Raw genomic sequence first — 56,529 nt, 5'->3', positions numbered from 1 at the left:
GGTCGCGCGTCCCGGTCCACTCCCCCGCCGTCACGGCCGTCTCCTCGCCGCCGACGCGGATCACGCCCTCGCACCGGCCCGCCTGCACGAACCGCCGCCCCTCCAGCGTGAGCCGGTCGCCCCGGCGCTGCACGTGATGGGGTTCCCACAGCGCGGGGAAGTCCGCGTTCCAGACGATGTCGTACGAGAGTGAATTCGGGTCGCCCGGATCGGGAGCGCAGTGCAGGCCGAGGCGGCGCAGCGGGACGTCAACGGTGATCCGCAGGGGGCCGACGGCGAGGTTCATACGGTCGTCCGTGAGGGCGTCGGACGCACGGACGGCGTGCAGGCGGTCGCCCACGCGGAGGGTGGCGTAGGCGTCGATCACCCCGGTGTTGGGGTAGACCCCGAGGCCCGCGATGAGCAGGGCGCGGCCCTGGTGGTCGAAGACGTGGAAGATGCAGCGGTCGTAGGCGTTGCGGTCACCGGTCACGACGTGCTTCATCGAGAGCGGGGCCTGGTGGATGGGGTACTCGTCGAGCGGGACGGGTCGGTCCTGGGGCGGCATGAGCAACCTCCGGCGCAAGTAGAAAACCTGACGGTACGTCAGCTCCCCGCCACCCCGCCATACCCCGAGCGCGCCCCCTGCACCCCAGGGAGTCCCCCGCCCACCCGTGACGGGGGTCGGAGACGTCAACTGCCGGGCCACGCCCGGACCCCAAGCGCGAACTCCACCCGCCCCTCAGGGAGTTCCCCACCCACCCACCCGTGACGGGGGTTGGAGGGTTCCGCCCCTGGGGCTGCGCCCCAGCCCCCCGCGGGGACTTCGTCCCCTGCACCCCTCCCGGGGCTCCGCCCCGGCCCCCCGCCTCGCCCCCGAAAGACGCCCACCCTCAAACACCGACCAAGCCAAAACCACCCCGCCCCCACCCAAGGGCCCCAGGGCCAACACCCCAGCCCCCCACACCCTCAGGGGCGCGAGGAACTGCGCGAACAACCCCACACGACCGGAAGCCGACAATCCACCGGGGCCAGGGAGCCGCACCACCACGCCCCCCCCCCCGCACCCACACCCCCCAGGGGCGCGGGGAACTGCGCGAACAACCCCACACGGCCGGGAAGCCGACCACACACCGGGGCCAGGGGGCCACACCACTACGACCTCCTGCACCTACACCCCCAGGGGCGCGGGGAACTGCGCGAACAACCCCACACGGCCGGGAAGCCGACACCACACAGGGGCCGGGGCCCGCACCACCACCCCCCGCGGGTCAGACGGCGCGGGAACCACGCGGAGCCGCCGCACGGTCGAGGTCCCAACAAGGCTCAAGCTCGCGGGAGTTCAGGTGAGGGACGGGGCCGCCGCAGGGCCCCGCGGAGGGCTGCCGCGGCCGGATCGGCGTGGGCAACGCCGCGGCACCCCGGCCGACGGGGTGGAGGCGCGACGAAGGGGCGCGGGGGCGGCGGGGTTCGGACGTACGGCCGAATCTTCCCGGGGGTGACCCCCGCGCGGCGGGTCGCGTTGGCCAAGCCATGAGTTTGCTTCATTCGACCGCACCCGGCCGAGGACGACGCCGGCTCGCGCCGCCCACCCCCGCCACCCCCACAGAAGAATCGGTTCTGCGGCACGCTGACGCGCCCATCTACCAGGCCCTGCTACACCATTGGGCCAGCAAGGGGCGGACCCTCCCGGGCCACCGGGACCAGGAGTGGGCCCGGCTCGCGGCGGCCCCGGTGTGGCCGGGGCACGGCGCGGCGGGGGTCAGCGGGTCTCCGGACCCGCGAGGTGGCGGGCGATGACCATGCGCTGAATCTGGTTCGTGCCCTCGACGATCTGAAGCACCTTCGCCTCGCGCATGAACCGCTCGACGGGGAAGTCGGCCGTGTAGCCGTAACCCCCCAGGACCTGGACCGCGTCCGTGGTCACCTTCATCGCGGCGTCCGTGCAGAACAGCTTGGCCATCGCGGCCTGGCGGGAGAACGGGCGGCCGGCGTCGCGGAGCCGGGCGGCGGCCAGGTACAGCGCGCGGCCCGCCTCGATCTGGGTCGCCATGTCGGCGAGCATGAAGCGCAGGCCCTGGAAGTCGGCGATGGGACGGCCGAACTGCTCGCGCCCGGTGGCGTACGCGAGGGCCTCGTCGAGGGCGGCCTGGGCGACACCGATCGCGCAGGCCGCGATGCCGAGCCGCCCCGAGTCGAGCGCGGAGAGGGCGATCGCGAAGCCCTGGCCCTCCTCGCCGACCCGGCGGGCGTCGGGGACGCGTACGCCGTCGAAGTGGAGCTGGGCGGTGGGCGAGCCCTTCATGCCCATCTTCTTCTCGGGCGCGGCCGCGCTCAGCCCCTCGGCGTCGCCCGGGACGAGGAAGGCCGTGATGCCGCGGGCGCCCTCACCGCCGGTGCGGGCCAGCACGGTGTAGAAGTCGGCGATCCCGCCGTGGGTGATCCAGGCCTTGGTGCCGGTGATGACCCAGTCGCCGCCGTCCCGCACGGCCTTGGTGCGCAGCGAGGCGGCGTCGGAACCCGAGGAGGGCTCGGAGAGGCAGTACGCGCCGAGCAGGCCGCCGCCGAGCATGGCGGGCAGGTGCTCGGTCTGCTGCTCCTTGGTGCCGTAGCCCGCCAGCGCGTGGCAGGCGAGCGAGTGGACGCTCACGCCGAGGCCGACCGTGAGGCGGGCCGAGGCGAGCTCTTCGAGCACCTGGAGGTAGACCTCGTAGGGCTGGTCGCCGCCGCCGAACTCGGAGTCGTACGGGAGGCCGAGGAGGCCGGATTCGGAGAGCAGGGTGAAGATCTCGCGCGGGAAGTACCCGGCGTCCTCCTGCTCGGCGGCCCGAGGCGCGATCTCCCGCTGGACGATGTCGCGCACCAGCGCGACGAGGTCCCGGGCCTCTTCGGTGGGCAGCTGTCGTTCCACCGGCTGTGGGGCACGGTCGGGCATGGCGGCGCTCTCCTCCCTGTCGGGCGCTTCGACGGCCGCACGCGCAGGGTGTGGCGGCGCCGCCGGTGACTCTGCTCTACGGCCGTTACCTTCCCCTCCGGGTCACGGAAGTAGCAGGCGGGTGGCCGTGGCGCTGTGAGTATGCCCGATCGGACGCGTCCCGTCACTGGCCCCAAGATCACGATTTCCACCGGGTCCCCAGCGGCGACCAGCGCTGGAATCCGGCACTCCGGAATTGGTCCGCACCATTGACCGCACTGGTCTAGTCCTTCTAGCGTTCCCTCCAGCGACTTAGTGCGTTCATGTCAAAGCAGTCGTGCCCGGCCCCCGCTCTCCCCTTCCCCACGAGGAGATCACGATGCTCGGACCCCGTCCCGCCCGCCTCAGAGCGCTGATCGCCGCCGCGTGCACCGGCGCGCTCGGCGTCACCCTGCTCGCCGGCGCGGGCAGCGCCACCGCCTCCCCCGACCGGACCCCGCAGACCCCGCGCGCCGCGGCGGCGGGCTCCAAGGTCGTCGGATACTTCACCGACTGGGGCGTCTACCAGCGCAACTACCACGTGAAGAACATCGAGACCTCGGGCTCGGCCGCCCGGCTGACCCACATCAACTACGCCTTCGGCAACGTCACCGGCGGCAAGTGCGCCGTCGGCGACGCCTACGCCGACTACCAGAAGACGTACGACGCCGCCTCCAGCGTCGACGGCACCGCCGACAAGTGGGACCAGCCGGTGGCCGGCAGCATCAACCAGCTCCGCGAGCTCAAGAAGAAGCACCCCGGGCTCAAGGTCCTCTGGTCGTTCGGCGGTTGGACCTGGTCGGGCGGGTTCGGCGAGGCCGCGAAGAATCCCGCCGCGTTCGCCGACTCCTGCTACGGCCTGGTCAAGGACCCGCGCTGGGCGGACGTCTTCGACGGCATCGACGTCGACTGGGAGTACCCCAACGCCTGCGGGCTCACCTGTGACACCAGCGGGCGCGAGGCCTTCAAGAACCTTCTGGCGGCGCTGCGTTCGAAGTTCGGCCGCTCCAACCTGGTCACTGCCGCCATCACCGCCGACGCCTCGCCAAAGGGCAAGATCGACGCCACCGACTACGCGGGCGCGGCCCAGTACGTCGACTGGTACAACCCGATGACGTACGACTTCTTCGGCGCCTGGGCGGCCCAGGGCCCGACCGCCCCGCACTCGCCACTGACCTCCTACAGCGGGATCCCCACGCAGGGCTTCGACACCGACGCGGCGATCAGCAGGCTCAAGGGGCTCGGCATCCCGTCGGGCAAGCTCCTGCTCGGCATCGGGTTCTACGGGCGCGGCTGGACGGGCGTGACGCAGAAGGCGCCGGGCGGCACCGCGACCGGGCCCGCGGCGGGCACCTACGAGCAGGGCATCGACGACTACAAGGTGCTCAGGTCCAAGTGCCCCGCCAACGGCACCGTCGCGGGGACGGCGTACGCGTACTGCGGCAACAACTGGTGGAGCTACGACACCCCGGCCACCATCGCCGGAAAGATGACCTACAAGAACCACCAGGGCCTCGGCGGCACCTTCTTCTGGGAGCTGAGCGGGGACACGAGCAACGGTGAGCTGATCAAGTCGATCCACTAGAACGGGAGTTGAGCGCTGGGGCGGTCGGCCGTCGCCGACCGCCCCGGCGGCATGCCCGGATTCAGGCCGACGGCTCCGGGGCGGGGCAGGACGGCTCGAATTCCTCGATGGTGTCCAGGGTGTGGCGCAGCATCCGCACCAGCAGCTCGCGCACGGTGTCGCGCGGCGGCTCCAGGACCCCCAGCCAGTCGAGCGTGACGCTCTCCACGGTGCCCAGCCAACCGACCAGGGCGAGCCGGGCGAGGGCGGGTATCTCGCGGCTGCCGTAGGCACCCTCGGCGATGGTCGCTATCAGCTCCTCGCGCACCGCGTCCCGGATGGCCTGCACCTGGGTGTCGAAGCCGACGCCGCCGCTGACGATCGTCCGGTAGGCCGCCTGATGGTGCTCGGCGTACCGGAGGTAGCCGTCGATGGTGCGGTGGACCCGTTCGGCGCGGGGCAGGTCGGTGTCGCTCGCCGCACGCGACACCAGGTCCGCCACGGAGTCCTCGACTATGGCCAGGTAGTAGCCCCGTTTGGACTTGAAGTAGTAGTAGATCAGCCCCTTCGCGACCCCGGCGTGCTGAGCGATGTCGTCCATCGACAAGGCGTCGTAGGAGGTGTCGGCGAACAACTTCCGGCCAGTCGCGATGAGTTCGGAGCGGCGGACCTGGGATTTTACGGTCGTTCCGCGCTGTTGACTATTATTCAAATCCGGCCCTACTCTCCAACTGCCACAGGATGCCCGCAGTATGGCAGACCTGCATTCGCACTCCCCCTGCACCGGCTTTCGCGGGTTCGACGGATCGTACGGGAGGACCAAGTGAGCGCAGCCAAGCGGCCGTTGGCCGAAGGCGGAACCGCCTGGAAGAAGACCGCGGTCGTCGCCCTGCCGGCGGTGGTCGCCGTAGGGATCATGGCCAACGTGATGGCCGAGGGCGCGCTGGCCGCGTCCTTCGCGGTCTCCGGCACCAGCTTCCAGGTCGCGTCGGGGAAGCTGACCAGCTCGGGGCTCTCCTCGTACGTGCAGACCGACAAGTCGGTCGACGGGAAGGGGCACCCGGTGGCGCTGCTCGGCATCGGCGACGCCCGGCTCAGCGACATCTGCCAGTCCGCCGAGGTCAGCACCCCGGTCGGCACCGTGGTGTTCAAGCTGACGGCGGGCGGCGACGCGGGTGAGGTCACGGCCAGCAACCTGGTCATCGACGGCGAGGACCTGGTCGGCGACGCGCAGTTCGGCACCGCCCAGATCGGCCGGGACGCCTCGACGCTCGACGCGGTCAAGGGAGTTCAGGGCGAACCGGGCAAGTTCGGGCTACAGGCCGGGAACATCGAGGTCAACGGCGTGAAGTCGCACGCCTGGTCGGCGACCGGCGGGAACTTCCGGCTGAAGGGGATGAAGGTCGATGTGAGCATCGGCGGCAAGAAGTGCTTCTGAGACGACTGGCGCTGCTCAGACCCCCGCGCACCGGCCGGAGTGCGCCGGCCCAGCGGCCGCCCGTGCGGGTGCAGGGCGACCCGCGGGCGGGCGAGGGCCTGTGGCCGGGGGCCGCGGCCCCCAGCCAGGCTGTCGGTCCACTCGCCGGGCCCGTTACCGGCGCGCGGACCGGCCAGGGCGCGGGGCCCCGCGCCAGTGAGGGGACGGGGCCCCGCGCCGGCGAACCGCGAGCCGCCTCCTGGGGCGGTCCCGCCCCAGGCGAGACTCCGCGAGGCCTCCGGTTCCCGGCCCTCGACGAGCGGCTCCCGCTGCCCGAGGCCCGGCGCGCGTTCCGGGGCTGGCGGCGCACGCGGCCCTTCTGGGCCGGGCTCTACCTCGTCCTCGGCGGTCTCGAACTGCTCGTGGTGCCGCTGTCCCCGCTGACCATTCTGGTCAGCCTCGGGCTCGGCGGGATCGCCGCGATCGGCATCGGACTCGCCCTCGTCGCGGCCGGGCTCTTCCTCTGGTTCCTGCCGCACACCCGGCAGTACGTGTCCGTCAACGCCCTGATCCTGTCGGTGCTCTCCTTCGCCGCCACCAACCTCGGCGGCTTCCTGGTGGGGATGGCCCTGGGCATCACGGGCAGCGCGATGGGCTTCGGCTGGACACCGAAGGAGGAGGAGCGGGTGCCCCGGGTGCGCACCCAGCGCACCCTGGCCGCGGCCCTTCCGGTCGCCCTGCTGGTCACGCTCGGCGGGCACCGGATCGAGCAGGCGCCGCCGCCGGGGACGGTGACCGCCCCGGCGGTGCCGCCGACGGTCACCACCACCCGGTTCTCCCCCAACGGCTTCCTGCTCGCGGGGGTGACCACCGTGCCCACCGCGCACGGCCCGCTCAAGGTCATGATCCTGAGGATGACGTCGGCCTCGCTCACCGACTACCGCCTCCACACGCGCGACGGCCACGACGAACTCACCCTGGGCGCCAGCTCGTTGGACCTCAAAGGCCATGTGACGCTCTACCTCACCAAGTTCAGCGGCTGCCTCGAAGGGCTGCTCTGCATCACCTTCGACCCCACCACCCTGCCGGTGCCGCCGGTCGTCCCGCCGTTCGTCTTCATGACCGACGTGACGGCCGAGCAGGCGCTGGTCACCTCGGACTCGATCGTCGCGAACGGACTGACGCTGGGGGCATCGTGATCCCGATCCAGGCCGCCCTCTTCTGGGCGTACGCGACCGGAGCGGTCTTCGCCGTCTCGGCGGCCCGCCAGCTCCAGTGGTGGCAGCGCTCGGTGCACGAGGAAGGGGTGCGCACCCGCAGCCGCGCCGCCAACCCGTACCTGACGCTGACCGTGCTGTTCGCGGCCGTGCTCCTGGTGCCGACCGGGCTGTTCATGATGTGGCAGAACCCGTCATGGGCGACCATGCAGGTGGCCCGGGACCACCACGGGATCTGGGCCGGGTTCGTGCTCTGCTACGCGGGCGGCACCGTCGTGGCCGCGCTGCTCGGCTTCCTCGTGGCGCAGTGGCTCGTGCTCGTGGGCGCGGGCTACTGGGCCTATCTGCAGAGCGTGGGCGGGCACTTCCTGCTGTTCGGGATGCTCGTGCACGGCTGGGACGGCACGGGCTACCGGCGGCTGCTCACCACGAGCCAGGGGGCGCTGCGGGAGTGGCCGAAGGACAGCGTCGTCAACGACCTGCTGCGCTTCCTCACGTCCGGCACCTTCCTCGCGCTGCTGATCCTCGGCGCCGCGGTGCTCGGCACCCTCCTGATCACCGAGATCGGCTGGCTGATGGAGGGCTGGGAGCTGCCGGGCGCGGACGAGGACCGCAAGGTGGGCCGGGTGCTCGCGGTGGCGATCGCGGCGGCCGGGGTCTACGGGCTGCCGTTCATCGGCGCCGTCGCCGCGAGCCTGCTGGTGCGCCTGGCGGGGTGGCCGGTGGGACTGGTGGTGTTCGCCGCGGTGGCGGGCGCCGTTCTGCTGGCCCGGCGCTCACCGGTGCGGCTGCTCTACGGCCTGGTCGGCATCCCGGACCGGCACTGGAAGGCCGAGCTCGACCTCGCCCCCGCGTCGTAGCTACAGCAGGCCGGACTGCGTGACCAGCATCGCCAGGACCACCACGAGGGTCCAGCCGAGGACGTGCTCCAGGATCTTGGGGCCGGTGTCCTTGGGGCCGCCGGTCCGGGCGCGGAGCTCGGCCAGCGCGCGGGGATCGTCGACGGTGGTGGCAGGCAGGGTCATGGGAACTCACTCGGTCGTGTGGCGGTGCACGGTCCCCCCGGTGACCTGTCCACAGTGCCAGCGGACCGCGCCCCGGGGGTAGAGACGTTCGTCACTGCCCCGGGACGCCGGGGACCGCTCAGTGGATGCCGACCGCCGCGAGGGCCTTGCGCTGCCTGGCCGTCGGGTACGCGGGCCAGTACAGGTAGCAGACGCCCCCTGTGCCCGACACCACTTTCCCGGAGGCGTTGTGGCGCTTGGTCCGCAGCCAGATGTTCTCGAACTCGCGCCGGCGGTAGACGCGGCGCACGGCCGCGTCGTCCGGGGCCGCCGGGTCGTGGGCGATCACGTCGCCGTCGTCGGTGAAGCCGATCACCGTCATCAGGTGTCCCGAGGTGCCGTAGCCCGCACCGGTCAGCTCGGTCGCCAGGAAGGACTGGGACGTTATGGCCGGGATGCCCGCGCGGACCAGCGTCTCCACGTCGTTCAGCGAGCGCAGCCGGGTCACGACGGAGCTCATGTCCCGGTAGGTGGCGGCGTACGCGGCGTTGAAGGGCCAGTTGCCGCAGCCCGCGTACTGGTAGTCGTAGGTCCCCCGGGCGGCCTGGCACACCTGCGGGTCCGCGTAGGAGGGGTCGACCCAGGCGAGGTCGGCCGGGCTCGGCCGCCGCCCCCAGTGCTCGATGATCATCTGCGAGGAGGTGGGGCTGCACCAGGCCTCGCCGCCGTTGTCGTACTGCGGGTACTGGCCCTTGTGGATCTCCTGCGAGTAGCTCGGCACGTCCAGCTCGCCCGCGAACCCCGGGGTCGAGGCGTCCACCGTGAAACGGTCCGGGATGTCGGATGCCATGGCGCCGACCCGCCACACCGTCGGCGTGAGCCCGCTGCCCGGGAGCCGGTAGAGCGTGACCCGCAGCCGGTAGGAGGCCAGGCGCAGGCCGCCGGCCGGGGTGTCGATGGCGAAGGTGTCCGTCGAGATCGAGCTCTTGCCGTCGCCCTGGCCGTCCACGGAGGTCCGCCGGATGTCGGTGTCGCCGTCGCCCGCCGTCCAGCGGCCCATGACGTACGCCGGGGTGGCGGTGCCGTCCGTGTAGGTGCCGAGCAGTTCGACCTGGAGCCAGGTGCCGGCCGGGGTGCGGGCGTTCCAGTGGGCGACGGCCTCGGTCGCGGGCACCTCGCTCCGGTGGACCGGCGAGGTCCAGCTCGCGTACTCCCAGGTGGCGGTCCTGTTGGTGTGCGGGTCGGTGTACGAGGTGGTTCCGGCCGGGCGGTCGATGACGATGCCGGGTCGGCGGCCCCCCTCGGTACGCACGCCGTCCGCGGTGCCGGAGCGCCATTGGGCGTGCGTGGTCCAGGCCTGGTTGTCCACGAGCTGCGGTCCCTGCTGGGGTCGGGCCGCGCCGCCGGAGGCGGTCGCGGGCCCCTGGGACGCGGACGCGGGTCCTGCGGATCCGGCCACGGCGGCGCCCGCGGCGAGGGCGACGGCCGCGGCGAGGACGGTTCTGCGCGGGGTTGGGCTGGTCACGGTGGAGACCCCCAGTCGGGTGCGGATGCGGCGGCGAGTGCACGACAGCGGGCCAACTATCGCGGGTCGAAGGCACCTTCGGCCAGTGATTCGGCACGCGCCCCACCGCCAATATTGGTCTCGACCACTGGCGTGACCTGGGCATGAGCCGGAAGCCGCGAGTCCCGGGGCCCGGCGGTGGGCCCGGGCGCAGCCTCGCGCCACACCCCCGGACGCCGGGGTACCGTCGACATCCCCCGCTCCCTCCCGGGCGCGCGGGCCGCTCACCGCACCCACCGAACCACCAGGCAGGACGCCATGGACAGCACACCCCCCCCTGACACCGCCGTGGCCGAACTGGCCGCTCTGGTGCGGGAGTTGCCCCCGTCCTGCGGGCCGGTGCGGCTGGTCGCGGTGGACGGCCACGCGGGGTCCGGCAAGTCCACGTTCGCGGACCGCCTCGCGCGGGCGCTGGGCGGGGCGCCGGTGCTGCACCTGGACGATCTGGCCACGCACGAGGAGTTCTTCGGCTGGACGGACCGCCTGCGCCGGCAGCTGCTCGACCCCCTCGCGCGCGGCGAGAGAGGCCGGTACGAGCCGTACGACTGGAATCTGCGGCGCTTCGGGGCCGCGCGCGCCGTGGCGCCCGCGCCCGTGGTCCTGATCGAGGGCGTCGGCGCCGGACGCCGGAAGCTGCGGCCTTCCCTGGCGCTGCTGGTCTGGATGGAACTGGACGCACAGGCGTCCTGGGCGCGGGGCCGGAGCCGCGACGGAATCGGACTCTCCGCTTTCTGGGACGACTGGACGGCGGCGGAGATGTGCCATTTCGCGGAAGACCCGTCGAGACCCTTCGCCGACGTCCTGGTACGTCAGGTGCGGGAGGGGTACGAGTGGCTCCCGGGACCCGATTCGACACCCTGCGAGGCCCGTCCGCTCACGCACCGTGACGACCTCACCCCACCGCACTGAAGAGTCGCAAAACAGCCCCCGCAGTCCCTCAACTCCGCTTGACCCAGGGGCCATACAGGTCTTACGTTCTCAATGTGCGGCTTTCCGAAGCCGCCGCGGACGCGAAGCCCCCGGTTGTTCCCCCGTGATCGGGGGCTTCGTTCTGCCCTTTCCCCCTCAACGAGCCCGTCACGCAGGGCATTTCGCTCACCCTGGGTCACCACCGGAGCTCCCTCCGCGCCCCCTTCGGCAGCGGGCCTTTCCGCAGGTACGATGCACAACGGTGCGGTCAACTCCCGTCAATTCCCTTCTGTGAATTGGCGGTTCAGCACGGGGCACGGTGGTGGGGGACGTGATGGACTTCGGCACTACGGGCGCGCACGCCCCGGCCGAGCTCGCCTGGCTGCGCGGTGTGGACGCCTACACCATGGGCGCGTATCCGCAGGCCGAGGAGGAGTTCCGCACGGCGGTGCGGCTCGACCCCTCGATGGCGGACGGCTGGCTCGGACTGCACGCCCTGCGCGTGGACACGACGACCGCGCTGCTGCGCATGTACCGGCACCGCGAACGCTTCGGCGAACAGCGAGCGGGCCACCGCAGGACCCTCAACTCCTGGTACTGGCTCGGCTGGTGGGTCCAGCCCGTCCTGGAGAGCCCGCGCGATCTGCTGCTCGCCCACGCCTCGCACTGGCTGGACGGCCGCCATGTGCCGGAACTGGACCGGGCGTTGGCCGGGCTGCCTCCCGTCGACACCGACCCGCAGGTGCGCTTCCTGCACGCCTGCCGGGCCTATCTCGTCAAGGACTGGGAGCAACTGGTCCGCCACACCGAGCCGTTGGTCGACGATCCGCTGCTCGGCATCGAGGCCGGTCTCTTCGGCGGGATGGCCCGGGTGCGCCTGGAGATGTTCGGCCAGGCCGAGCCGCTGCTCTCGGCCGCGCTGATGCGCTGCCGCAGCGAACAGCCCCAGCGCAAGGAGCTGCGCTACTGGCTGGCCCGCGCCCACGAGGGCACCGGCCGCTCGGCCGCGGCCCTCCCCCTGTACCGGGCGGTGCACCGCGTCGACCCTGCGTTCATGGACACCTCGGCGCGGCTGACCGCGATCACCGAGAACGACGGGTACGACGGCTCCGCCGACTCCCCCGACCTCGCCGCTGTCGCCCTGTCCGGCTTCGGCGACACGGTGGAGGCGGAGGCCGAGTCCGTGCTCGGCCTGGATCCGCCCGAGGGCCGCGAGCTCCGGCTGGGCGGCGAACCCCAGGCGCCGCCCGCCGGCCCGCCGCGCGGGGCGCGCGACGGCGTACGGGACAAGCCCGGCATCCCCTCGCAGCCGACGCCCCCGCAGTTCCCCGCCGGGCCCACCGATCCCGTCCTGCTCGCCGAGGCACTCGCCGAACTGGAGCGGATGGTGGGCCTCGAACCGGTCAAGCGTCAGGTCAAGGCGCTGTCCGCGCAGCTCAACATGGCCCGGCTCAGGGCCAGTCAGGGCCTGCCCGTCCAGCCGCCGAAACGTCACTTTGTCTTCTCCGGCCCCTCCGGCACCGGCAAGACCACCGTGGCACGCATCCTGGGCCGCGTCTTCTACGCACTCGGACTCCTCGGCGGCGATCACCTGGTGGAGGCCCAACGGGCTGACCTGGTGGGCGAGTTCCTCGGCCAGACCGCCGTCAAGGCCAACGAGCTGATCGACTCGGCGCTGGGCGGCGTCCTCTTCGTCGACGAGGCCTACTCGCTCTCCAACTCCGGCTACAGCAAGGGCGACGCGTACGGCGACGAAGCGCTCCAAGTGCTCCTCAAGCGCGCCGAGGACAACCGGGACCACCTGGTGGTCATCCTGGCCGGCTACCCCGAGGGCATGGACCGGCTGCTCGCCACCAACCCGGGCCTGTCCTCCCGCTTCACCACCCGCGTCGACTTCCCCTCCTACCGGCCCCTCGAACTCACCTCGATCGGCGAGGTGCTGGCCGGGGAGAACGGGGACGCGTGGGACGAGGAGGCGCTGGAGGAGCTGCGCTCGATCAGCGGGCACGTCGTCGACCAAGGCTGGATCGACGAGCTCGGCAACGGCCGCTTCCTGCGCACCCTGTACGAGAAGAGCTGCGCCTACCGGGACCTGAGGCTGTCGATGTATCCCGCCACGCCCACCCGCGACGACCTCTCCACCCTGCGCCTGCCCGATCTGATGCAGGCGTACGGAGAGGTCCTGTCGGGTCGCGGCCCCGCCCGCCGCGACCCGCAGGAACCGCTCTAGCGGCTAGCCGGCCAGCGCCTGCTGGGCCTGTTCGCCGCGCGGCTCGGCGAGCCGGGCGAGCGCGGTGGGCTCCTCGCGGTGCGCGGGGTCGCGGACCTCGCCCACCAGCTTCTCCAGGACGTCCTCCAGGGCGACCAGGCCGAGCACCCGGCCGGAACCGTCCGCGACCTGGGCCAGGTGCGTCGCCGCGCGGCGCATCACGGTCAGGGCGTCGTCCAGGGGCAGTTCGGCCCGCAGCGTGGCGAGCGGGCGCCACAGCTGCTGCGGCACCGCACGCTCCCGGTCCTCCACGTCGAGTACGTCCTTGACGTGCAGGAAGCCCATGAAGGCGCCACCCTCCGCGCACACCGGGAAGCGGGAGTAGCCGGTGCGTACCGTCAGCTCCTCCAGCTCCCTGGGCGTCACCGAGCAGTCCACCGTCACCAGTGAGGCCCGGTCGAGCAGGACGTCGGTGACGGGGCGGCTGCCCAGTTCCAGGGCGTCCTCCAGGCGTTCCTGGGCCTCCGGCTCCAGGAGCCCGGCCTGCCCGGAGTCCTCCACGAGGCGGCCGAGCTGGACGCTGGTGAAGACGGCCTCCACCTCGTCCTTCGGCTCGACCCGGAAGAGTCTCAGAATCAGCCGCGCGCAGGCGCCGAGCGCGATGGTCACCGGCTTGCAGACCCGGGCGAAGGCGACCAGGCCCGGGCTGAACCAGAGCGCGGTCTTCTCGGGCGCCGCCATCGCCAGGTTCTTCGGGACCATCTCGCCGATCACCAGGTGGAGCGAGACCACCAGGGCGAGCGCGATGACATAGCCCAGCGGGTGGACGAGCCCCTCGGGGATCCGGGCCGCCTGGAACACGGGCTCCAGGAGCCGGGCCACGGTCGGCTCGGCGACCGCGCCGAGCGTCAACGAGCAGACGGTGATGCCGAATTGGGCGGCGGCCATCATCTGCGGCAGGTTCTCCAGGCCGTGCAGCACCTGGCGGGCCCGCGAGGACCCGGCGGCCAGCGGTTCGATCTGGCTGCGGCGCACCGAGACCAGCGCGAACTCGGCGCCGACGAAGAAGCCGTTGGCGAGCACGAGCAGCAGCGCGAACAGGAGTTGGAGCAGGCTCATCGGACCGCCTCCGCCACCGGCGCGTCGGCCGCCCGCACGAAGCGGACCCGCTCCGCGCGGTACCGCTCCACCCGGCGGACCTGGATGCGCCAGCCGGGCAGCTCGACCCGGTCACCGGGAACCGGGATGCGGCCGAGCAGGTCGGCGACCAGGCCGGCCACGGTCTCGTACGGTCCCTCGGGGGCCTCCAGGCCTATCCGGCCGAGCGAGAGGACCCGGCAGCTGCCGTCGGCCTCCCAGGCGGGACGGCCGTCCTCGCCCGCCACGACGGCGAGTTCGGGCCGGGCGGCGTCCGCGCCGTCGTGCTCGTCGCGGACCTCGCCGACCAGTTCCTCGATGATGTCCTCGAGGGTGACGACGCCGGCCGTGCCGCCGTACTCGTCGACGACGACGGCTATCGGCTGCTCGCTGCGCAGCCGCTCCAGGAGCTGCTGCACCGGCAGCGTCTCCGGGACCAGCAGCGGCGGCACCGCGATCAGGCCGACCGCGGTGCGCAGCCGCTCCGGCGGCCGGACCGCGAGCGCGTCCTTGAGGTGGACCATGCCCACGACCTCGTCGATCCGCTCCCGGTAGACCGGAAAGCGGGAGAGGCCGGTGGCGCGGGTGAGGTTGAGGACGTCGGCCGCGGTCGCGGTGGTCTGGAGCGCGCTGACCTTGACGCGCGGGGTCATCACGTTCTCGGCCGTGAGGTGGCCGAGCGAGAGGGTCCGTACGAACAGGTCGGCGGTGTCCTGCTCCAGGGCTCCGGCCCGCGCCGAGTGCCTGACCAGGGAGACCAGTTCACCAGGGGTGCGGGCGGAGGCCAGCTCGTCGGCGGGCTCCACGCCGAGCGCCCGCACCAGGCGGTTGGCGACCGTGTTGAGCAGGGCGATGACCGGGCGGAAGAGCCGCGAGAAGCGGTCCTGCGGCCCGGCCACGAAGCGGGCCACGTGGAGCGGCCTGGACACCGCCCAGTTCTTCGGCACGAGCTCGCCGACCACCATCTGCACGGCGGCCGCGAGCAGCATGCCGAGCACGACGCTGATGCCGGAGACCGCGCCGGCCGGCAGACCGGTGGCGCCGATGGGTCCGTCGAGCAGGTCGGCGAGCGCGGGCTCGGCGAGCATGCCGACGACGAGCGAGGTGATGGTGATGCCGAGCTGGGTGCCGGACAGCTGGAAGGACAGCTCGCCGAGCGCGCGCACCACGGTGCCGGCTCTGCGGTCGCCGTCGGCCGCGGCCCGCTCGGCGTCCGGCCGGTCGACGGTGACCAGGCCGAACTCGGCCGCCACGAAGAAGCCGTTGGCGAGGATCAGGAGGAAGGCCGCGAAGAGCAGCCCAAGCGTGATGGTCATGCCGCCGCCTCCTGGGAGGGGGCGGCGCAGGTACTACCGGACGGTCCGTCCATTGCTGGAGGGAGTCACTCCTCGGGTCGCAGGTGCCCCGCGGCCGATGGTGCAGGCCCGTGTGCGGGGCGGGGCGCGCTCGGCGCCGCCGACATCAGGGTAATCAAGATGGTGCCAGGTGGGGCAGGGGGCTCAGCCGTTGTCGCCGGGCGCGCCGGGGGAATCGGCCCCGGTGCCGTGGGTCTCGGCGAGCGCGCGCAGCGCCTTGGCGTCGCGGATGGCGCGGGCCTTGCCGATGCCGGGCTGGATTCCGAGCACGGGCAGGCTGGTGCCGTCGCTGAGGTCGAGGAAGACCCAGGGGTCGCCCGGACGGAGGTTCACCCGGAGGATCTCCGCCCAGGCGAGGCGGCGCCGTGCGGTGAGGTTGACGACCGTGACGCCCGCGTCGTCGGCGACCACCTTGGGCCGGCTGAGCAGCACGAGCACCCCGGCGAACAGGGCGGCCATGAGGATGAAGCTGCCCCGCTCGCCCCCGCTCAGCGTCTCCAGGAGCAGCGACATCACCGTCATCGCGACGAACATGGCGGCGGCGCTGATCAGCAGGACGGCCCGGGTGCGGGTCGGCCTGAACGTGATCGGCAGGGCGGGGGGCAGGGGGGCGGGGGCGGACACGGTGTCGTTCGCTTTCGGTCGCTGTCGTCGCGGTCGTGCGGCCGGCCGTCAGAGGCGGCAGGCGTGGATGGCCGTGGTGAGGATCGCCCGGGCACCCAGCTCGTACAGGTCGTCCATGACCCGCTGGGAGTCCTTGGCGGGGACCATCGAGCGGACCGCGACCCAGCCCTCGTTGTGCAGCGGGGAGATGGTCGGCGACTCCAGGCCGGGGGTGAGCGCGACGGCCCGCTCCAGGTGTTCGGCGCGGCAGTCGTAGTCCATCATCACGTAGCTGCGGGCCACGAGGACGCCCTGGAGGCGGCGCAGGAACTGCTCGACCTTCAGCTGGGTGGCACCGTCCGCACCGGCGCCGGTGCGGCGGATGACGGCCGCCTCGGACTTCATGATCGGCTCGCCGAAGACCTCCAGGCCCGCGTTGCGCAGCGAGGTGCCGGTCTCCACGACGTCGGCGATGGCCTGGGCGACGCCCAGCTCGATCGCGGTCTCCACCGCGCCGTCGAGGTGCACCACGGAGGCGTCGACGCCGGCCTCGGCCAGGTGCTTGGCGACGATGCCCTCGTAGGAGGTGGCGATCGTTTTGCCCGCCAGGTCCTGGACGGACGTGACGGTGCCGGGCTTGGCGGCGAAGCGGAAGGTGGAGCGGGCGAAGCCGAGCGGCAGGATGACCTCGGCCTCGGCGCCGGAGTCGATCAGCAGGTCCTCGCCGGTGATGCCGATGTCGAGCTTGCCTGCGGACACGTAGATCGCGATGTCCTTGGGGCGCAGGTAGAAGAACTCGACCTCGTTGACGGGGTCGACGGTGACGAGTTCCTTGGACTCCTTGCGCATCCGGTAGCCGGCCTCATGGAGCATCGCCGACGCAGGTCCGGACAGTGAACCCTTGTTGGGGACGGCGATGCGCAGCATGAGGTCAGCTTCCTTGTGTGGACGGAGTCGTACGGCGTTGCCCGGACCGGTGGGCCGGGCCCGGGGTGCTTACAGGTGGGCGTAGACGTCGTCGAGGGAGATCCCGCGCGCGACCATCATCACCTGGACGTGGTACAGCAGCTGGGAGATCTCCTCGGCGGTGGCTTCCTTGCCCTCGTACTCGGCGGCCATCCAGACTTCGGCGGCCTCCTCGACGACCTTCTTGCCGATGGCATGGACGCCCTTGTCCACCAGCTCGGCGGTGCGGGAGGTGCTGGGGTCGCCGCTGGCGGCCTTGAGCTGGAGCTCGGTGAAGAGCTCTTCGAAGCTCTTGGTGGGTTTGTTCGCCATGATGCTTCTTAGGGTAAGGGGTGGGTTCCGGTCGCTCAGCGCCAGGGTTCGCTGACCGTGCGCAGCGTGGCCGCGGTGGCCACGGCGGCGGTGACCGCTTCGTGCCCCTTGTCCTCGTTCGACCCTTCGAGGCCGGCCCGGTCCAGGGCCTGCTCCTCGGTGTCGCAGGTCAGCACGCCGAATCCGACGGGTACGCCGGTGTCGACGCTGACCTGGGTGAGACCGTTGGTGACACCTTGACACACGTACTCGAAGTGCGGGGTACCGCCCCTGATCACGACGCCGAGCGCGACGACGGCATCGTAGCCGCGGCCCGCGAGGACCTTGGCCACGACCGGCAGTTCGAAGCTGCCCGGGACGCGCAGCAGCGTCGGCTCGTCGATGCCGAGTTCGTGCAGGGCGCGCAGGGCGCCGTCGACGAGTCCGTCCATCACCTTCTCGTGCCACTGTGCCGCGACCACGGCGACACGGAGGTCTCCGCAGTTGCGTACGGACAGTTCGGGTGCGCCCTTGCCACTCACGTGCTCTCCTCAGGTGTTCCGGTGTGCTTACTGGCTTACTGGTTGCCGCAGGCCGACGCCGAGGCGGCGTCGAGCCACGGAAGGTCGTGCCCCATGCGGTCCCGCTTGGTGCGCAGGTAGCCGAGGTTGTGCTCGCCCGCCTGGACCGGCATGGGCTCGCGCCCCGAGACCGTCAGGCCGTGCCGTACCAGCGCGGTGATCTTGTCGGGGTTGTTGGTCATGAGCCGCAGGCTGCGCACGCCGAGGTCGGCGAGGATCTGGGCGCCGGCCGCGTAGTCGCGGGCGTCGGCGGGCAGGCCGAGCTCCAGGTTGGCGTCGAGGGTGTCGCGGCCGCGCTCCTGGAGTTCGTACGCGCGCAGCTTGGACAGCAGGCCGATGCCGCGGCCCTCGTGGCCGCGCAGGTAGACCACGACGCCGCGGCCGGCCTCGGTGATGCGTTCCATGGAGGCCTGGAGCTGGGGGCCGCAGTCGCAGCGCAGCGAGGAGAAGATGTCTCCGGTCAGGCACTCGGAATGGACCCGGACCAGGACGTCCTCGCCGTCGCCGACGTCGCCGTGCACCAGCGCGACGTGCTCGACGCCGTCCACGGTGGAACGGTAGCCGAAGGCGGTGAACTCCCCGGCCGCGGTGGGCAGTTGGACCTCGGCCTCGCGGCGCACCGTCGGCTCGGCGGAGCGCCGGTAGGCGATCAGGTCCTCGATGGAGATGATCGTCAGGCCGTGCTTGCGGGCGAACGGGACGAGTTCGGGCAGGCGCAGCATGACGCCGTCCTCGCCCGCGATCTCGACGATGGCGCCGGCCGGGGCGAGCCCGGCGAGCCGGGCGAGGTCGACCGCGGCCTCGGTGTGGCCGTTGCGCACAAGGACGCCGCCGGGCTTGGCGCGCAGCGGGAAGACGTGGCCGGGGCGGACGAAGTCACCGGAGCCGGAGTGGCCGTCGGCGAGCAGGCGCAGCGTGGTGGCGCGGTCGGCGGCCGAGATGCCGGTGCTCACGCCGTGCGCGGCGCTCGCGTCCACCGAGACGGTGAACGCGGTCTTCATCGACTCGGTGTTGTGGTCGACCATCTGCGGCAGTTCGAGCCGGTCGAGGTCCTCGCCCTCCATGGGCGCGCAGATCAGGCCGCGGCACTCGCTCATCATGAACGCGACGATCTCGGGGGTGGCCTTCTCGGCGGCGATGACGAGGTCGCCCTCGTTCTCGCGGTCCTCGTCGTCGACGACGACCACCGGCCGGCCGGCCGCGATGTCGCGGATGGCCTGCTCGACGGGGTCGAGGGCGAGGTCCTCGCGGTTGTCGGTGGAGTACCAGGTGGGCGCGTGCGTGGTCATGCCGTCGCTCCTTCCAGGACGGGCTTGACGCTCGTGCGCGAGCGCAGCCACCAGTCGCGCAGTCCCCACAGGACGAGCGCGCCGTAAATGACGTAGACGAAGCCGGAGAAGGCGTAGCCGTTGGCGAAGTTCAGGGGCACGCCGACGACGTCGACGAGCAGCCAGGCGAACCAGAACTCGACCATGCCGCGGGCCTGGGCGTACATGGCGACGACGGTGCCCACGAAGACGTAGGCGTCGGGCCACGGGTCCCAGGACAGGGCCGGGTAGGCGGTGAACAGGCTCGCGACGGCGACCGTGCCGACGGCCGCGCCGGCGAGCAGGAGGGCCCGCTCGCGCCAGGTGGCGAACCGCACGGCGATGGTGCCGTCCTGCGCCTGCCGCCTGCCCCGGCTCCAGGCGATCCAGCCGCCCGCGGCCACGGTCATCACGACGACCTGTTTGCCCGCGCTGCCGGAGAGGTGACCGGCGGCGAAGGCCACGAAGAGGACGAGGCCCGAGACGAACTGGGCGGGCCAGGTCCATATGGACCGGCGCCAGCCGAGCGCGAGGGCGATCAGGCCGATCGTGTTGCCGGTCATGTCCGACCACTTGATGTGCTGTCCGAGGACCGTGAAGGCCTCGCCGTTCAGCCAGTTCACTGCGCTCACTTGTCGTTCCCCCCGTAGCCGGCGCCGAGCAGTCGCTCGACGTACTTCGCGATGACGTCGACCTCGAGGTTGACCGGGTCGCCGGGCTGCTTGATGCCGAGCGTGGTCAGCGCGAGGGTGGTCGGGATGAGGCTGATGGTGAAGTGGTCGGCCGCGGCGTCCACGACCGTGAGGCTGACGCCGTCGACGGTGATGGAGCCCTTCTCGACGACGTAGCGGGAGAGGTGTGCGGGAAGGGCGATCTTGACGATCTCCCAGTTCTCCGAGGGCGTGCGCGCGAGCACCGTGCCGGTGCCGTCGACGTGGCCCTGCACGATGTGCCCGCCGAGGCGGCCGCCGACGGCCATCGGCCGCTCCAGGTTGACGCGGGAGCCGACCTCCAGGGCGCCGAGGCTGGAGCGCAGGAGCGTCTCCTCCATCACGTCGGCGGTGAACTCGCCGTCGCCGAACTCCACGACGGTCAGACACACGCCGTTGACGGCGATCGAGTCGCCGTGCCCGGCGTCCTCGGTCACGACGGGGCCGCGCAGACGGAAGCGGGAGGCGTCACCGAGGTTCTCGATGGCGGTGACCTCGCCCAGCTCTTCGACGATTCCGGTGAACACGTTCAGCGCTCCTTGGCGAGAGGGGTGGCGGTGATGCGCAGATCGGGGCCGATGCGCACGGTCTCGGTGATGTCGAGCCGCAACGCCTCGGCGATGGTGGAGATTCCTGCTCCGGCGAGCGCGGTGGGACCGGCGCCGAGCAGGGCGGGTGCGAGGTAGCCGACGACCCGGTCGACGGCGCCCGCGGCGACGAAGGCCCCGGCGAGGGTGGGGCCGCCCTCCAGGAGTACGGAGCGCACCCCGCGGGTGTGCAGGGCGGCGAGCAGCGCCCGGATGTCCAGACCGGTGGCGGTGCGCGCGATGCGCAGGACCGCGTCCGGGGGCAGGTGGGACGCGTCGGCGTCGTCGGCGACCGCGATCAGGGTGGGTGCCGCGTCGTCGAGGATGCGGGCGCCGGGCTTCACCGCGGTGGCGCCGGTGTCCACGGCCACGCGCAGGGGCTGGGTCGCCCCGTCGATGCCGCGGACCGCGAGGTGCGGGTCGTCGGTGCGGGCGGTGCCGGAGCCCACGACCACGGCGTCGCACTCGGCACGCAGCCGGTGGACGTCCGCGCGGGACTCGGCGGAGGTGATCCAGCGGCTGGTGCCGTCCCCGGCGGCGGTGCGCCCGTCGAGCGTCGCCGCGTACTTCCAGGTGACGTGGGGGCGGCCGAGGCGTACGGAGGTGAGCCAGGCGGTGTTGACCGCCTCGGCCTCGTCGCCGAGGAGCCCCTGCTCGACCTGGACGCCGGCCGCGCGCAGGGTGTCGGCGCCGCCGGTCGCCTGCGGGTTCGGGTCGCCCACCGCGTACACGACGCGGCTGACGCCGGCGGCGATGAGCGCCTGGGCGCAGGGGCCGGTGCGGCCGGTGTGGTTGCAGGGCTCCAGGGTGACGTACGCCGTGCCGCCGCGAGCGGAGGCGCCCGCGGCTTCCAGGGCGTGGACCTCGGCGTGCGGGCCGCCGGCCCGCTGGTGGAAGCCCTCGCCGACGACCGTGCCCGAGGCGTCGGTGATGACGCACCCGACGACCGGGTTGGGGCTGGTGGAGCCGAGCCCACGCGCGGCGAGCTCAATGGCTCGGCGCATGGTGGCTGCGTCGGCTGGGGTGGCCACCGGGTCCTCCTGCCTCTTCGGGCACGGACTCCGGGGCCTGTCGATGACGACAGAGAGCGGGAAACAGACCATCGCGCACAGCTCACGCCACGGCCGAAAGAGACCGGTGCCTTGACGGGCGACCGGTAACAGACGGCCGGCGCGACCGTGGAACGGTCCGCCCGCCGCGCACTGCCTCCCATCCGGACTTTCACCGTCGGTCCAGGAATTTCACCTGGTCAACCGGCCGCTGGATGCGGACGGGTCGCGGACTATTACCGCCGGTTCGGAATTACACCGACCCCGGAGTGCGCTGCTGCTGGTACAGGGCCAGTGTGCCACGCCTGATCGAAGGCCATGCGAGTGAGTTGCTGTGGCCTGGCTCACAGAATGGCCTGATTCGAGCGGCACTCCAGCGCGGCCCGGCGGGGGCACAAGGCCGAGGCGTTCCCTTTGGTCCATACCTATTGACGCACTGGTCTAGTCCTTTTAATCTCTGCGTCACCTCCGAGGAGAGGCCCGCCGGTGTGCGCACGCCGGGGCCGCGCACGACCACCGCCCTGTTCGTTGTGTTCCGCCCCGACCTCCCAGGAGGAACCGCTCGTGCTGTCCCCCACCCGCAGACGGGCCGCGCTGCTCACGACCGCCACCGCGGTCGCCGGGCTGCTGTTCGGCTCGCTGTCCACCGGCGTCTCGCACGCCGCCGTCGACAACGAGGCCTGTCGTCCCGACGGCCTCTACAAGACTCCGGGCGTCGACGTCCCGTACTGCTCGGTGTACGACACCGACGGCCGCGAGAAGATGGGCGCCGACCACCAGCGCCGCGTCATCGGCTATTTCACCGGCTGGCGCACCGGCCAGGACGGGACACCCGCCTACCTGGCCCCGGACATCCCGTGGGACAAGGTCACCCACGTCAACTACGCCTTCGCGCACGTCGGTCCGGACAACAAGATCTCCGTCGGCTCGGACAGCGAGAAGAACGCAGCCACCGGCATGACCTGGCCCGGTGTCGCGGGGGCCGAGATGGACCCCTCACTCCCCTACAAGGGCCATTTCAATCTGCTCAACAAGTTCAAGAAGCAGCACCCCAACGTGAAGACCCTGATCTCCGTGGGCGGTTGGGCCGAGACCGGCGGCTACTTCGGTGACGACGGCAAGCGGGTCGGCTCCGGCGGCTTCTACTCCATGGCCACCAACGCGGACGGCTCGGTCAACCAGGCGGGCGTCGACACGTTCGCCGACTCGGCGGTCGCCTTCATCAAGAAGTACGGCTTCAACGGCGTCGACATCGACTACGAGTACCCGACGACGATGAAGGACGCGGGCAACCCGCTCGACCTGACGATCTCCAACGGCCGCCGGGCCGGTCTCGTCAAGGGCTACGCGGCGCTCATGAAGTCGCTGCGCGAGAGGCTCGACCGCGCGGGGGCGGCCGACGGAAAACACTATCTGCTGTCCGTTGCCGCACCGTCGTCCGGCTATCTGCTGCGCGGCATGGAGACCTTCCAGGTCCAGCAGTACCTGGACTACGTCAACATCATGTCCTACGACCTGCACGGCGCCTGGAACAGTTACGTCGGCCCCAACGCCTCGCTCTTCGACGACGGCAAGGACGCGGAACTCGCGGCCGCCGGCGTCTACTCCACCTCCCAGTACGGCGGGATCGGCTATCTCAACGCCGACTGGGCCTACCACTACTTCCGCGGCTCGATGCCGGCCGGGCGCATCAACATGGGCCTGCCGTACTACACGCGCGGATTCGAGAACGTGCAGGGCGGCACCAACGGACTGTGGGGCAAGGCGCCCTCGACCACCTGCCCGGCCGGGTCCGGGCTCACCACCTGCGGTGACGGCGCCGTCGGCATCGACAACCTCTGGCACGACCTTGACGCCAACGGCAAGGAGGCCCCGGCGGGCTCCAACCCGATGTGGCACGCCAAGAACCTGGAGAAGGGGATCGTCGGCGACTACGTCACCCGGTACGGCCTTCCCGCCTCCACCCAGCTGACCGGCAGCTACGTACGCAACTACGACTCCACGCTCGTGGCGCCCTGGCTGTGGAACGACCAGAAGAAGGTCTTCCTGTCCACCGAGGACGAGCAGTCCGTCGGCGCCAAGGCCGACTACGTCGTGGACAAGGGCATCGGCGGCACCATGGTCTGGGAGCTGGCCGGCGACTTCGGCTGGAACGCGGCCAAGGGCCAGTACGAGCAGGGCTCGACCCTCACCAGCACGATGTACGACAAGTTCAAGTCGGCCGCCCCGTACGGCAACAAGCGCTCCACGATCGCTCTGCCCGCCCAGGCGCTGAACATCGGCGTGGACTTCGGGCAGTTCCCGCTCGGCGACTCCAACTACCCCATCAGCCCCAAGGTGACGCTCACCAACAACACCACGGCGACGCTGCCCGGCGGCACGGAGTTCCAGTTCGACTACGGCACCTCGGCCCCGGCCAACGCCAAGGACCAGTCCGGCTTCGGCACCACGATCGTGCGCAGCGACCACACCGCGGCGAACAACATCGGCGGCCTCAAGGGCGACTACAACCGCGTCTCGCTGAAGCTGCCGAGCTGGCAGTCGCTGGCTCCGGGCGCCTCGGTCACCCTCGACTTCGTCTACTACCTGCCGGTTTCCACTCCCTCGAACTGGACGGTGACCTTCGGTGGCAAGACCTACGCCCTGGCCGGGGACCACACCCGGGGCGCGACCGTGAGCGACCCCGGCACGTCCTCGCCCTCCCCGGCACCGACCCCGACGGCCTCGGGAACCGGCGGCCCCTCGCCGTCGCCCACGCCCTCCGGTGGCACCTGCGCGGCGCCGCTCTGGTCGGCCGGATCCGAGTACGGCGGCGGCGCGACCGTCTCGTACAAGGCACACACTTGGAAGTCCAAGTGGTGGACGAAGGGCGAGGAACCGGGTACTACCGGTGACTGGGGAGTCTGGCAGGACCTCGGCGCCTGCTGATCCGGCTCCCCGCCCCTTGCGCCCGGCGGCGGTCTCCCGGCCCTTGGCCGCCGTCGGGCTCCGCCGACCTGATGCACCGTCACATCCGGCGGCGTCTCAGGCCTTCGGTGCGAAGAGGTCGTCCTGAGCCGCGTCCCGCGCGCTCAGCAGGGCGCCGCTCAGGACCGCGCCGTCGCCCAGCGCGCTCGGCCTGACCTCCGTGGCGAGCGGGGTCAGGGCGGCGAGCGCGCTCTGCACGCGGGCGGCCAGCAACTCCCCGCCCGCGTGGCCGAGTTCACCGCCGAGCACGAGCAGCCCCGGGTCGAGGACCGCGACCACGCCCGCCGCCCCGATGGCGATGCGCTGGGCCAGCGCGTCGAGGAAGGGCCCCTCCGCCGCCCGGACGGCCTCCTCCGCGCCACCGGGTCTGCCGTGCCGGGCGGCGAGGCGGGCCACCGCGCCCGCGTGGACCAGTTCGTGGAAGCCGCCGTCGCAGCCCCTCGCGGACGGCAGGCCGCCGGTGCCGGGCACCGGCATGAAGCCGATCTCGCCCGCACCGCCCGAGGCCCCCCTGCGCAGCTTCCCGTCCAGGACCGCGGAGGCGCCGATGCCCTGCCCGAGCCACAGCAGCACGAAGGTGTCCTGCCCGCGGGCCGCGCCGAGCCGCTGTTCGGCCACGGCCGCCAGGTTGGTCTCGTTCTCGACGAGCACGGCGGCGGGCAGCCGCCGGGCGAGCACGCGCACGAGTTCGCGGTGCCAGGCGGGCAGCCCGCTGGTGTCGCGCAGTTCGCCGCTCGCCGGGTCGATGAGCCCGGGTGCGCCGATACCCACGCTGTGCAGCCGCTCCGCGCCCGCCTCCTTCGCGGTGCGCTCCAGGAGCGCCACGGCCTGCTCGACGGCGGGGCCCGTACCGGCCTCCGGCGTGATCGGCAGCGTCGCCTCGGCCAGGGGCCGCCCCAGCAGATCGGCGACGACGAGCGAGACGCTGTGGGTGCGGACGTCCAGGGCCGCGAGGTGGGCCCGGTCGGCGACGATCGCGTAGAGCCGGGCGTTGGGACCGCGCCGCTCGGCGCCCGACTCCCCCACCACATGCACCAGGCCGGAGCCCTGGAGCCGTTCGACGAGGTCGGCGACGGTGGGGCGGGAGAGGCCGGTGAGGTTCTTCAACTGGCCTGCCGTCAACGGACCCTCGTCCTGCAGCAGGCGCAGGGCGAGCCGGTCGTTGATGGCCCGGGCAGTGCTCGGGGATGCGGGCATGCCGGGAATCCTTCCAGACGACCGAAAGCCGTTTGCCGCCCGTTCTATTTATCAGGCAGGGTTCCTGATAGTTTACGCCACGGCGGCGGGAAGGCCGCCGCCCCGAGGGGAGGGATCCGGCCGATGACAGCCGAACGTGCTCTGGATCAAAGGCAGTTGAGGCGGGCGCGGCTCGCGGTCGCCGCGGTCTTCTGCGTGCACGGCGCGGTGACCGGCAACTTCGCCACCCGGGTCCCCTGGATCCAGGAGCACGCGGGGATCTCGGCGGGGCAGCTCGGCCTCGCCCTCGCCTTCCCGGCCATCGGCTCGTCCCTGCTGATGCCGCTGTCCGGCGCCGTCACCCACCGGTTCGGGGCGCGCAACGCGCTGCGCGGGCTGCTCGCCCTGTGGACGCTGGCCCTCGCGCTGCCCGCGCTCGCCCCGAACGTCTACACGCTGTGCGCCGCCCTCTTCGTGTACGGGGCGACCTCCGGCATGGCCGACGTGGCGATGAACGCGCTGGGCGTGGAGACCGAGAACCGGCTCGGCCGTTCGATCATGTCCGGCCTGCACGGCATGTGGAGCGTGGGGGCGCTGATCGGCTCGGCGGCCGGGACGCTCGCCGCCCACCTCGGGGCGGACGCCCGGCTGCACCACATGGCGGCCGCCGCCGTGCTGACCCTGCTCGGCCTCGTCGCCTGCCAGGGTGTGCTCGATCTGCGCAGCGCCCCCGACGCGGCGCCGCCGCCCCGGTTCACGCTGCCGCCCAGGTCGGCGCTGATCATCGGCATGGTGGCGTTCTGCGCGGTGTTCGCCGAGGGCGCGAGCCTGGACTGGTCGGCGGTCTACCTGCGCGACGTCCTTGACGCCTCGGCGGGGGCGGCCGCCGCCTGCACCACCGCGTTCACGCTGACGATGGCGGTGGCCCGGCTCGCGGGCGACAGGGCGGTGGACCGCTTCGGCGCCGTGCGCACGGTGCGCGGCGGAGGCGCCCTCGCGGTCCTGGGCGGCCTCCTGGTGGTGGCAGCGCCGGGCCCCGCGGTGGCGATGGCCGGGTTCGGCCTGCTGGGTCTCGGCGTCGCGGTGGTGGTGCCGCTCGCGTTCGCCGCGGCGGGACGCAGGGGGCCGAACCCGAGCCAGGCCATCGCGGGCGTCGCGACCATCACGTACACCTCGGGCCTGGTCGCGCCGTCCGCCATCGGCGGCATCGCGAACCTGACCTCCCTGGTGGTGTCGTTCGGTCTGGTGACGGTGCTCGCGCTCGGCCTGGTGGCGGGGGCGCGGGTGCTGCGCACGAGCGTCCGTCCGTCCCTCGCGGCCACCGCCGCGGACGCGGCGCCGGCCCACCGGGGCTGAGCCGGCGCGCCGCCCGGGCCAGCCCACGATGGAGTCGAGTTGCTCGGCCGCGGGGCGCAGGGCCCACAGGTCGCCGCCGGGCGGCGCCTGGAGACCGGTGACGGCCGCGCGGGCGTCCGGGTCCCCCGCGTCCGCCGCGGCAGGACGACGTCGCTCGCCGCGTGCCGGAGGAACTCCAGCTCCGGATGCGCCCAGGGAGCGACCCCGGTGGCCGCGGGCAGCAGATGGCAGACCGCCTTGAACAGGCTCTGCCCGGTGGGTCCCTGATAGGCCCACACGGTGGCACCGACGTGTCGCCCGACGGCCGCGAGCCGCGTGTGGGCGACGAGGTCAAAGGTGGAGTAGTGCCGGCTGCGCGTCCTGGCCGGCTCCCGCAGCTGGCTGCCGTCTGGTCGACGCGCAGCTTCTCGGCGCCGAGGACGGTCCCCGGCGGCGCGCGGGGCCGCCGGGGAAGGGGTGATCAGGAGCGCGGAGGCGACCGTCACCGCGAGGGACACCACCGTGACGAACCCGCCGCGGGGGCTTCCGCTCATCGAGCACTCCCATCGAGTCGGACAGCTCTGATCACGTACATGAATCTCATTCACAAACGAGACCGAGCGAGCGCAGAGCCCACTGTTCCGGCTGACAACGCCCCGGGCGCGAATTCACGGATGGGACCTTCGTCCCGACGGCCCGGTGCGTGGCCCCACTGATCCGGCATTAACATTTGGCCTGATCTTTTCGAATCCCTGACCACGACGGACGAACTGGAGCGACCATGCGCCTCGGCGTGCGCTGGACCCTGCACGGCGACGGGCGGACCCCCGCTCCTGGAGCCGTCGTACGCCCCGACGAGCGGCTCTCCTGGCCCCGCACGATCGGCCTCGGCGCCCAGCACGTGGTCGCCATGTTCGGCGCCTCGTTCGTCGCCCCCGTCCTGATGGGCCTCGACCCCAACCTCGCGATCATGATGTCCGGCATCGCGACGGTGATCTTCCTGCTCGCCACCAAGGGGCGCGTGCCCAGCTACCTCGGCTGCTCGCTCTCCTTCGTCGGCGTGGCCGCGGCGATCCGGGCGACGGGAGGCACCAGCGCCACGGTGACCGGCGCGGTCTTCGTGGTCGGCGTGGCGCTGTTCCTCGTGGGCCTCGCCGTGCAGCGGTTCGGCGCGCGGATCATCCACGCCGCGATGCCGCCCATCGTCACGGGCGCCGTCGTCATGCTGATCGGCTTCAACCTGGCGCCGGTCACCGCCTCCACGTACTGGCCCCAGGACCAGTGGACGGCGCTCATGGTCATGCTGTTCACCGGTCTGGCCGTGGTGTGCCTGCGCGGCTTCTGGTCCCGGATCGCGATCTTCCTCGGGCTGATCTTCGGTTACGGCGTCTCCTGGCTCCTCGACCGCATCTTCGGGAAGATCCACTCGGTGCACGGCGGCCCGACGGCCGTGGACCACTGGCGCCTTGATCTCTCGGGCGTCGGCAAGGCCGACTGGATCGGGCTGCCCAGCTTCCACGCGCCGAGCTTCGAGTGGTCCGCGATCCTCGTCGCGCTGCCCGTCGTCATCGCCCTGATCGCCGAGAACGCCGGGCACGTCAAGGCCGTCGGCGAGATGACCGGCGCCGACCTCGACGACAAGCTGGGCACCGCGATCGCCGCCGACGGCGCCGCCTCCATGCTCTCGACCGCCGTGGGCGGCCCGCCGAACACCACGTACTCCGAGAACATCGGCGTCATGGCCGCCACCCGCGTCTACTCCACCGCCGCCTACTGGGCCGCCGCCGGCTTCGCGCTGCTCTTCGGCGTGTGCCCCAAGTTCGGCGCGGTCGTCGCGGCGATCCCGGGTGGCGTCCTCGGCGGCATCACCGTCATCCTGTACGGCATGATCGGCCTGCTCGGCGCCCAGATCTGGATCAACGCCAAGGTCGATCTGCGCAACCCGCTGAACCTGGTGCCGACCGCCGCGGGCATCATCATCGGCATCGGCAACGTGACCCTGAAGTTCACCGAGAACTTCCAGCTCAGCGGAATCGCGCTGGGCACGATCGTGGTCATCACCGGCTACCACGTGCTGCGCGCCCTCGCCCCGGCCCACCTCAAGGAGCAGGAGCCCCTGCTCGACTCGGGCACCTCCTCCTACGAGAAGGAACAGGCCTAGCCCACGGGGGTGTTGGGCCCGGCGCCGTACGCGGGCCGATTCCCGGCCCGTTCATCCGTTCCGGTCAAGCCCCCGTACGGCGGTGCTCGGCGCGGCGGCGGGCTGGGACGCTGCCCCCATGACGCAGACCGGATGGACCGGAACCGGACACCGTGCGCACCTCCACCGCTTCGCCACCCCGCTGGACCCCGTCGTGCGGCGCATGCGCGCCCTGCGGGCGGACCTGCCGGCCCGGGACGGCATCGCGGTGTTCAACCGCGTCTATCTGACGGTCACCGAGGAGATCTCCCGGATCGTCGCGCACGGCGGGTTCGCCGACGCCCGGGCCGCGGCCACCCTCGACCTGCTCTTCGCCGAGCGCTATCTCACGGCGGTGGAGGCCACCGCGACCGGCGGCCGCGCGCCGGACTGCTGGCGGCCGCTGTTCCAGTACCGGCGCCATCCGGGTGTACGCCCGCTGCAGTTCGCGCTGGCCGGGATCAACGCGCACATCGGGCACGACCTGACCCTCGCCGTGGTGGACACCTGCTGCGCGCTGGGGTGTGAACCGGCCGCCCTGGAACGGGACTTCGACCGGGTCGGCGACACGCTCACCCTGCTGGAGGAGCGGATCCGCGAGGAACTCATGCCCGGCCCCGACCTCTTCGAGGTGGCCGACCCCATGACCCACCTGCTGGCGTCCTGGAGCCTGGACCGGGCGCGCGACGCCTCCTGGTCCGCGGCGAAAGTCCTGTGGCAGCTGCGGGAACTTCCGGCCCTGGCCCAGGAGTTCACCGATCGGTTGGACGCGGGCGTGGGTCTGGTGACCCGCTGCCTGCTCACACCGCTTTCGGCTACCGACTGAGGAGCGACCATGGCGATCCGGCTCGGACTCGGCCTTCCGCAGATGAGGCAGTACGACATCGGCCGCGACGTGCCCGCGGTGGCGCGGGCCGCCGAGGAGATCGGCTTCGAGAGCCTGTGGGTCTTCGAGCGGGTGCTGTTCCCCGAGCCCGCGACGCAGGGTCTGTACGGCGTGCCGGGCCTGCCCTGGCCCGACATCTACCGCTCGGTGGCCGACCCGCTGGTCACGCTGACCCTGGCGGCGGCCGCGACCGAACGGGCCCGGCTCGGCACCAGCGTCCTCGTCGCCCCGCTGCACATACCCTTCCAGCTGGCCCGCTCGCTCGCGTCGCTGGACGCGGCGAGCGGCGGCCGGGTGGTGGCCGGGCTCGGCACGGGCTGGTCGCACGACGAGTACGCGGCGGCGGGCGTGGCGCCCTTCGGCAAGCGCGGCAAGGTCCTCGACGAGCTGCTCGACGTGTGCGCCGCGGTGTGGGGCCCCGATCCGGTGGCCTACCAGGGCGAGTTGACCACGATCGCCCCGTCCGTGGTCGGCCCCAAACCGGCCCGTCCGATCCCGGTCTACCTTCCGGCGTCGAGCCCCAGATCGGCACGGCGCCTGGTGGACCGGGCCGACGGCTGGCTGCCCGCCGCCCAGGGCGCGGACCAGCTCACCGAGGAGTGGACCAGGCTCCGAGACCTGGCCGGGGAGCGCGGCAGGACGAGGCCCATCGAGGTCTGCGTCCGCGTGAACGCGCGATACACGCCGAAGCCGTACGAGGGCGCGGACCGCCCCCCGTTCACGGGCAGCGTCCCCCAGCTGGTGGAGGACCTGGCCGCCCACGCCATCGAAGGCGTGGGCGAGTTCCTGCTCGACCTCCAGGGCTCGGCGAGGGACGCGGAGGAGCTGAAGGACGTGGCGGCGGAGGTGTACGAGCTGACGAGGGCGGCGGGGTTGTAGCCGAGAGGCATGGCCCGGCCCCCTCGGCCCCCACCACCCCGAGGAGGCTCAGTCCTCGGGGAGCTCGACCGGGGCGATCGAGTCGTACAGGTCGCCCGGCCCGGGGTTGGACGCGTCGGTCGTCCCGCCGAAGTGGTGCATGACGCCCCAGACCGCGTTGAGCGCGGTCTGCACGGCGCCCTCCGCCCAGCCCGCCGTCCAGGAGATGTCGTCGCCCGCGAGGAAGATGCCCCGCTTGTCCTCGGGCAGCGCCTCCTGCATGAAGTGGGTGAACAGGCGTCGCTGGTAGCGGTAGTGGCCGGGCAGGTTCGCCTTGAACGCGCCCATGAAGTACGGCTCGTTCTCCCAGGAGACGGTCACCGGGTTGCCGATGATGTGCCCCCGGATGTCGACCTTGGGGTAGATCTCGCCGAGCGACTTGAGCATGACCTCCATGCGCTCGCTCGCCGACAGCGGCAGCCACTTGAGGCTGTCGTCGCACCACGTGTAGGAGAGGCAGATGACGGCGGGCTTGTCCGGCCCGTTGTCCAGCAGGTACGTGCCGCGCGTCATGCGGTCGGTGAGCGTCATCGACATGACGTCCCGCCCGGTCTCCTCATCCTTGTCCAGCCAGAACGGCCGGTCCACCGGCACGAACAGCTTGGAGGACTCCATGTAGTGGGTGCGCTCGATCGCCGTCCAGTGGTCGATCGGGAAGAGCGAGTCGTCACAGGCGATCTTGGAGAGCAGCATCCAGGACTGCGCCGTGAAGATCGCCGCGCGGTAGGTGCGGATGTCGCCGTCGGCGTCCGTCACCGTGATGCGGTTGCCCGCGGTGCGGTGCAGCCGGGTCACGGCGGGCTTCGGCGCGCCCTCGTGCAGCGAGGAGAGCGAGGTGCCGGGCGCCCAGTGCACGAGCTTGACCGGCTCGCGCTCCCACAGGCGCAGCGGCAGCTGCTGGGAGCCGCCGACGATGCCGCGGTGGTGGTCGTCCGCCTCGGTGTAGACGACGCGCAGGATCTCCAGGATGGAGTTCGGGAAGTCGGTGTCCCAGCCGCCGGTGCCGAAGCCGACCTGGCCGAAGATCTCGCGGTGCCGGAAGGACTTGAAGGCCTCCGACTCGCAGAGGAAGCCGTAGAAGGTCTGGTTGTCGAGCTTCTCGACGAGCTTCGCCCAGATCTCGCGGATGCGCGGGATGTCGCGCTCGCGGATGGCCTGGTTCATGTCGGAGAAGTCGGCGCCCTCTTCGAGGCAGGCGTTCCAGGCGTCCATGACCTCGCGGTACACCGGCGGCAGCTCGTCGACCGAGGTGGCGTAGTGGGACTCGCCCTTGAGGTCGACGACCGTCGAGGGGGTGTCCGGCGCGAGCGGGTTGGGGAACGGCTTGGTCTCCAGGCCCACCAGGTCGATGTAGTGCTGGAGCGCGGTGGAGCACGGGGGGAACCGCATGGCGCCCATCTCGGCGGTGAGCTCGGGATCGCAGCCCGGGAAGCCGACGGTGCGCAGCCGTCCGCCGATCTGGTCGGCCTCGTACACGACGGGCTTGAGGCCCATCTTCATCAGCTCGTACGCGGCGACGATGCCGGAGAGTCCGCCGCCTATGACCGCGACCTCCGCGCCGTGCTCGGTCGCGGGTATCTGGCCGAGCCCGGCCGGGTGCGCGAGGTAGTCGTCGTACGCGTAGGGGAAGTCCGGCCCGAACATCGTGACGGGCGGCTGCTCGTCGATGTGCTGGACGGCGGTGGGCACCGTGGACGTCATGGGGTACGGACTCCTTGCACAGTACGGAAGTTGAGGGGCTCGGGACCTCGGGACCCGGGGCTCGGGGATCGGAGCTCGGGGCTCAGGACACAGGGCTCGAAGACTCGGGGCCGGGGCTCAGACCAGGGAGGCGTAGAGGCCGGGGCGGCGGTCGCGCAGGTACGGGTTGTTCGCGCGCGAGGCGGCCAGGAACTCGGGGTCGACATCGCCCACGACCAGCTCGGTGCCCCGTCCGGCGCGGGCCCGGGCGGCGCCGTCGGGCCCGGCGAGGCAGCTCAGGCCGACGAACTCGAACTCGCCCTCGGGCCCGGTCCGGTTGACGTACGCGACGTACAGCTGGTTCTCGAAGGCGCGGACCGGCACGACGGACTCGGCGACGAACTGGAAGGGGTGCATCTGGGCGGTGGGCACCAGGAGCAGATCGGTGCCGGCCAGCGCGTGGGCCCGCACGTTCTCCGGGAACTCCACGTCGTAGCAGATCATCATGCCGAGGCGGAGGCCGTTCAGCTCGGCCTGGACGACCGTGCGGTCGCCCGGCGTGAAGGCCTCCTGCTCGAAGCAGCCGAAGAGGTGCGTCTTGCGGTAGTTGGCGAGGCGCTCGCCGTCCGGGCCGATCAGCTGCGCGGCGTTGTAGACGTGCTCGCCGTCCCGCTCGGGGTAGCCGTAGACGACGGCCAGGCCGTGGCGTACGGCGATGTCGGCGACGGCCCGCGCGGAGGGACCGTCGGCGGCCTCGGCGAGCTTGGCCACGTCGTCCCCGATGGCGTACCCGGTGAGGAACAGCTCGGGGCAGACGATCAGCCCGGCGCCGGTCTCGGCCGCCCGCCCGGCCGCCTCGTCCAGCGTCCTCAGGTTCGCGGCGACGTCCGAGAGACGGCCGGAGCTCTGGAGCAGGGCGGTGCGCAACGGCGGCATGGGCAGTCCTCGGCAGGGGCACAAGTGCGGGGTGGGGTCGGATAGACGGTACGTTCCGGCGCTTGGCCGGAACAAGGCGCCACCGTTGCGCACATCCGCATGATTCGTTGCGCGTGATCGGCGATCTCCGGTGATTCGTTGCGCGCCGTTGACGCCGCCCCTACGCCTCAGGTGCAAGACCCGGCTCCCCCGCGCGGGGGAACCGCCCCACCCCGGGGAGCGATGTGCGGGGCAGCCGTGGGCGGAAGGCTGGTCACATGCCCGGAACGGCCGGGCCGACCACCTCACGACCGTACGGAAGGTCTGCCATGTCCCGCATCGCGTTCTCCCCCGTCCGCACCAGACTGGCGGCCCTGGGCGCCGCCCTGCTCATCGCCGCCGGAGCCACCGGAGCGGCGGCCGCCGCCGGAAGCGGCCAGGAGGGCGGGGCGGGTCACCGGCCCCGCGAGGCCGCGGCGCTGACCGGCACCGCGAAGCTGTACCGGCCTGCCGGTGACGACATCACGTTCTCGTTCGACGCCCACCTCGCGGCCAAGGACACCATGGATCCGGAGGCGGCGTACGGCACGTTCTCCTTCCGGCACGTCTTCCCCGACGGGTCGTCCGGCTGGGCGAAGGCCAAGGTGGACTGCCTGCTGACGGGCGGCAAGGTCGCGGTGGTCACGGGCGTGGTGACCGACTCGGACACACCGTTCAAGGGCAAGCGGGTCGGCGTCACCGTGAACGACCAGGGCAAGCACGACCGCCTCGGCTACAGCTGGATCGGCAAGGACGCCGAGCATCAGCAACTGCCGAAGTGCGTGAGCTCGGCGCCCTTCGAGAAGGTGAAGGAGGGCTCCGGTGACTTCACGGTGCTGCCGTGGCAGCCGATATACCCGCAGCCCAAGGGTTAGGCCGCTGGGGCGCGAAAGGGCGGGCGGTGAGCGGAAGGATCCGCTGGTGGCTCCGTCGACCGGCGCCGCCTGTCCGGGCAGGCCCGGCGCCGGGCCGCAGCGCTAGGCGGGCGACCCGGAGGTGTACCGCCGCAGCAGCGGCGAGAGCACCAGCACGGACTTGGTGCGCTCCACATAGGGCTCGCCCGCGATCCGCTCCAGGACCCGCTCGAAGTGCCGCATGTCGGAGGCGAAGACCTGGACGATCGCGTCCGCCTCACCAGTGACGGTGGAGGCGGACGCGACCTCGGGGTACCGCTCGAGCCCGCGCTTGATCGCGTCGGGCGAGGTGTTGCGACGGCAGTAGATCTCGATGAACCCCTCGGTCTCCCAGCCGAGGGCCGCCGGGTCCACCCGCACGGTGAATCCGGTGATGGCGCCCTCGGCCCGCAGCCGGTCCACGCGCCGTTTGACGGCGGGCGCGGAAAGACCGATCAGCGAGCCGATGTCGGCGTAGGAGCGCCGGGCGTCTTCGGCGAGCGCGTGGACGATGCGTTCATCGAGGTCATTCAGTCGCACTGCGGGTGGATCACTTCTGTGAGGCGGTGGCCAGCCTGGAACGGCGGTAGCCGTATCCGAAGTAGATCACGAGACCGGCGGCCATCCAGCCTCCGAAGTACTCCCAGGTGACTCCGGAAAGGTTCCACATGAGGTAGCCGCAGGTGAGGAAGCCGAGGATCGGGACGACCCAGCCGAGCGGCACGCGGAAGGTGCGCGGCATGTCGGGGCGGGTCTTGCGCAGGACGACGACGGCCACGTTGACCAGCGCGAAGGCGAAGAGCGTGCCGATGCTGGTGGCGTCGGCGAGGTTGCCCAGCGGCACGGCCGCGGCGAGCACGCCGCAGAACAGCGACACGGCGACGGTGTTGGCGACCGGGGTTCCGCTGCGCGGGCTGACCTTGGCGAAGACCTTGGGGACGAGGCCGTCGCGGGACATCGCGAAGAGGATGCGGGTCTGGCCGTAGAGCACGGTCAGGACGACGCTGGCGATGGCGATCACGGCGCAGGCAGCGAGCAGCGTGGCCCAGAAGGAGTGCCCGGTGACGTCCTTCATGATTCCGGCGAGCGCCGCCTCGGAGCCCTCGAACTGCTTCCAGGGCCGGGCGCCGACGGCGACGAACGCCACGAGGACGTACAGCGCGGTGACGATGACCAGCGAGAGCATGATCGCGCGGGGCAGGTCGCGCTTGGGGTTCTTGGCCTCTTCACCGGCCGTGGAGGCCGCGTCGAAGCCGATGTAGGAGAAGAACAGCGTGGAGGCCGCCGCGCTCACACCGGCGGTGCCCATCGGCATGAAGTGGGAGTAGTTGCCCGACTTGAAGCCCATGAAGCCGATCACGCAGAACAGCACCAGGGCGGCGATCTTGACGCCGACCATGATGGTGTTGGCGCGGGCCGACTCGCGGGCGCCGCCGAGCAGCAGGCCCATCGCGAGGACCACGACGATCAGCGCGGGCAGGTTGAATATCCCGCCGTCGCCGGGCGGCGCGGACAGCGCGTCGGGGATGGTGACGCCGATGGTGCCGTCCAGGAACTCGTTGAGGTACTGCCCCCAGCCGACGGCGACCGCCGCCACCGAGACGCCGTACTCCAGGATCAGGCACCAGCCGCAGATCCAGGCGACGAGTTCGCCGAGTGTTGCGTAAGCGTACGAATACGAGGAGCCCGCGACCGGGATGGAGCCCGCGAGTTCCGCGTAGGAAAGGGCGGAGAAGAGCGCCGTGAGACCGGCGAGCACGAAGGAGATCGTGACGGCGGGCCCGGCCTTGGGGACGGCCTCGCCGAGCACCACGAAAATGCCGGTGCCGAGCGTCGCACCGATGCTGATCATGGTCAGCTGCCACATGCCGAGCGACCGCTTCAGGGAGCCGCCCTCGCCCTGGCCACCCTCCGCGACCAGCGTCTCCACCGGCTTGCGCCGCATCAGACCGCGGCCGGGGCGCGGGCCCCCGGCGGCGGGGGCATCGGTCGAGGGTGGCGCTGCGCCGTGATCCAACACTGAGGTGGCTCCTTATCGCTGCCATTGAGGTGGCCGGTGACCGCGGCGTACCAGCCCGTCCACACAGGGGACTTTTCGGGCAGCATGGAGCCTTCCCGTGGCCGGTTCCGCCGAGCAGGCGGTCCCCGCCACTCCACGTACGGCGAGAACCTTATGGGGTTCCGCTTCCCGGTCGTAATGCAGCAACCTTGCGCATCGGCGGCTGATCATTGCGCGCAAGTGCGACGGATGGGTGTTTGTTGCACATCAACGTTCGATCCGTGCGTACGTCCTGCTCACAGCCCTGTTCACGGCCTTGATCAGTGGTCCTGGTCACGGGGCCGCCTTGACTCTTCGTCAGGCCTGTTGCAGGGTCGCCCCCCATGGAGGTGGACGTGCCGTACGAGAGCGCCGGGGCGAGGGCCGCGAGCTGGCTTGATCCAGCTCCCTTTCTGCGCGGAGTGGCCTGGCTGGACGCCGAGGGGCGCCCGGTCCGGGCGGACCCGGACGACGCGATGCGGCTGCCGTGGGACACCGGCGAGCGGGCCGGTCTGCCCATCGGGACACGGGTCGAGTTCACGGCGCGGGGCGCCCGCGCCGTGCGGATCCGCTACCGCGCCCGGGTACCGGGGCCGGGTGACGCACTGGGCGAGCTGGCCCACACGTTCGCCCTGTGGGAGGGCGGCCACCTGGTCCGCGAGACCGCCGCCGAACCGGCCGAGGAGGGATGCGTCACCCTCCAACTCCCGCGCTCCGAGGGGCCGTTCACCGTCCATCCGCCCGAGAGCCGGGCACCGGTGGTGCTCGGCCTGCGGGCGATCGACGGCACGATCGCCCCCGCCCCGCGCGGCCCGAGGTGGCTGGTGCACGGCGACTCCATCACCGAGGGCTGGTGGTCGACCCGGCCGGCGCACGCCTGGCCGGCCGTCGCGGGCCGCGCGCTGGGCCTGGACACGGTGAACCTCGGCTACGCGGGCGGCGGTCGCGGTGAACTGCCCATCGCCGAGCAGCTGGCCCGGCTGCCCGCCGACGTGATCACCCTCGCCTTCGGCACCAACTGCTGGTCGCGGATACCGTTTTCGGCCACCTTGATGCACGAGACCACCCTGGCCTTCGTCCGGCTCGTACGCCGTGGGCACCCGGACACCCCGCTGCTCGTCGTGTCCCCGCTGCTGCGTCCGGAGGCGGAAGGCACCCCCAACGCGCTCGGCGCGACCCTGGCCGAGCTGCGCGGGGCGATGGAGGACGCGACGCGCGCGCTGACCGAGGCGGGCGACAGCGCGCTCCAACTCCTGCCCGGGCGCGACCTGTTGAGCGCGGACCACCTCATGGACGGACTGCACCCCACCGACGAGGGCCATGCGCGGCTCGGGGCGGCGGTGGCACGGGCGCTGGGCCCGCACGTGCCGGAGCCCCCGCGAGCGGACTCGCGGGGGCTCCGGGACGAACAGAGATGAGCGGCTAGCTCCAGCTGGCGTGCAGCGGCTTGCCCTCGGCGTAGCCGGCCGCGGACTGGATGCCGACGACGGCCTTCTCCTCGAACTCGGCGAGCGAGGAGGCACCGGCGTAGGTGCAGGAGGAGCGGACGCCCGCGATGATCGAGTCGATCAGGTCCTCGACACCCGGACGGGTCGGGTCGAGGAACATGCGCGAGGTGGAGATGCCCTCCTCGAACAGGGCCTTGCGGGCCCGGTCGTAGGCGGACTCGTCGCTCGTGCGGTTCTTGACCGCGCGGGCGGAGGCCATGCCGAAGGACTCCTTGTAGAGATGGCCCTCGGCGGAGGTGTGGAGGTCGCCCGGGGACTCGTACGTCCCGGCGAACCAGGAGCCGATCATGACGTTGGAGGCACCGGCGGCGAGCGCCATGGCGACGTCGCGCGGGTGGCGCACTCCGCCGTCGGCCCACACGTGCTTGCCGAACTTCTTGGCCTCGGCGGCGCACTCCAGGACGGCGGAGAACTGCGGCCGGCCGACACCCGTCATCATCCGGGTGGTGCACATGGCGCCGGGGCCCACGCCCACCTTGATGATGTCCGCGCCGGCCTCGATGAGGTCGCGCACGCCCTCGGCGGCCACGATGTTGCCCGCGACGATCGGGACCTGCGGGTCGAGACCGCGCACGGCCTTGATCGCGGCGATCATCGACTCCTGGTGGCCGTGGGCGGTGTCCACCACGATGGTGTCCGCGCCGGCGTCCAGGAGCTGCTTGGCCTTGCCCGCCACGTCGCCGTTGATGCCGACGGCGGCGGCGATGCGCAGCTTGCCGTTGGCGTCGGTGGCCGGGGTGTACAGGGTCGCGCGCAGGGCGCCCTTGCGGGTCAGGATGCCGGCGAGGCGGCCGTCCTTGTCCACGGCGGGGGCGTAGCGGCGGTTGGCGTTGTCGAGCTTGTTGAAGGCCTCGCGCGGGTCGATGTCCGCGTCGAGCAGGAGCAGGTCCTTGGCCATGACCTCGGACAGCTGGGTGAAGCGGTCCACGCCGGTCAGGTCCTGGTCGGTGACGACACCGATCGGCTTCTGGTCGGCGTCGACGACGACGCCCGCGTTGTGGGCCCGCTTCGGCAGCAGGGCCAGCGCGTCGGCGACGGTCTGGGTCGGGGCCAGGACGATGGGGGTGTCGAGCACGTGGTGACGCGTCTTGACCCAGGTGATGACGTCGGTGACGACCTCGATCGGAATGTCCTGGGGGATCACGACGATGCCGCCACGGCGGGCCACGGTCTCGGCCATGCGGCGGCCGGCGATCGCGGTCATGTTGGCGACGACGAGCGGGATGGTGGTGCCCGTGCCGTCGGGGGAGGCCAGGTCGACGCCCTGGCGGGAGCCCACCGCGGAGCGGCTCGGCACCATGAACACATCGTCGTACGTCAGGTCGTACGGCGGCTTGATGTCGTTGAGGAAACGCACGTGCTGAACATCCCAGTCGTTCGAGGTGGCCCCAGGCATTTCAGCCAGGGGAAAAGCACGTAGTTCATTGTCCCATGTTCGTACGATTGCGCTGCCCGGGCCGATCGTCCAGGGACGGGACGGTGGGCCTAGTGCGATCCTCCGAGCGCGAGGTGCACGGCCAGGGTTCCGTGGGGTCCCGACCCGGCCGAGGCGTCCAATACCTCCTGGGCGGTGGCCCACTCCTCGGGCCGCCGGGCGGCGTACTCCTGCCAGTGGGTGACGACCAGGAGGCGGCCGGGGTCGGCCGGGCCCCAGTCGGGGTCGCCCAGCGAGTCGGCGAGGGCGTCCCAGTTCCGGCCGAACCACTCGGGCAGCCGGAGCGCGGTGGCCACGCGGTCCATGAACGCGGCCTTGCCGGTGACCCCGTCGAGGTCGAGGACGTCGACCTGCCACCCGGCGGCCCGTACGGAGTCGAACGGTTCGGCCGTCATCGCAGCACCGCCTTGAACGTCTTGTAGTGATCGCCGGTGTAGTAGAACTCGCCACCCTGCCCCGTGACGAGGCGCCGTGCGCCGCGGTCGCGGGAGTTCGGGGTGTCGACGGTGTACTCGTGGTAGTAGCCGCGCTTCTGCTGCGGCAGGACCTTCTCGAAGTTGCCGAACACCACGCCGTCCTTGCTGTACGGGAACGGGCCGCCCTTGTCGATGAGCGTGAGGGTCTTCTGCGCCTCGGGCGGCAGCTGGGCGGCCGGGACGGTGGCCATCCCCTTGACCCAGGCGGGTGTGGAGGCGGCCGCGGAGGGCTTGGTGCCCGCCGGTTTCGTGCTGTCCTTGCCCCCGCAGCCGACGAGCAGCACGGCCAGGCACGCGAGCACCGAGGCGAGGGCGATCCGGGCAAACCTGTTGATCATGCTCCGATGCTCCCATCCGGCGGCGCCGCGAGCGAATGCGTACCCGGTCGTTTCCGGGTCAGGATGGACGCATGCTGCTCGCCGACGTGGCCGGGACCTCGGCCGAGATCGCCGCCACCTCCTCGCGGTCCCAGAAGTCCGCGCTGCTCGCGAGGCTGTTCTCGGCCACCGAACCCGACGAGGCGCCGCTGGTGGTGACCTATCTCGCGGGGCGGCTGCCCCAGCGGCGCACCGGGCTCGGCTGGAACACGCTCAAGGACCGCCCGCCGCCCGCCGCCTCGCCGACGCTCACCGTCAGGGACGTCGACGCGGCGCTCGACCGGATCTCGGCGGTGGCCGGGAAGGGCGCGCAGGGCGAGCGCAGACGGCTGGCCGGGGAGCTGATGGCGGCGGCCACCGAAGAGGAGCAGAGGTTCCTGCTCTCGCTGATCACCGGCGAGGTGCGCCAGGGCGCCCTGGACGCGGCCGCCGTCGAGGGCCTCGCGGCGGCGGCCGGCGCTCCGGCCGCGGACGTGCGGCGCGCGGTGATGCTGGGCGGCTCGCTGGGCACGGTGGCCCGGGCGCTGCTCGCCGGGGGCCCGGCCGCGCTCGCCGCCTTCCGGCTCGATGTGGGACGCCCCGTGCTGCCCATGCTCGCGCACAGCGCGAAGGACGTCGCCGAGGCGCTCGACCGGCTCGGCCCGTGCGCGGTGGAGGAGAAGCTCGACGGCATCCGCGCCCAGGTCCACAAGGACGGCGACGCGGTACGGGTCTTCACCCGCACCCTCGACGAGATCACCGAGCGCCTGCCCGAAGTGGTGTCCGCCGCACGGGAGTTGACGGCCGATCAGGCGGTGCTCGACGGCGAGGTGATCGCGCTGGGGGACGACGGGCGGCCCCGCTCGTTCCAGGACATCGCCGGACGCGTCGGCTCCCGGCTCGACGTCGCGGGCGCCAGCGAGCGGCTGCCGCTCTCCCCCGTCTTCTTCGACCTGCTGTCGGTGGACGGCCGCGACCTGCTCGACCTGACGGTGGGCGAGCGGCACGCGGAGCTGGCCCGCATCGCGCCCGAGCCCCGCCGCGTACGGCGGTACGTGGTGGAGGACCCGGACGACCCCGAACAGCGGCGCGCCGCCGAGGAGTTCGCGGCCGCGACGCTGGAGCGCGGGCACGAGGGCGTGGTCCTCAAGGCGCTCGACTCGACGTACGCGGCGGGGCGGCGCGGCTCCTCGTGGCTGAAGGTCAAGCCCGTGCACACCCTGGACCTGGTCGTCCTCGCGGCCGAGTGGGGCCACGGCCGGCGCACCGGCACGCTCTCCAACCTGCATCTGGGGGCGCGCCGCGAAGACGGCACGTTCGCCATGCTCGGCAAGACGTTCAAGGGCCTCACCGACGCGCTGCTGGCCTGGCAGACCGAGCGGCTGCGCGAGTTGGCGGTGGCCGAGGAGCCCTGGGGGGTGCGGGTGCGGCCGGAACTCGTCGTCGAGGTGGCCTTCGACGGCGTACAGAGATCGTCAAGGTACCCGGCGGGGGTGACACTGCGGTTCGCGCGGGTAGTGCGCTACCGCGAGGACAAGAGGGCCTCGGAGGCGGACACGGTCGCGACAGTCATCGCTCCCCCTGGTTCTCGGCTCGGCTCGAACGGGGGGAGCTCCCATCGCGACGGAAGGGACTGAACCGGTGGAGCAGGGTCACAACGGGGTAGAGCGGGAGCAGGCACAACGGCGGGGGCGGGAGGCGGGGCTCGCGGCCGCCAGGCTGACCGCCGAGGGAGTCCGGGCGGTCGCGCTGACCTGGGTGGACGTGGCGGGCCTGACCCGCGTCAAGGTCGTGCCGACCACACGGCTCGCCCAGGTCGCCGCCCACGGGGTGGGCATGTCCCCGGTCTTCGACGTGTACCTGGTGGACGACTCGGTCACCAGCAGCCCCCACATCGGCGGCCCCGACGGCGACCTGCGCCTCGTCCCCGACCTCAACCGGCTCACCGTGCTCGCGGCCCAGCCCGGCTGGGCATGGGCGCCGGTCGACCGCTTCGAGCAGTCGGGGCAGGCCTACGACGCCTGCCAGCGGCAGTTCGCGCGCCGGATGACCCAGCGGGCCGCCGAGCGCGGCATCGAGCTGCGGATGGGCTTCGAGACGGAGTGGATCGTGGACCCGCCGCTCGCGGGCCCGGCCTACGGGATGGCGCGGATCGTCGAGCGCTCGGCGTACGTGGGCGACGTGGTCGGCGCCCTGGAGGCGCAGGGCGTCGAGGTCCTGCAGATCCACCCGGAGTACACACCGGGCCAGTTCGAGGTGTCGGTCGCCCCGGCCGACCCGGTGGGCGCGGCCGACCTCGCGGTACTGGTCCGCGAGACGATCCGGGCGGTCTCGCTCCAGCACGGCCTCACCCCCTGGTTCGGGCCGGTCGCCGACCCGGAGGGCGTCGGCAACGGCGGCCATGTCCACCTCAGCCTCTGGCAGGACGGCCGCAACCTGTGCCGGGGCGGCGAGGGCCCGGCCCGGATGACCGCGACCAGCGAGGGCTTCCTCGCCGGCATCCTCGACGCGCTGCCCGCGCTGCTCGCCATCGGCGCTCCGACCCCCGCCAGCTACCTGCGGCTGACGCCGTCCAGCTGGGCCGGCGCCTTCCAGTGCTGGGGGCTGGAGAACCGCGAGGCGGCGCTGCGGTTCGTCGCGGGGCCGCCCGGCGCCGAGGACGCGGCCAACGCCGAGGTGAAGTCCTTCGACCCGGCGGCCAACCCCTACCTCGTGACCGGCGCCCTCATCGCCGCGGGGCTCGCCGGGATCGACGCGGGCCTGCGGCTGCCCGAGCCGGTGGCGGGCGACCCCGTCAACGCCGACGGCGTCCGGCGGCTGCCCACCTCGCTGCCCGAGGCACTCAGCCACTTCACCGAGTCGGCGGTGCTGCGCGAGGCGCTCGGGGACCGGCTCTTCGAAGCGATCGTCGCGGTGCGCCAGGCGGAGACGAAGCTCTTCGACGGCCGGACGCCGCGGGAGATCGCCGAGGCCACGCGCGGGAGGTACTGAGTGCCGCCGCTCGTCGACCACCACTGTCACGGCGTGCTGCGCTCCGACCCCGACGACGCCGCCTTCGAGGCGTTCCTGACCGAGTCCGACGCCCCGGCCGCGGACGGCACCAGCTTCTTCGACACCCAGCTCGGGTTCGCGGTGCGCCGCTGGTGCCCGCCGCTGCTCGGTCTTGAGCCGCACTGCCCGCCGGAACGCTATCTGGCCCGCCGTCGCGAACTGGGCGCGCCGGAGGCCAACCGGCTGCTCCTGCGCGCGAGCGGCATCAGCGCGTTCCTGGTCGACACCGGCCTGCCCGGCGACCTGACGACCCCGGCCGAGCTGGCCGAGCTGAGCGGGGCGGGCGCGCGCGAGATCGTACGGCTGGAACAGCTCGCCGAGCGCACCGCCGAGGGGGTGCGGGATCCGGACAACTTCCTGTCCGCCCTCGCCGGCGCGATCGGCGCCGCCGCCAGCGACGCGGCGGGCTTCAAGTCGGTGGCCGGATACCGCTACGGGCTGGATCTGGCGCCCGAGCCACCGGGCCCGGCCGAGCTCCGCGCGGCCACCGCCGCCTGGCTGGGCGCGGGGGCCGGGCGGGTCACCTCACCCGCGCTGCTGCGCCATCTGCTGTGGTCGGCGGCGAACACGGGGCTGCCGCTCCAGCTGCACACCGGGTTCGGCGACCCCGACCTCAGGCTGCACCGCTGCGACCCGCTGCTGCTCACCGACTTCATCCGGGCGGTGCGCCCGACGGGCTGCCGGGTGATCCTGCTGCACGGCTACCCGTACCACCGGAACGCGGCCTATCTGGCGCAGGTGTATCCGCATGTGTACGCCGACGTGGGGCTCTCGCTCACGCACACCGGGGCCCGGGCCGGGGCGGTGCTCGCCGAGTTCCTCGAACTGGCCCCGTTCGGCAAGCTGCTGTTCTCGACGGACGCGTACGGCCTCGCGGAGCTGTACGTCGTGGGGGCGCGGCTCTACCGGGAGGCCCTGGACCGGCTCCTGAACGGCTGGACCGGGTCCGGGGCCTGGTCGGCCGCCGACGCGGAACGGGTGGCCGCGCTGGTGTCGGCGGGCAACGCGGAACGCGTCTACGGCACGTGACGCGGGGGTACCGGGGGCGTTCGCCCCCGGTACCTCAGATCCCGTCCGGGTCGGCGCGGTCCAGCGCGGGGCGCGGCTTGGGGCCGGTCTCGTTCAGAAGGAAGTCGGCCGCGGCGGTGTCCGTGACCAGGCTGGTCACCAGGCCGGAGCGCAGCACCGCGTCGATCGCGGCGGCCTTGCGCTGGCCCCCGGCGATCGCCACGACCTCCGGGATGCGCCGCAGCCGGTCGGCCTCCACCGTGATGCAGCGCTCCCCCAGGTCGCGGCCGACCCGGCGGCCCTCCGCGTCGAAGAGGTGCGCGGACATCTCGGCGGCGACACCGAGCGAGGCGTAGTGCGCCCGCTCCTCGTCGGTCAGCATGTCGTGGACGGTGGAGATGCCGGGCTCCCACGAGCCGATGGAGACCGCGGCGACCGTCACCTTGTCGAAGTACTCGAAGGCGCGGGCGATGCCGGTCTGGTTGCGCAGCGCGGCGGCGGTGGCCGGGTCGGGCAGCAGCATCGGGGCGTAGATGGGGTGGGCCTCGCCGCCGGAGACCTGGGCGGCCCGGCGCACGGCCTCGACGGAGCCGCGCTCGGCGGTGCCCGCGTCGTACACCCCGGTCAGCTGGACGACCGTGCAGGGCGGCAGCCGGTCGAGGGCGGCGGCCATGTGGATGGTGGAGCGGCCCCAGGCCAGGCCCAGCACGTCGCCCTCGCTGACGAGCTCGCCGAGCAGATCGGCGGCGACCTCGCCGAGGTTCTCCGGATCGGGAGAGGTCTCCTCGCCCTCGGCCGGGGACTCGACGACCACGGCGTGCCGCAGGCCGTAGCGGGCGCGCAGGGCGTCGGAGCGCTCCGCGTCCAGTTCGGCGGGGACGCGGATCTCGATCCGTACGAGGTCACGCTCCAGGGCGGTCTCCAGGACCCGGGCCACCTTGAAGCGGCTCACGCCGAACTCCTCGGCGATCTGGATCTTGGACTTCCCCTCCAGGTAGAAGCGGCGGGCCATCGCCGCCGCCTGCACCAGCTCCGCGGGTCCCATCCGCAGGGCTGACCGACCCGCCGACATTGCAGACACCGCGATCTCCTCACTGCTGTTCACAAACTGCTGTTCACGCACCGGACTCGCTGTTCATCCTGTCAGATCCAACGGTCCTTGATCAGCCCCGAAGGGTTCCGTTCACTCAGTGGCGGCTCAGTGTGCGCATGCCCAGGGTGCGAGCGCCGTCGCCTGTTCAGCCAGCGAGCGGAGGCCACGCACCGCTTCGGCCGGATCCTGGGCTCCGTAGACGGCCGAACCGGCGACGAACACGTCGGCCCCGGCCTCGGCACAGCGCTCGATCGTGGAGGCCGAGACGCCGCCGTCGACCTGGAGCCAGAGTTCAAGTCCGTGTTTGCCGATCAGCTCCCGGGTCCGGCGGATCTTCGGCAGCATGATGTCGAGGAAGGACTGACCACCGAAGCCGGGCTCGACCGTCATGATCAGCAGCATGTCGAGCTCGGGGAGCAGGTCCTCGTACGGCTCGATCGGCGTCGCGGGCTTCAGCGCCATCGAGGCGCGGGCGCCCTTGGCGCGGATCTCCCGGGCCAGCCGCACGGGGGCGGCGGCCGCCTCCACGTGGAAGGTGACCGATCCGGCCCCCGCCTCGACGTACTGCGGGGCCCAGCGGTCCGGGTCCTCGATCATCAGGTGGCAGTCCAGCGGGGTGTCCGTCGCCCGGCTGAGGGATTCCACGACGGGCACCCCCAGCGTCAGGTTCGGCACGAAGTGGTTGTCCATGACATCGACGTGGAGCCAGTCGGCGCCTTCGACGGCCCGTGCCTCGTCGGCCAGCCGGGCGAAGTCCGCGGAAAGGATGCTGGGGTTGATCTGAGCCATGCCCCAAGCCTGCCATGCCCTGGGCAACTTGCCTGCCACAGTGCCGGTCGAACCCTGACCGGATCCGGGCGGCCCGGGCGATCCTGCCGGTTCGTCCGGGTTCCGCGGGCGATCGTGCGCCCGGCGACGGGCGCGGCCGGAGCCCCTCCCGCACCACGGCGACCACACCGTGACACGGACAACTCCGTTACCGGAGCGCCGAGTTGAGGCTCGCGGCCCGTCCCTCGTCAGCCCGTGCGCCGCAGCAGCGCCAGATACATGGCGTCCGTGCCGTGCAGATGCGGCCACAGCTGGACGTCCGGGCCCTCGCCCAGGCCCGCGACGCCGGGCATCAGCGGGCGCACGTCGATCCACTCGGCCTCGACGGGCTCGGCGCCGCCGCGCCCCTTGAGGACGTCCTCGACGACGACCCGCGTCTCGGCCAGGTGCGGCGAGCAGGTGGCGTACCCGACGACGCCGCCGACCCGCACCGCCGACAGGGCCTCGCGCAGCAGCGAGCGCTGGAGCGGCGCGAAGCCGTCCAGGTCCTCGGGACGCCGGCGCCAGCGGGCCTCCGGACGGCGGCGCAGCGCGCCGAGGCCGGAGCAGGGGACGTCGACCAGAACGCGGTCGAAGGACTGGGGCAGCCACGGCGGGCGGGTGCCGTCGGCCGCGATGACCTGGTACGGGCCCGGGTTGCCGGCCAGCGCGCGCTCCACCAGGCGGGCCCGGTGCGGCTGCTTCTCCGAGGCGAGCAGGGTGGCGCCGCGGCCCGCGGCCAGCGCGGCGAGCAGGGCGGCCTTGCCGCCGGGACCCGCGCAGCCGTCCAGCCAGCGTTCGTCGCGGCCCTCGACGGGGGCGTTGGCGAGGGCCGCGGCCACGAGCTGGCTGCCCTCGTCCTGCACGCCGGCCCGGCCCTCGCGCACCGCCTCCAGGGCGCCGGGCTCGCCGCCCTCGGCCATCCGCACCGCGTACGGCGACCAGCGGCCGGGCAGGGCGCCCTCCTCGCCGAGCGCGTCGAGCAGTTCGTCGGTGGTGGAGCGTCCGGGGCGGGCGACCAGGGTCACCTCGGGGCGCTCGTTGTCGGCCTCCAGGAGGTCCTCGATACCCGCCCGGCCACCGCCGAGGGCGTCCCACAGCGCGGAGACGACCCAGCGCGGATGCGAGTGCACGACCGCGAGGTGGTCCTCGGCGTCGTCCTCGTAGGAGGGCGCGACCTTCTCCAGCCAGCCGTCCAGGTCGTCCGCCGAGATCTTGCGCAGCACGGCGTTGACGAACTTGGCCCGCCCGTCGCCGAGCACCACGCGCGCCAGCTCCACGCTCGCGGAGACCGCCGCGTGCGTCGGGATCCGGGTCCCTAGCAGCTGGTGCGCGCCGAGCGCGAGCACGTCGAGCACCGGCGGGTCGACCTCGCGCAGCGGCCGGTCGATGCAGGCCGCGATGATCGCGTCGTACGTGCCCTGGCGGCGCAGGGTGCCGTAGACGAGTTCGGTGGCGAGCGCCGCGTCCCGGGCGTCGAAGGTGCCGCCCTCGCGCGCCTTGCGGAGCAGCGGGGGCAGCACGAGGTTGGCGTAGGCGTCGCGCTCGTCGACGGCCCGCAGCGCCTCGAAGGCGAGGATGCGGACGGGGTCCTTCTTGGGCCGGCGGTACGGCTTGCCGCCCTTGCCCGCGCTGGGGTTCGGGCTGCGACGTGGCGAATCGTTCACGTGAAAGGTGCTCCGCGGATCAGATGGGGCGAACCCCCTCAGCGTACGTCCGCCCCGCCCAGGCGCTCACCCGGGGCGATCCGGACGCCACGGGCCCAGTCCGCGCCGCGCATCGGCTTCTTGCCCTGGGGCTGGACCCAGAGCAGTTCCACGGCGTGCGAGCCGGTGCCCACGTACACGTTGTTCTTGGCGGCCGAGAGCTCGCCGGGCGCCAGGTCCGTGCGGTCGGTGACCAGCGCCGCCTGGATGAGCTTGAGGCGCTCGCCGCGGAAGACGGTCCAGGCGCCGGGCGCGGGGGTGCAGCCGCGCACCACCCGGTCGACGCGCAGCGCCGGGGCGGCCCAGTCGACGAGCGCCATCTCGACGGTGATCTTCGGGGCGAGCGAGATGCCGTCGGCGGGCTGCGGAACGGCCTTCAGGGTGCCGTCCTCGATGCCGTCCATGGTCGCGGCGAGCAGCCCGGCGCCCGCGAATGCGAGCCGGGTGAGCAGGTCGCCGCTGGTGTCCGTGGGGAGGACCTCCTCGGTGACCGTGCCGTAGACGGGGCCGGAGTCGAGGCCCTCCTCGATGAGGAAGGTGGCGGCGCCGGTGATCTCGTCGCCCGCCATGACGGCGTGTTGCACGGGCGCGGCCCCGCGCCAGGCGGGCAGCAGCGAGAAGTGCAGGTTGACCCAGCCGTGGGCCGGGATGTCGAGGGCGACCTTGGGCAGCAGCGCCCCGTACGCGACGACGGGGCAGCAGTCCGGCGCGATCTCGCGCAGCCGGGCCAGGAACTGCTCGTCCCGCGGCTTCGCGGGCTTGAGCACCTCGATGCCGGCCTCCTCGGCACGCTCGGCCACCGGGCTCGCCACCAGCCTGCGCCCGCGCCCGGCGGGCGCGTCGGGCCGGGTGACGACCGCGGCGACCTCGTGCCGGCCGGAGGCGATCAAGGCGTCCAGGGCGGGAACGGCGACCTCGGGGGTGCCTGCGAAGACGAGCTTCACTGGGGGTTACCTCGCTTTGTCGAGAGCGGCGTCCCAGTCTATGGGCCCGCGGGCGGCGGGCGTACGCGCAGGTGCGCCGTGCTGTGCGGGTGGCCCGGCGAAGCCGTACGGCAGGGGCGTACGGGGACTTGTGCGCCCCGTGCATATGCCCATACGCCCCCGCAGCGTGACCACAACAGGAGGTAGCGCGTTGGTCAAGAGAGATTGACCGATCCGGGCCGCCTGCGCGGCCCGCACCTTTTCAGCACCCACGGCACGTCAACACAGCACCAGAAGTTCGCAGCACCAGCACCGTCTCCACCCTCCCTTTTCATCGCCGGTTCGAGAGGCTTGCTCATGGCCGACCACGCAACCCACGACGCCCAAGCGCGGGCCAGCCTGCACCTGTTGGTACGGGACATCGAGCGGGTCCGCCGGCAGGTGGACGCACTGCGCACCCTCACCGCGCAGTTGGGCAACGTCTACCGCCCGCGCCGCTCCGGCCCTTCCACGGGCTTCGTCGTGTACGGCCGCGCCCCGGCCCCGACCGTACGGCTCGCGCAGGAGCTGCGGGACAGCGTCGAGACGCTGGTGACCGCGGCCGTCGACTTCGACCGCTCCCTCGGTTTCTCCTGGGACGCGGTGGGCTCGGCGCTCGGCGTCACCAAGCAGGCGGTGCACCGCCGTTACGGATCGCGCCGGGCGACCGCCCAGAGCGCCGGCCAGGTCGACGCCGAGCGTCCGGCCGAGGCGACGGCGACACGCACCCTGCCGCCGCTGCCCCCCATGCCCGCGGTGCCCGCCGCCCGCTCGATGCCTCCGCAGCCGACGGCGAGCAGCCAGTCCCTGCGCGAGGACGTCCGCACCAGCGCCTTCCCCGGCCCCCGCAACGGCTGACCCGCTTCCGCCCCTTCGTGCCCTCGCGTCCCCACGGACCGCGGGGGCACACCCATGTCCGGGCGTCAGCCGATGTCCGGCGGGTCGATCCTGATCCGCACCGGGTCCCCGCCGCCGCGGGCCAGCCGACCCGCCTGCGCGGCCTTGAGGGCGGCGGCGAGCGCCGCACCCCTGCCCGGCGGCACCCGCACCAGGGCCCGCTCCCACCGCTCCCCCACCGGCGGGTCACCGGGCCGGCGCGGCCGTCCGGGATCGGCGACCGGCAGCGGGACGGGCCCCAACACCTGTGCCTCGGGCGGCAGTTGGGCCGCCGCGAGGAAGGCCTCGACCGCCTCGGGACGGCCGATGGCCTCGGCCATCCGGGAGACCGGCGGGAAGTTGAGCTCGGCCCGCTCGGCCAGCTCGCGCAGGGCGTGCCCGACCGGGTCCCAGCGCACCAGCGCCTGCACCGGACGCAGCGTGGGCTCGGCGACCACGACCACGGTGCCCCCCTCCTCCTGACCGCGCACGAGCGAGGCCGCCGAGATCCAGCGCCGCAGCGCCTCCTCGCCGGCCCGGATGTCGGGCCGGCTGAGCATCGCCCAGCCGTCCAGGAGCAGCGCCGCCGCGTACCCGCCCTCGGCGACCGGCTCGGCGCCCGGCGTGGACACCACGAGCGCGGGCTGCGCGGGCACGCTGTCCAGGACGTGGTCACGCCCCGAGGTGCGCACGGGCACGGCGGGAAAGGCGCGCCCGAGCTCCTCGGCGGTCCGCCGGGCACCGACGATCTGGGCACGCAGCCGGTGCGCGCCGCACTGCGCGCAGTGCCAGTCGGCCTCCGCCGTCCCGCACCAGGCGCACCTCAGCTCCCGCTCGTCCGGCGCCTGGAGCGGACCGGCGCACCGCCCGCACCGGGCCGGCTCACGGCAGCGGGCGCAGGCCAGCCGGGGCGCGTAGCCACGCCGGGGCACCTGCACCAGGACGGGGCCGCTCTTCAGCCCCTCGCGCACCGCCTGCCAGGCCAGACTCGGCAGCCGGGCCGCCCGCGCGGCCTCGTCGCGCGCCAGCTCCCCGTCCCCGACGGTGCGCACCAGCGGGGCGGCGGCGCGGGCGACCGTGCGGTCGGCGACCAGGGGGGCGGCCCATCCGCTCTGCACCAACTGCGCGGCCTCCACCGTGCAGCTCGTACTCCCGAGCAGGAAGCCGCACTTGTCGTGCGCGGCCCGCAGTTCGAGCACCTCCCGCACATGGGGGAAGGGCGCGTTGTCGTCGCTGTGGCTGGAGTCGCCGTCCTCCCACACCACGACGAGCCCGAGGTTCTCGACCGGCGCGAACATGGCCGCGCGGGTACCGACCACGGCCCGCACCGCGCCGCGCCGCACCGCGAGCCACTGCCGGTAGCGCCGCTCCGGCCCGGACTCGGCGGTCAGCAGCGCGTGCCGCCCCTCGCCGAGCAGGGCGGTCAGCGCCGCGTCCACCCGGCCCGCGGCGCGCCCGTCCGGCACGACCACGAGGGCGCCCCGGCCGGAGGCGAGCGTCGCCCCGACGGCCCGCGCGATCTCCTCGGCCCAGTGCGGCCCGGGCAGCGCGGTCCACACCGCGCGGGGCGCGCCGCCGGTGGCCAACGCCCGGAGGAACGCGGGCCCTTGCTGATACCGCTCCCAGCTCCCGGCGGCGGGCTCGGGCGGCGGCGGGGGCGGTTCGGGCGACGGCTTGGCCTCGGCCCGGGCGTTCCGGGGCGGGACGGCTAGTTGCAGCACGTCGGCGAGGCTGCCCGCGTACCGGTCCGCCACGGCGCGGGCGAGCGCCAGCATCTCCGCGCTGAGCACGCGCTCGGGCGAAACGACGCCGGCCAGCGCGGCCAGCGGGCCCGCGTAGTCGGACTCGGCCCGCCGCTCGACGACGAATCCGTCGATCAGCCCGCCGCCCTCCCGGCGCCCGTCCCGCACGTTGCGCGTCCCGGCCCCGAAGCGCACCCGCACGCGGACCCCCGGCTGCGCGTCGGCGTCGAGCTCCTCGGGCACGGCGTAGTCGAAGTACTGGTCGAGGTGGAGCACCCCCTTGTTCACCACGACCCGGGCGACCGGCAGCTCCTTGGCGAGCGCCGCCCCCCGCCAGGTCCGCGGCTTGGCCCGGGGCACCTTGGCCCCCCGCACCGTCTCCCGAATGAGCGCAAGCTGCTCCGGCCCATCCCCCTGGGCGCCCCCGCGTTCGTTCTCGCTGCTCACAGCCAAATTCCTACCAGACCGGACTGACAACGGCGGTGGGCGGACGGCCGGCGGGCGCACGAGGGCCCCGGACCGCGTTCGGTCCGGGGCCCTCGTGGGGTGCGCCGGTTCGGTTACAGGCCGGCGGCCCTGCGCAGGGCGTCCACGCGGTCCGTGCGCTCCCAGGTGAAGTCGGGGAGCTCGCGGCCGAAGTGGCCGTACGCCGCGGTCTGGGCGTAGATCGGGCGGAGCAGGTCGAGGTCGCGGATGATCGCGGCCGGGCGAAGGTCGAAGACCTCGGTGATCGCGGTCTCGATCTTCTCGTTGTCGACCGTGTTGGTGCCGAACGTCTCGACGAACAGACCCACCGGCTCGGCCTTGCCGATCGCGTACGCGACCTGGACCTCGCAGCGCGCGGCGAGGCCCGCGGCCACGACGTTCTTGGCGACCCAGCGCATGGCGTACGCGGCCGAGCGGTCGACCTTCGACGGGTCCTTGCCCGAGAAGGCGCCGCCGCCGTGGCGGGCCATGCCGCCGTAGGTGTCGATGATGATCTTGCGGCCGGTCAGACCCGCGTCGCCCATCGGGCCGCCGATCTCGAAGCGGCCGGTCGGGTTGACCAGCAGGCGGTAGCCGTCGGTGTCCAGCTTGATGCCGTCCTCGACGAGCTGCCCCAGGACGTGCTCGACGACGAACTCGCGGATGTCGGGGGCGAGCAGCGACTCCAGGTCGATGTCGCTCGCGTGCTGCGTGGAGACGACGACCGTGTCGAGGCGGACGGCCTTGTCGCCGTCGTACTCGATGGTGACCTGGGTCTTGCCGTCGGGGCGCAGGTAGGGGATGGTCCCGTTCTTGCGCACCTCGGTCAGGCGCCGCGAGAGGCGGTGCGCGAGGTGGATCGGGAGCGGCATCAGCTCGGGCGTCTCGTCCGTGGCGTAGCCGAACATCAGGCCCTGGTCGCCCGCGCCCTGCTTGTCGAGCTCGTCCTCGTCGCCCTCGACCCGCGTCTCGTAGGCGGTGTCGACACCCTGGGCGATGTCCGGGGACTGGGCGCCGATGGACACCGAGACGCCGCAGGAGGCGCCGTCGAAGCCCTTCTTCGACGAGTCGTAGCCGATTTCCAGGATCTTGTCGCGCACGAGCTGGGCGATCGGCGCGTAGGCCTTGGTGGTGACCTCTCCGGCCACGTGCACCAGGCCCGTGGTGATGAGGGTCTCCACGGCGACGCGGGAGGTCGGGTCCTCGCGCAGGAGCGCGTCGAGGATCGTGTCGCTGATCTGGTCAGCGATCTTGTCGGGGTGACCCTCGGTCACAGACTCCGAGGTGAAGAGACGACGGGACACAACGCTCCCTGGGGTTGCAGCGGCTGCTGGCTGATCATGGTAGGTCGCGCCGGGAGCTGCGCCCGGCTGCGTTCCGAGACCAGTTTATCGGTCGGTTCTGTTCGATGGACCACGTGTCTCGATCCGTGGAGTCCGCGGATCTCCGGATCCGGCCGCCCCGGTGTCCGGGGCAGCGGACCGGCCGGCCCGGGATCACGGCGCGGTACGCGGTCCCACCGCGTCAGGCGGGCTCTGCGGAGGTGGCGTCCGTTTGTCCGAAACGCCTGCCCACCAGATCCCACACCACATCGGCGAGGGCTTCCTTGGGGCCGTACGGGACCGGCGTCTCGGAGCCGTCGGCCCCCAGCACGACGGCCTCGTTCTCCTCGGAGCCGAACGTCTTGCGCTCGCCGACCTCGTTGACGACGAGCAGGTCGCACCCCTTGCGCTCCAGCTTGAGGCGGCCGTTGGCGAGGACGTCGTCCGTCTCGGCGGCGAAGCCCACGACCAGTTGCTCAGGGGTGGCCCGGTGCGCGGAGATCTCGGCGAGGATGTCCGGATTGCGCACGAGGGTGAGCGGCGCGGGCTCCTCGCCGTCCTTCTTCTTGATCTTCCCGGCGGCGTACGTCTGCGGCCGGAAGTCGGCCACCGCGGCCGCCATGACCACGGCGTCGGCGTCGGCCGCGGCCTTCAGGACGGCCTCGCGCAGCTGGACGGCGGTGCCGACGCGGACCACGTCGGCGCCCGCCGGGTCCGCGAGCCCGGTGTTGGCCTCGATCAGGGTGACCCTGGCCCCCCGGGCGACGGCGGTCCGCGCGAGGGCGTACCCCTGCTTGCCGGAGGAGCGGTTGCCGAGATAGCGGACGGGGTCGAGGGGCTCGCGCGTGCCGCCCGCGCTGATCACCACGTGCCGTCCGGCCAGATCCCGCTCGGCGCTCCCCCGCGCGAGCACCCGGCGGCAGAGCTCGAAGAGCTCGCTGGGGTCGGGCAGCCGGCCCTTGCCGGTGTCGACGCCGGTGAGGCGGCCGACGGCGGGCTCGACGACGACCGCGCCGCGGCGGCGCAGGGTCGCCACGTTCTCCTGGGTGGCGGGGTGCTCCCACATCTCGGTGTGCATCGCGGGTGCGAAGACGACCGGGCACCGGGCGGTGAGCAGGGTGTTGGTCAGCAGGTCGTCGGCCAGCCCGTGGGCGGCCTTGGCCAGCATGTCGGCGGTGGCGGGCGCCACGATCACCAGGTCGGCGTCCTGCCCGATCCGCACGTGCGGCACCTCGTGGACGTCCGACCAGACCTCGGTCGAGACGGGGTGGCCCGAGAGCGCCGACCAGGTGGCGGCCCCGACGAAGTGGAGCGCCGACGCGGTCGGCACCACCCGGACGTCGTGCCCCGACTCGGTCAGCCGCCGCAGCAGCTCGCACGCCTTGTAGGCGGCGATGCCGCCGCTGACCCCCAGAACGACCTTCGGCTTGGCCATCGGAAAACTCGCCTCTCCCCGCGCGCCTGATGCGTGTACGTACCCATGACACACCACAGGCCCGGCAGTCGCGCTGCCGGGCCTGTGGTGGAACGTTCTGTGCCTACTGGGCGGGGCCCTCGATGGCCTCGGAGGTCAGCAGACCCGCGTTGATCTCGCGGAGCGCGATCGAGAGCGGCTTCTCGTGGACGTGGGTGTCCACCAGCGGGCCGACGTACTCGAGCAGGCCCTCACCGAGCTGCGAGTAGTACGCGTTGATCTGGCGGGCACGCTTGGCCGCGTAGATCACCAGGCTGTACTTCGAGTCGGTGGCCTCGAGGAGCTCATCAATCGGAGGGTTGATGATGCCCTCGGGCGCGGTAATGGAAGAGGACACTCTCTGCCTTCCGATGGGGATCGAAGATGTGAGTCGGATGTCAGTCGGGCGTCGGTCAAGCACCGGCCGAGGTGGCGTGAACCACATCGGCGTCAGGTGAATGACGTCACACGACCCGATCAAACAACTCGCATCAAGGCTAGCAGCTCACGGGCCACGTCCTCGACCGAGGTGTTGACCAGGGTGGTGTCGAACTCGGCCTCGGCGGCCAGCTCGACCTTCGCGGCGGCCAGGCGGCGCTCGATGACCTCGGGTGCCTCGGTGCCCCGGCCGGTGAGCCGGCGGACCAGTTCGTCCCAGCTCGGCGGCGCGAGGAAGACGAGCTGGGCCTCGGGCATCGAGCCGCGTACGAGCCGGGCGCCCTGGAGGTCGATCTCCAGGAGCACGGGCTCGCCCGCTTCGAGGCGCTCGAGCACGGCGTTGCGCGGGGTGCCGTAACGGTTCCCCGCGAACTCGGCCCATTCGAGCAGTTCGCCGTTGGCGACGAGCTTGTCGAACTCCTCGTCGTCCACGAAGAAGTACTGCACGCCGTGGCGCTCGCCGGGGCGCGGCTTGCGGGTCGTCGCCGACACCGAGAGCCAGACCTCGGGGTGGACCTTGCGCATATGAGCGACGACCGTGCTCTTGCCGACCCCGGAGGGGCCGGAGAGCACGGTCAGCCGCGGACGTGCGTCCGGGGGTACGGGGGTGGTCCCCCGGGGTGTTGCTGCCATGCGGCGATTATTCCAGCTTCTCGGGTATGCCCGAGACGTCAGGCCCCGGAGCCGCCGAACTCGCGCTCAAGGGACGCGATCTGATTGGAGCCGAGCCCCCGCACGCGGCGGCTCTCGGAGATGCCGAGCCGCTCCATGATCTGCTTGGCACGGACCTTGCCCACGCCGGGCAGGGACTCAAGGAGGGCGGAGACCTTCATCTTCCCGATGACGTCGTTCTCCTGGCCCGACTTGATGACCTCGTGGAGCGAGGCGCCGGAGTGCTTGAGTCGATTCTTGACCTCGGCCCGCTCCCGGCGAGCCGCGGCGGCCTTTTCGAGCGCGGCTGCGCGCTGTTCAGGGGTAAGGGGCGGAAGAGCCACGCCTACGTCACCTCGGATGTCGAACTGTCGGATACGGACCGGTGAGGAACCTAATCGCCCCACACCAGGCGAGCAACGAACAACGCACTCGCGCACGTGCTCGTCTGCTCTCGTCGGAGACTAGCGGCCAAGGCCGCTCCAGTCAGCGAGAACAGACGAAAAGTCCTGGTCAGCCTCAGCCGACCGGGACTTTCCGGACAAAACACCCTGGTTTTGAGTAAGGAAATTGTCAACGTTCCGTGTGCGCGTGCCCCGCGGCCTCCGCCGACGGGCCGTTTCGCGTTCCGCGGACCGGGTCCTGGGCCGTCCCGGCACGTCCGGGAAGCGGGGGGGGGGGGGGGGGGGGGGGGGGATGGGGGGGGGGGGGGGGGGGCACCGACGCCCAGAGGGTGAAAGGAGAGAGTTGTG

At 72.4% G+C, this 56,529-nt stretch carries 50 protein-coding genes, 1 pseudogene and 1 riboswitch (1 of these 52 running past the window's edge); of the genes and pseudogenes, 17 read left to right on the top strand and 34 right to left on the bottom strand.

All coding sequences use genetic code 11. The annotated features are described in order from the left end of the window. Window positions 1–547, bottom strand: partial view of an Rv3169 family protein gene (locus AC07F3_RS24660; protein WP_479116601.1) — the start only. Its footprint begins 578 nt before the window's first position; 547 of the gene's 1,125 nt are visible here — the first part of the coding sequence; it begins with the start codon at window positions 545–547; the stop codon falls past the left edge of the window. 1,194 nt (window positions 548–1,741) lie between these two features. Continuing rightward, complete coding sequence (locus AC07F3_RS24655) at window positions 1,742–2,914, bottom strand: acyl-CoA dehydrogenase family protein (protein ID WP_479116600.1); 1,173 nt, start codon at window positions 2,912–2,914, stop codon at window positions 1,742–1,744. A 358-nt stretch (window positions 2,915–3,272) separates the two neighbouring features. Between AC07F3_RS24655 and AC07F3_RS24650 the strand changes: the two genes are divergently transcribed. After that, window positions 3,273–4,517, top strand: coding sequence for a glycoside hydrolase family 18 protein (locus AC07F3_RS24650; protein ID WP_479116599.1), 1,245 nt, complete (start codon window positions 3,273–3,275; stop codon window positions 4,515–4,517). Between the two features lie 61 nt (window positions 4,518–4,578). Here the strand turns inward: AC07F3_RS24650 and AC07F3_RS24645 are convergent, their stop codons facing one another. Further along, a complete protein-coding gene (locus AC07F3_RS24645; protein ID WP_479116598.1) occupies window positions 4,579–5,208 on the bottom strand; it encodes a TetR/AcrR family transcriptional regulator in 630 nt (209 codons plus the stop codon). A gap of 111 nt (window positions 5,209–5,319) precedes the next feature. Here AC07F3_RS24645 and AC07F3_RS24640 point away from each other — a divergent pair, with 111 nt between their 5' ends. From AC07F3_RS24640 to AC07F3_RS24630, 3 genes are all read left to right on the top strand, one after another. After that, the gene (locus AC07F3_RS24640; protein WP_479116597.1) at window positions 5,320–5,934 is read left to right on the top strand and encodes a DUF6230 family protein; all 615 of its coding nucleotides are present in this window, start codon (window positions 5,320–5,322) and stop codon (window positions 5,932–5,934) included. Window positions 5,935–5,996: 62 nt separating this feature from the next. Beyond that, on the top strand, window positions 5,997–7,112 hold the full coding sequence (locus AC07F3_RS24635) for a DUF6114 domain-containing protein (RefSeq protein WP_479116596.1): 1,116 nt from the start codon (window positions 5,997–5,999) through the stop codon (window positions 7,110–7,112). Beyond that, window positions 7,109–7,990, top strand: coding sequence for a hypothetical protein (locus tag AC07F3_RS24630; RefSeq protein WP_479116595.1), 882 nt, complete (start codon window positions 7,109–7,111; stop codon window positions 7,988–7,990). Before AC07F3_RS24635 ends, AC07F3_RS24630 begins: the two co-directional genes overlap by 4 nt. On the opposite strand, the gene AC07F3_RS24625 is transcribed toward AC07F3_RS24630, so the two are convergent. Further along, window positions 7,991–8,155 (bottom strand): SCO1431 family membrane protein, encoded by a 165-nt coding sequence (locus AC07F3_RS24625; RefSeq protein WP_469838976.1) that lies wholly within the window; start codon window positions 8,153–8,155, stop codon window positions 7,991–7,993. It lies immediately after the preceding gene. Window positions 8,156–8,273: 118 nt separating this feature from the next. After that, window positions 8,274–9,659, bottom strand: coding sequence for a C39 family peptidase (locus AC07F3_RS24620; protein ID WP_479116594.1), 1,386 nt, complete (start codon window positions 9,657–9,659; stop codon window positions 8,274–8,276). Between the two features lie 297 nt (window positions 9,660–9,956). On the opposite strand from AC07F3_RS24620, the gene AC07F3_RS24615 reads away from it, so the two are divergent. Further along, on the top strand, window positions 9,957–10,607 hold the full coding sequence (locus tag AC07F3_RS24615; protein ID WP_479116593.1) for a uridine kinase family protein: 651 nt from the start codon (window positions 9,957–9,959) through the stop codon (window positions 10,605–10,607). Between the two features lie 334 nt (window positions 10,608–10,941). Further along, window positions 10,942–12,837, top strand: a complete 1,896-nt coding sequence (locus tag AC07F3_RS24610; RefSeq protein WP_479116592.1) for an AAA family ATPase — start codon at window positions 10,942–10,944, stop codon at window positions 12,835–12,837. A gap of 3 nt (window positions 12,838–12,840) precedes the next feature. Here the strand turns inward: AC07F3_RS24610 and AC07F3_RS24605 are convergent, their stop codons facing one another. The 10 genes from AC07F3_RS24605 to ribD form a co-directional block, all read right to left on the bottom strand. Next, complete coding sequence (locus AC07F3_RS24605) at window positions 12,841–13,935, bottom strand: hemolysin family protein (RefSeq protein ID WP_479116591.1); 1,095 nt, start codon at window positions 13,933–13,935, stop codon at window positions 12,841–12,843. Next, window positions 13,932–15,269: a hemolysin family protein gene (locus tag AC07F3_RS24600; RefSeq protein WP_479116590.1), complete on the bottom strand. Its 1,338-nt coding sequence runs from the start codon at window positions 15,267–15,269 to the stop codon at window positions 13,932–13,934. The genes AC07F3_RS24605 and AC07F3_RS24600 overlap by 4 nt, the downstream gene beginning before the upstream one ends. Window positions 15,270–15,452: 183 nt before the next feature. Next, a complete protein-coding gene (locus AC07F3_RS24595; protein ID WP_479116589.1) occupies window positions 15,453–15,932 on the bottom strand; it encodes a PH domain-containing protein in 480 nt (159 codons plus the stop codon). Between the two features lie 48 nt (window positions 15,933–15,980). Continuing rightward, window positions 15,981–16,838 (bottom strand): ATP phosphoribosyltransferase, encoded by an 858-nt coding sequence (gene hisG / locus AC07F3_RS24590; RefSeq protein ID WP_479116588.1) that lies wholly within the window; start codon window positions 16,836–16,838, stop codon window positions 15,981–15,983. A gap of 69 nt (window positions 16,839–16,907) precedes the next feature. Then, on the bottom strand, window positions 16,908–17,189 hold the full coding sequence (locus AC07F3_RS24585) for a phosphoribosyl-ATP diphosphatase (protein ID WP_479116587.1): 282 nt from the start codon (window positions 17,187–17,189) through the stop codon (window positions 16,908–16,910). A gap of 35 nt (window positions 17,190–17,224) precedes the next feature. Beyond that, a complete protein-coding gene (gene ribH, locus AC07F3_RS24580) occupies window positions 17,225–17,710 on the bottom strand; it encodes a 6,7-dimethyl-8-ribityllumazine synthase (protein WP_114038075.1) in 486 nt (161 codons plus the stop codon). 35 nt (window positions 17,711–17,745) lie between these two features. Next, a complete protein-coding gene (locus AC07F3_RS24575; RefSeq protein ID WP_479116586.1) occupies window positions 17,746–19,038 on the bottom strand; it encodes a bifunctional 3,4-dihydroxy-2-butanone-4-phosphate synthase/GTP cyclohydrolase II in 1,293 nt (430 codons plus the stop codon). After that, the gene (locus AC07F3_RS24570) at window positions 19,035–19,679 is read right to left on the bottom strand and encodes a nicotinamide mononucleotide transporter family protein (protein WP_479116660.1); all 645 of its coding nucleotides are present in this window, start codon (window positions 19,677–19,679) and stop codon (window positions 19,035–19,037) included. Before AC07F3_RS24570 ends, AC07F3_RS24575 begins: the two co-directional genes overlap by 4 nt. Before the next feature lie 5 nt (window positions 19,680–19,684). After that, window positions 19,685–20,293, bottom strand: a complete 609-nt coding sequence (locus tag AC07F3_RS24565; protein ID WP_479116585.1) for a riboflavin synthase — start codon at window positions 20,291–20,293, stop codon at window positions 19,685–19,687. 2 nt (window positions 20,294–20,295) lie between these two features. Beyond that, window positions 20,296–21,384 (bottom strand): bifunctional diaminohydroxyphosphoribosylaminopyrimidine deaminase/5-amino-6-(5-phosphoribosylamino)uracil reductase RibD, encoded by a 1,089-nt coding sequence (gene ribD, locus AC07F3_RS24560; protein WP_479116584.1) that lies wholly within the window; start codon window positions 21,382–21,384, stop codon window positions 20,296–20,298. A gap of 164 nt (window positions 21,385–21,548) precedes the next feature. Then, a riboswitch (FMN riboswitch) is annotated at window positions 21,549–21,679 on the bottom strand. A 287-nt stretch (window positions 21,680–21,966) separates the two neighbouring features. On the opposite strand from ribD, the gene AC07F3_RS24555 reads away from it, so the two are divergent. Beyond that, window positions 21,967–24,330, top strand: a complete 2,364-nt coding sequence (locus AC07F3_RS24555) for a chitinase C-terminal domain-containing protein (protein ID WP_479116583.1) — start codon at window positions 21,967–21,969, stop codon at window positions 24,328–24,330. A gap of 96 nt (window positions 24,331–24,426) precedes the next feature. Here AC07F3_RS24555 and AC07F3_RS24550 read toward each other — a convergent pair whose 3' ends face one another. Continuing rightward, on the bottom strand, window positions 24,427–25,566 hold the full coding sequence (locus tag AC07F3_RS24550) for an ROK family transcriptional regulator (RefSeq protein WP_479116582.1): 1,140 nt from the start codon (window positions 25,564–25,566) through the stop codon (window positions 24,427–24,429). 123 nt (window positions 25,567–25,689) lie between these two features. Here AC07F3_RS24550 and AC07F3_RS24545 point away from each other — a divergent pair, with 123 nt between their 5' ends. Further along, window positions 25,690–26,901, top strand: a complete 1,212-nt coding sequence (locus AC07F3_RS24545; protein ID WP_479116581.1) for an MFS transporter — start codon at window positions 25,690–25,692, stop codon at window positions 26,899–26,901. A 21-nt stretch (window positions 26,902–26,922) separates the two neighbouring features. Here the strand turns inward: AC07F3_RS24545 and AC07F3_RS24540 are convergent. Beyond that, window positions 26,923–27,347 (bottom strand): annotated as a pseudogene (locus tag AC07F3_RS24540) (alginate lyase family protein); the annotation flags it as partial. A 314-nt stretch (window positions 27,348–27,661) separates the two neighbouring features. Here AC07F3_RS24540 and AC07F3_RS24535 point away from each other — a divergent pair. From AC07F3_RS24535 to AC07F3_RS24525, 3 genes are all read left to right on the top strand, one after another. Then, entirely contained in the window at window positions 27,662–29,041 is a 1,380-nt protein-coding gene (locus AC07F3_RS24535) for a uracil-xanthine permease family protein (protein ID WP_479116580.1), read from the top strand. A 118-nt stretch (window positions 29,042–29,159) separates the two neighbouring features. Continuing rightward, window positions 29,160–29,885, top strand: coding sequence for a DUF5995 family protein (locus AC07F3_RS24530; protein WP_479116579.1), 726 nt, complete (start codon window positions 29,160–29,162; stop codon window positions 29,883–29,885). Between the two features lie 9 nt (window positions 29,886–29,894). Beyond that, a complete protein-coding gene (locus AC07F3_RS24525; protein ID WP_479116578.1) occupies window positions 29,895–30,824 on the top strand; it encodes an LLM class F420-dependent oxidoreductase in 930 nt (309 codons plus the stop codon). Window positions 30,825–30,872: 48 nt separating this feature from the next. Here AC07F3_RS24525 and AC07F3_RS24520 read toward each other — a convergent pair whose 3' ends face one another. Both AC07F3_RS24520 and AC07F3_RS24515 read right to left on the bottom strand, forming a co-directional pair. Then, window positions 30,873–32,564, bottom strand: a complete 1,692-nt coding sequence (locus AC07F3_RS24520; protein ID WP_479116577.1) for a flavin monoamine oxidase family protein — start codon at window positions 32,562–32,564, stop codon at window positions 30,873–30,875. A 117-nt stretch (window positions 32,565–32,681) separates the two neighbouring features. Further along, window positions 32,682–33,479, bottom strand: a complete 798-nt coding sequence (locus AC07F3_RS24515) for a carbon-nitrogen hydrolase family protein (RefSeq protein WP_479116576.1) — start codon at window positions 33,477–33,479, stop codon at window positions 32,682–32,684. Window positions 33,480–33,787: 308 nt separating this feature from the next. Here AC07F3_RS24515 and AC07F3_RS24510 point away from each other — a divergent pair, with 308 nt between their 5' ends. Then, window positions 33,788–34,372 (top strand): Repetin, encoded by a 585-nt coding sequence (locus AC07F3_RS24510; protein WP_479116575.1) that lies wholly within the window; start codon window positions 33,788–33,790, stop codon window positions 34,370–34,372. Between the two features lie 102 nt (window positions 34,373–34,474). Here AC07F3_RS24510 and AC07F3_RS24505 read toward each other — a convergent pair whose 3' ends face one another. Together AC07F3_RS24505 and AC07F3_RS24500 are read right to left on the bottom strand one after the other, a co-directional pair. Next, window positions 34,475–34,930, bottom strand: a complete 456-nt coding sequence (locus AC07F3_RS24505; protein ID WP_053724485.1) for an Lrp/AsnC family transcriptional regulator — start codon at window positions 34,928–34,930, stop codon at window positions 34,475–34,477. A 10-nt stretch (window positions 34,931–34,940) separates the two neighbouring features. Continuing rightward, complete coding sequence (locus tag AC07F3_RS24500; RefSeq protein ID WP_479116574.1) at window positions 34,941–36,410, bottom strand: amino acid permease; 1,470 nt, start codon at window positions 36,408–36,410, stop codon at window positions 34,941–34,943. Between the two features lie 374 nt (window positions 36,411–36,784). On the opposite strand from AC07F3_RS24500, the gene AC07F3_RS24495 reads away from it, so the two are divergent. Next, entirely contained in the window at window positions 36,785–37,846 is a 1,062-nt protein-coding gene (locus AC07F3_RS24495) for a GDSL-type esterase/lipase family protein (protein ID WP_479116573.1), read from the top strand. A 4-nt stretch (window positions 37,847–37,850) separates the two neighbouring features. Here the strand turns inward: AC07F3_RS24495 and AC07F3_RS24490 are convergent, their stop codons facing one another. The 3 genes from AC07F3_RS24490 to AC07F3_RS24480 form a co-directional block, all read right to left on the bottom strand. Then, window positions 37,851–39,332: a GuaB1 family IMP dehydrogenase-related protein gene (locus AC07F3_RS24490; protein ID WP_479116572.1), complete on the bottom strand. Its 1,482-nt coding sequence runs from the start codon at window positions 39,330–39,332 to the stop codon at window positions 37,851–37,853. A gap of 89 nt (window positions 39,333–39,421) precedes the next feature. Then, window positions 39,422–39,766: a barstar family protein gene (locus AC07F3_RS24485; RefSeq protein ID WP_479116571.1), complete on the bottom strand. Its 345-nt coding sequence runs from the start codon at window positions 39,764–39,766 to the stop codon at window positions 39,422–39,424. Continuing rightward, window positions 39,763–40,185 carry a guanyl-specific ribonuclease gene (locus tag AC07F3_RS24480; RefSeq protein ID WP_479116570.1) on the bottom strand — a complete coding sequence of 141 codons (423 nt, stop codon included), beginning with the start codon at window positions 40,183–40,185 and terminating at the stop codon, window positions 39,763–39,765. The genes AC07F3_RS24485 and AC07F3_RS24480 overlap by 4 nt, the downstream gene beginning before the upstream one ends. Window positions 40,186–40,256: 71 nt before the next feature. On the opposite strand from AC07F3_RS24480, the gene AC07F3_RS24475 reads away from it, so the two are divergent. From AC07F3_RS24475 to AC07F3_RS24465, 3 genes are read left to right on the top strand one after another with little or no spacing between them, the layout of a single operon-like run. Continuing rightward, entirely contained in the window at window positions 40,257–41,840 is a 1,584-nt protein-coding gene (locus AC07F3_RS24475; RefSeq protein WP_479116569.1) for an ATP-dependent DNA ligase, read from the top strand. Between the two features lie 4 nt (window positions 41,841–41,844). Then, window positions 41,845–43,194, top strand: coding sequence for a glutamine synthetase family protein (locus AC07F3_RS24470; protein WP_479116568.1), 1,350 nt, complete (start codon window positions 41,845–41,847; stop codon window positions 43,192–43,194). Further along, entirely contained in the window at window positions 43,195–44,283 is a 1,089-nt protein-coding gene (locus tag AC07F3_RS24465) for an amidohydrolase family protein (protein WP_479116567.1), read from the top strand. It begins immediately after the preceding gene. Between the two features lie 34 nt (window positions 44,284–44,317). Here the strand turns inward: AC07F3_RS24465 and AC07F3_RS24460 are convergent, their stop codons facing one another. From AC07F3_RS24460 to fmt, 4 genes are all read right to left on the bottom strand, one after another. Then, complete coding sequence (locus tag AC07F3_RS24460) at window positions 44,318–45,367, bottom strand: sugar-binding transcriptional regulator (RefSeq protein ID WP_100577311.1); 1,050 nt, start codon at window positions 45,365–45,367, stop codon at window positions 44,318–44,320. A 93-nt stretch (window positions 45,368–45,460) separates the two neighbouring features. Then, window positions 45,461–46,144 carry a ribulose-phosphate 3-epimerase gene (rpe, locus tag AC07F3_RS24455; RefSeq protein ID WP_479116566.1) on the bottom strand — a complete coding sequence of 228 codons (684 nt, stop codon included), beginning with the start codon at window positions 46,142–46,144 and terminating at the stop codon, window positions 45,461–45,463. 227 nt (window positions 46,145–46,371) lie between these two features. Then, window positions 46,372–47,829: an RsmB/NOP family class I SAM-dependent RNA methyltransferase gene (locus AC07F3_RS24450; RefSeq protein WP_479116565.1), complete on the bottom strand. Its 1,458-nt coding sequence runs from the start codon at window positions 47,827–47,829 to the stop codon at window positions 46,372–46,374. A gap of 38 nt (window positions 47,830–47,867) precedes the next feature. Beyond that, on the bottom strand, window positions 47,868–48,812 hold the full coding sequence (fmt, locus tag AC07F3_RS24445) for a methionyl-tRNA formyltransferase (RefSeq protein ID WP_479116564.1): 945 nt from the start codon (window positions 48,810–48,812) through the stop codon (window positions 47,868–47,870). A gap of 336 nt (window positions 48,813–49,148) precedes the next feature. Between fmt and AC07F3_RS24440 the strand changes: the two genes are divergently transcribed. After that, window positions 49,149–49,688, top strand: coding sequence for a hypothetical protein (locus AC07F3_RS24440; RefSeq protein ID WP_479116563.1), 540 nt, complete (start codon window positions 49,149–49,151; stop codon window positions 49,686–49,688). 65 nt (window positions 49,689–49,753) lie between these two features. Here the strand turns inward: AC07F3_RS24440 and AC07F3_RS24435 are convergent, their stop codons facing one another. From AC07F3_RS24435 to AC07F3_RS24410, 6 genes are all read right to left on the bottom strand, one after another. After that, window positions 49,754–51,895, bottom strand: a complete 2,142-nt coding sequence (locus AC07F3_RS24435) for a primosomal protein N' (RefSeq protein ID WP_479116562.1) — start codon at window positions 51,893–51,895, stop codon at window positions 49,754–49,756. A gap of 113 nt (window positions 51,896–52,008) precedes the next feature. Next, on the bottom strand, window positions 52,009–53,217 hold the full coding sequence (gene metK / locus AC07F3_RS24430) for a methionine adenosyltransferase (protein WP_479116561.1): 1,209 nt from the start codon (window positions 53,215–53,217) through the stop codon (window positions 52,009–52,011). A gap of 220 nt (window positions 53,218–53,437) precedes the next feature. Beyond that, a complete protein-coding gene (gene coaBC, locus AC07F3_RS24425; protein WP_479116560.1) occupies window positions 53,438–54,670 on the bottom strand; it encodes a bifunctional phosphopantothenoylcysteine decarboxylase/phosphopantothenate--cysteine ligase CoaBC in 1,233 nt (410 codons plus the stop codon). 103 nt (window positions 54,671–54,773) lie between these two features. Then, window positions 54,774–55,046, bottom strand: a complete 273-nt coding sequence (gene rpoZ, locus AC07F3_RS24420; protein ID WP_005319902.1) for a DNA-directed RNA polymerase subunit omega — start codon at window positions 55,044–55,046, stop codon at window positions 54,774–54,776. 119 nt (window positions 55,047–55,165) lie between these two features. After that, on the bottom strand, window positions 55,166–55,759 hold the full coding sequence (gene gmk / locus AC07F3_RS24415) for a guanylate kinase (RefSeq protein ID WP_114038048.1): 594 nt from the start codon (window positions 55,757–55,759) through the stop codon (window positions 55,166–55,168). A 38-nt stretch (window positions 55,760–55,797) separates the two neighbouring features. Then, window positions 55,798–56,121, bottom strand: coding sequence for an integration host factor (locus AC07F3_RS24410; protein WP_053724505.1), 324 nt, complete (start codon window positions 56,119–56,121; stop codon window positions 55,798–55,800). Between the last annotated feature and the right edge of the window lie 408 nt (window positions 56,122–56,529).

Source organism: Streptomyces sp. NPDC045846 (genome assembly GCF_056431605.1).
Note: the sequence above shows the minus strand (reverse complement) of the source record. Positions and strands in the feature narration are given on the sequence as shown.

Bases quoted from the DNA above. Each gene is read 5' to 3' on its own strand.
- AC07F3_RS24655 (WP_479116600.1), bottom strand. From the start codon at position 2,914: ATGCCCGACCGTGCCCCACAGCCGGTGGAACGACAGCTGCCCACCGAA.
- AC07F3_RS24650 (WP_479116599.1), top strand. From the start codon at position 3,273: ATGCTCGGACCCCGTCCCGCCCGCCTCAGAGCGCTGATCGCCGCCGCG.
- AC07F3_RS24625 (WP_469838976.1), bottom strand. From the start codon at position 8,155: ATGACCCTGCCTGCCACCACCGTCGACGATCCCCGCGCGCTGGCCGAG.
- AC07F3_RS24615 (WP_479116593.1), top strand. From the start codon at position 9,957: ATGGACAGCACACCCCCCCCTGACACCGCCGTGGCCGAACTGGCCGCT.
- AC07F3_RS24610 (WP_479116592.1), top strand. From the start codon at position 10,942: ATGGACTTCGGCACTACGGGCGCGCACGCCCCGGCCGAGCTCGCCTGG.
- AC07F3_RS24605 (WP_479116591.1), bottom strand. From the start codon at position 13,935: ATGAGCCTGCTCCAACTCCTGTTCGCGCTGCTGCTCGTGCTCGCCAAC.
- AC07F3_RS24600 (WP_479116590.1), bottom strand. From the start codon at position 15,269: ATGACCATCACGCTTGGGCTGCTCTTCGCGGCCTTCCTCCTGATCCTC.
- hisG (WP_479116588.1), bottom strand. From the start codon at position 16,838: ATGCTGCGCATCGCCGTCCCCAACAAGGGTTCACTGTCCGGACCTGCG.
- AC07F3_RS24585 (WP_479116587.1), bottom strand. From the start codon at position 17,189: ATGGCGAACAAACCCACCAAGAGCTTCGAAGAGCTCTTCACCGAGCTC.
- AC07F3_RS24575 (WP_479116586.1), bottom strand. From the start codon at position 19,038: ATGACCACGCACGCGCCCACCTGGTACTCCACCGACAACCGCGAGGAC.
- AC07F3_RS24550 (WP_479116582.1), bottom strand. From the start codon at position 25,566: ATGCCCGCATCCCCGAGCACTGCCCGGGCCATCAACGACCGGCTCGCC.
- AC07F3_RS24545 (WP_479116581.1), top strand. From the start codon at position 25,690: ATGACAGCCGAACGTGCTCTGGATCAAAGGCAGTTGAGGCGGGCGCGG.
- AC07F3_RS24535 (WP_479116580.1), top strand. From the start codon at position 27,662: ATGCGCCTCGGCGTGCGCTGGACCCTGCACGGCGACGGGCGGACCCCC.
- AC07F3_RS24530 (WP_479116579.1), top strand. From the start codon at position 29,160: ATGACGCAGACCGGATGGACCGGAACCGGACACCGTGCGCACCTCCAC.
- AC07F3_RS24525 (WP_479116578.1), top strand. From the start codon at position 29,895: ATGGCGATCCGGCTCGGACTCGGCCTTCCGCAGATGAGGCAGTACGAC.
- AC07F3_RS24520 (WP_479116577.1), bottom strand. From the start codon at position 32,564: ATGACGTCCACGGTGCCCACCGCCGTCCAGCACATCGACGAGCAGCCG.
- AC07F3_RS24515 (WP_479116576.1), bottom strand. From the start codon at position 33,479: ATGCCGCCGTTGCGCACCGCCCTGCTCCAGAGCTCCGGCCGTCTCTCG.
- AC07F3_RS24510 (WP_479116575.1), top strand. From the start codon at position 33,788: ATGTCCCGCATCGCGTTCTCCCCCGTCCGCACCAGACTGGCGGCCCTG.
- AC07F3_RS24490 (WP_479116572.1), bottom strand. From the start codon at position 39,332: ATGCCTGGGGCCACCTCGAACGACTGGGATGTTCAGCACGTGCGTTTC.
- AC07F3_RS24485 (WP_479116571.1), bottom strand. From the start codon at position 39,766: ATGACGGCCGAACCGTTCGACTCCGTACGGGCCGCCGGGTGGCAGGTC.
- AC07F3_RS24480 (WP_479116570.1), bottom strand. From the start codon at position 40,185: ATGATCAACAGGTTTGCCCGGATCGCCCTCGCCTCGGTGCTCGCGTGC.
- AC07F3_RS24475 (WP_479116569.1), top strand. From the start codon at position 40,257: ATGCTGCTCGCCGACGTGGCCGGGACCTCGGCCGAGATCGCCGCCACC.
- rpe (WP_479116566.1), bottom strand. From the start codon at position 46,144: ATGGCTCAGATCAACCCCAGCATCCTTTCCGCGGACTTCGCCCGGCTG.
- AC07F3_RS24440 (WP_479116563.1), top strand. From the start codon at position 49,149: ATGGCCGACCACGCAACCCACGACGCCCAAGCGCGGGCCAGCCTGCAC.
- coaBC (WP_479116560.1), bottom strand. From the start codon at position 54,670: ATGGCCAAGCCGAAGGTCGTTCTGGGGGTCAGCGGCGGCATCGCCGCC.
- gmk (WP_114038048.1), bottom strand. From the start codon at position 55,759: ATGGCAGCAACACCCCGGGGGACCACCCCCGTACCCCCGGACGCACGT.